This window comes from Alphaproteobacteria bacterium (assembly GCA_016870095.1).
Taxonomy (GTDB): Bacteria; Pseudomonadota; Alphaproteobacteria; order Paracaedibacterales; family VGCI01; genus VGCI01.
Genome location: VGCI01000004.1, coordinates 115343 through 163060, shown reverse-complemented (window position 1 = coordinate 163060; position 47718 = coordinate 115343). Strand labels below are relative to the sequence as shown.

Genomic DNA, 47718 nt, shown 5'->3' with positions numbered 1-47718 from the left:
TCCTCCGATGCCGCCTCCCATTCCACCAACACCAGTCATGCCTCCTCCGATGCCGCCTCCCATTCCACCAGAAGTATCGGCACCTCCTGCACCAGATGGCGAGGGAGAGGGAGGAGAGGGAGGGGAGGGAGGAGAGGGAGGAGAGGGAGAAGAGGGAGGGGATGCTGGAATAGGTGTTGGAGATATGTCAGAAGCTGCTCCTCCTTTCGAAGACGATTCTCCAGCAGAGGATGTCACAGCCTCACCAGCATTTTCGGAAACTTTGTTAGCTGATATTTCAGCTCTTTCATCAGAAGAGGGAGAAAAAGTTGAACCTGGCGCAACTTTAGCAACATCAACAGATGACGGACTTGACTGTTCTTCTTCTGGCTTTGGTTCATCTGAGGGATTATTATTGTCGGAATCTTCGTCTTTAGGTGTTTCGTCATTAGATTCATTTTTTTGTTCTTTTTTTGGGGAAGATTTTTCAGAGTCAGAAACTTCTAGCCTGTCATTTTCATCTTCCTTTTTATCAACTTCTTTTTTTTGATCATCTTGATATGTTTTCGATTTAGAAAGCTTGGCTTTAGATTGCCCACCTTGAGCTGATGCTTCGGGTGAACCTAATGCTGGAAAAGGAGTTATGGTCGTTGGACTCAAAGGTTGTTTAGTAGGTAATGCCCAACTGACGTTAACATGCACATAGGAATTCAAACTTAATATTAAAATAAGTTTTAAAATGAAATTTTTATTCACTCGCGAGGCTCTTTAAAAAAATCTATATGCTTTCTTAAAATACCGCACGACTGTTTAAGATTTCGTGAAATTATTGGTTATTTAATTCATGTGAAATTTAAAAAATTTAAGATATTTAAGAAAAAAGTTCATCCTCCTCAAAAAATTTACTAATTTTTAATCATTACTTAATAATAAATAGTAAGTGAGAATGATTAGCTTGTAAAATTTGAGATAATATTTTTATAAGGGCAGAAAATCCAGATTGATCAATTCTATATCTCTCGTTACAGTGTTATTAGAGTCAAAGGTTATTGGAGGCAATTATGTGGACAAGTACTTACAGTAAAGTTATTAAAAGCGTTAAGAAAGAAGCTGTCTGGCAACGATGGACAGACGTTAATCACTGGCACGAGTGGATACCAAATGTAGAATCCTGTCAGCTAGAAAAACCCTTTGTATCCGGAAGCAGCTTTATCTTAAAGCCTAAAGGATCACCATCAATGACTGTCGAATTAATAAATGTTAAACGAGATCATTCATTTACTGGATGCACACGTTTCTTTGGTGCAACGATGTATGATATTCATGAAATGCATCAAGATCCGCAAGGCATTAGATTAACCGTAACTTTAAAAGTAACGGGACCTCTTGGCTTTTTGTGGCGGAAACTTGTCGCTGAAAAAATCGAAGCTAACTTACCTGTCCTTCTAAGAAATTTAGCAAGTGTTTTGGGAGCCGCTGATTTGAGAAACCCAGTGCTCTCTGATAAGCAAAACACAGCTATATCCCCTAAACCCAAACTTCATGTAATAGGTTCGGGAAGTCAAAAACAAAAACAAAAATCAAAGCCAAAAAAATCTAAAATAAAAGTAAGCGTATCTTCGCTTAAGAAAACTAATCCTCTACTTAAATCCATTCCAAATGAGTCTGAAATATCTAATCGAAAGGTAGCCCAAACAATGTCAACTCAAACGAAACCAAAATTAGTTACGTCAACTTCAAAACCGAAAACAAAGTCTTCAACAGTAAAAAAAGCAAAGCCCACAGCAAAAAAATCCACTGTTAAAAAAGTTGCTGTTAAAAAAAGCACTACAGCGACAAAAACTGTAAAAGCGAAAGCAACGGCTTCATCTGCTAAAAAGAAGACCGTAAAAGCAAAGTTAAAATTAGTGACCGCTAAAAAAACGGCTCCTAAGAAAAAAAGTTCATTAACAAAAACGACAAAAGCAAAATCAAGCGCTTCAACTATCAAGAAGAAGACAGCGAAACCTGCGAAGTCAAAGAGTTTAACAGCGACAAAAACATCTACGTCGTCAAAGCCAAAGCCAAAAGCTAAGGCAAAGTCCAAAGCAAAAGGAAAGTAAATTTTTAAAGGGGGCGACTATGTGTTGTCCCCTCCTTTTCTAAAGCCTTGTGTCCCCAAATCTTAAATTATTTTTCCCAGATATTTCTTAGAAACCAAAATAAATAATAGAAAGCTTTCAATAATTTTGGGTTCAAATTTCATCCGTCACAAGTAGCACTCTTAAATTTTATAAGTTAGACAGCAACCACCACCATATCCATCATTATCACCTCTTTGATCCTTCTTCTGCGCTTCACCCCCATCGGAAAATTATTCTGAAAGCTTTGACTTCCCCCTTACCTTTTTTTAAAAATTAAAATTGATAATGGTATCTACATATAACGAACGGGATCGGAAGTATTGCTTAAAAAGGTAGGTGTAATTATTCAGAAGCAAAACTTTTAGCGTGCAAATTCGATTCGTAGTTTAGGGAGAGCATTTTTGAGCTTAAGACTTAAATCTTCTTTTAACCTGTAAGGCTGGATATGCAGATATTGCAGCTTAGATTTTTTAATAATAATCATCTCTGTAATTGTTTCATCCATTTTCCATTCAGATAATTTTGCCGGAATAAGAGTAACATCTGTTAATTTTCGCAACGAATGAAATAATGTCACAAGTGTTGAATTTGTAAAATAAGCCCCTGAAAAATGAAAAACTTTTAAGCGGAGTTGTTTTTTTATTATTTCCTTTAATTCAGTATCTCCAATTCCTTCTATATTATTGATTTTAAATTTCACAAGATCTTTATTATTCACAATATCTTTTATTCCCCGAAAGGAAATTTTTGTCTCAGATATATTTAAATTTTGTAAGCCCTTTGGCGTTTGACAAATTGCCTGTGCAACATCATCATTTACATTAGACTCTGACAAATCAAGTGTATGAAGTCTTGGCATTTTTATTAACAACTCTTTTACCGTTTTCATATTCTCAAACTTCTGCCCAACTGCAGAAAAAGATACTATATTCTCAATACCTTCTTTTAAAGCAAGATAATCCTTATCTTTAAATTGTTGTCCACTAATGCCTAAGGATTTGAGATAGGGAAACTCTTTAACAAGGAGCGGGATACTTTGAGAGGTTACACTTGTATTAATCAAATGAATTTTTATTAGATTCGGCAGATTTTTTGCCAAATACATTATTGTTTTATCCGTGACACCCGTACCAAAGAGCGAAATACTTTTCAAATGGGGTAATTTTTTAGAGATGGCTTCTAAAACTTTATCCGTTATCCCCAAGCAGCTTAAATCTATGCCTTCTAAATATCCCAGATCTGGCAAGACTTTCTCTATGAATGACTTTTCATTTAAAATAAGATTTTCATTACCACCGGGTAACATAACAAATCCAATTTCTCTAAATTGATCAAGAATCTTTTCATCCTTAAAGGTTTTAAGAATTTTAACAACATCACCCGAGTTAATGGTTAAATTTTGAAGTTTGAGACGAACATCAGGATTTTCTTTAATATATCGAATTGTTTCTGTAACCGTATGCTCATCGAGCCTGCGTGCATCGATAACAATAGTTTTCTTCGTAAGACTCCTTAATTTAACGGGCACAGTGGGCTTATCATCTACAGGCACGTCGGCTATTGCCTTATCCATTGCCGTATTTTTATTGGGCACTTTCACATCAATAGGCTTTTTAGGGGCTTGCGCTCCTAAACCATTACCTTTTTGTTTTTTTGTGGGATAAAGCTCTTTGACATCTTTTCGCTTTGCCACAACAGGGGGGCGATTTATAGGCGCAGCCGGCGGAACATAGGTTTGAAAACCGTCATTCGACACGCCTACTTGCCCCAACACGGTAACCGTGTTTGTTACAAAAGCACCAAGAAGAATGAAAGCAAATGAACGACCCACAGAATGACCCTTAAAAAATATAGAACTTCTTATATTTTTCTCCAAAATGAGAAATATAAAAAGAGGGAAAATGAAGAAGACGAGTGATCTTTTCTCTAGTGTGGGAAAAATACATAGAAAAACCGCCATACTTTCAGCTATAACATCTTTATAGGTTAATAAGAATTATGCGATGAACACCCAAAATATAAACTTAAATCTTCCTTTTGGACTTACATTTGCTGACTTGTACCATCGAGACGGCCTGATTAAGCTTGACCAAGCTTTTGTGGAATTTTTACAGCACCAACAGTGGGATTTAGCCACTCAATATCTTCTAGCCCGGCAAGAAGATAATTTTGATGAAAGCGCATTATTGTTAGCTTTATCACCTTTCGTAAACCAATTCATTGGTGCTTTATTTGATGAAGATGCCGCTGCACAGCTAACACGAGAGCACCAAAAATTTGGCCTAATTTTAGAGGTCAATCGACAATTCGTTCAAAGAATAGCCATAAAAAAATATCCTAAAGACACCGCAGAATCCTTTGATGCAGAAGCTCTGCGACATAGCTTGCATGCTTTTGTAAACACGGATGACCAACAGGCTCTTGCTGCAAAAATTCTAGATTGGCTTAGCCATCCTCAAGATTATCAATCTGAACTAGACTTAGCCACTCGCTATGTAGCTTGGGGAGCTCAAACAAAACTCGGGCAAAAACAACATAGTGGCCAGATATTGTTTGCTATACCTCATAAGCTAGATTCTCACCATCTCATCCCTGTAGAATCATCAGGCACCCAAGGTGCATGGGAATTACCACACCACAAGCAACGATCTCGTGAAGGTTTTTCTTTGACAGATCCCGGCCTAAATCTTGAATCTGCTTTACATCAAGCCAACTATTGTATTTGGTGTCATCACCAAAATAAGGACTCTTGTTCCAAGGGATTGAAACCCAAAAATACAGATATAGACACGAACCGGTTCCAAAAGAATAGTTTTGGCACCACCCTTATTGGGTGCCCTTTGGAACAAAAAATTTCTGAAATGAATGAAGTTAAGAGTCAGGGCTTATCCTTAGCAGCCTTGTCAATTATTATGATTGATAATCCTATGGTGCCTGCAACAGGCCATAGAATTTGTAATGACTGCATGAAAGCATGTATCTATCAAAAACAAGACCCCGTGAACATACCTGGCGTAGAAACTCAAATTTTAAAAGATATTTTATCTTTACCCTGGGGGGTTGAAATTTATAGCCTGTTGACACGTTGGAATCCCCTCAACTTCCGCCGCCCTATTCTTTTACCTGATTCTGGGTACAAGGTTTTAATAGTTGGCATGGGCCCCGCAGGATTTACCCTCGCTCATCATCTTTTAAACGACGGTCATACAGTTGTGGGAATTGATGGATTAAAAATTGAACCCCTCCCTTTGGAACTTTCTGGGACAGATTCTACGGGAAGTCGTGTTTCCTTTCGGCCTATCAAATCTTTTCAAGAAATTGAGGAAGATTTGCACACGCGAGTGAATGGGGGATTCGGAGGGGTTGCTGAGTATGGCATTACAGTCCGGTGGAACAAAAATTTCCTCAAACTCATACGCATTGTTCTCGAACGCCGACTAAATTTTGGACTTTTTGGTGGCGTTCGTTTTGGAGGAACATTAACAATTGATCAAGCTTTTGACATGGGGTTTGACCACATAGCTTTGTGCATGGGTGCCGGTAGCCCAACACTCATACCCATGAAAAATAGTTTAGCTCCTGGTGTGCGGCAGGCCAGTGATTTTCTTATGGCCCTACAATTAACAGGAGCGGCTAAAGAATCTTCACTTGCGAATTTGCAACTGCGGATGCCAGTTATCGTCATAGGAGGGGGACTAACAGCTATTGATACAGCCACAGAAGCTATGGCTTATTATCCCTTGCAGGTAGAAAAGTTTGCAAAGCAATATCTAGAATTGGTAAATGCTTATGGGAAAGAATCTATTCAAAGCTCTTGGGGACTTCAAGATCATGAGATTGCAACGGAGTTTTTAGAACATGCGAATGCTTTTCAAGAAGAACGTCGTCAAGCTCAAGCAGAAGGGCGCCCGCCAAACTTCCCCAAATTGATGAAAGGCTGGGGAGGGGTAACAGTTGCTTATCGAAAATCTCTTATTCAAGCCCCAAGCTATACGCTCAATCACGAAGAAGTTGCTAAGGCCCTGGAAGAGGGAATCTCCATTTTGGACGAGGTCACACCCGAAGCCGTTGAGATAGATGATAAAGGACATTGTGCCGGACTCGTTGTGCGTCATAACGATAAAAATACAACTCTTTTGGCTCGAGCAATTTTAGTAGCTGCAGGAACTAAGCCAAATATTAACCTAACCTATGATGAACCAGAGCATATCACTCTAAATGGTCATATGTTCCAAGCTATTGACCAAAACGGTTTCCCCGTTGAACCCGAGCGTCTCGCAAAGCCGAAGATCCCCCAAGTATTAATGCACATGCGTGAAGACAAAAAGGCCATGAGCTTTTTCGGAGATATGCATCCTTCTTTTGCAGGAAATGTTGTAAAGGCCATGGGAAGTGCAAAACAAGGCTATCCGATAATTAGTAGTATTTTACGAAAATCTAAGGCTTCACAAATTTCGGGATTTTCTCTGTTAGATTCCTTAAACCTCTCCTTAAGACCCACAGTACAATCTGTCCAAAGACTGACGCCCACCATTGTAGAGGTGGTTATTCATGCTCCCTTAGCTGCAAAAGCTTTTCAACCCGGACAATTCTATCGACTGCAAAATTATGAATCTCTTGCTCCTCTTGTTAAGGGTACACGACTGAGTATGGAAGGATTAGCTCTAACGGGCGCCTCAGTCGATCGAAAACAAGGACTCTTGTCCACTATCGTCCTAGAAATGGGCGGATCTTCAAATTTATGCGCTTACCTAAAACCTGGAGATCCCGTTATCCTCATGGGCCCTACAGGACATCCAACAGAAATTCCCGAAAATGAAACCGTAATGCTTGTGGGAGGAGGGCTTGGCAATGCCGTCCTATTTTCTATAGGACAAGCCATGCGAGCTAAAGGCTGCCGGGTTTTGTATATTGCTGGGTATAAAAAAATAGAAGATCGATATAAAGTATCTGAAATTGAAGCAGCAGCAGATGTCGTGATTTGGGCTTGTGACGAGGAACCAGGATTTCAACCAACTCGACCTCATGATCATTATTATGTTGGCAATATTATTGAGGCCATTGCTGCCTATGGCCGAGAGCAATTGGGACCACCTTCTATTCATTTGTCTGCCATTCAACGAATGGTCGTTATTGGGTCAGATAGAATGATGGCAGCTGTTGCTGCAGCACGGCATAATGAGCTGAAATCATTTTTAAATCCCCAGCATTTAGCTATTGGAAGTATTAATTCCCCCATGCAATGTATGATGAAAGAAATTTGCGCTCAATGTCTCCAGCGTCATATAGACCCTGTCACTGGCGAGGAATCCATCGTTTATTCATGTGCCAATCAGGATCAAATCCTTGATCACGTCGATTTTAAATGTCTGTCTGATCGATTAGTCCAAAATGCTCTGCTTGAGAAATTAACAGCCTCATGGTTGCATCACTGCTTAAATTCAAAGAACGAATTAACTTAAATTTATATATTTCCCCTTCCCCTCCATGTGTATATCGCGTATTTTAATAAAAATTGCGATAAAAAGAGGATGACATAATGAAACTCAGAATAATAGGACTGATACTTTTCGGATTACTAATAGCAACACAACCCACTCAAGCAGCATTTGGAGGATTTCGAGTTTCCGGAATTTTTGGTCTTCAATATCTAAAAGGAAGGCATTGGTATACTGGAGGACCCGGCTCCCCTAGCAATGACGCCGTAGCAAGGCTGGGGGTGATAAGTTCTTTATTTGGTGCAAGCGCAGGCTATTTATTCGAATTAGGGCCATCTAAAATTGTTCTTGGTGCAGAAATATACGGATTTCTGCCTCAAGCAAATCCTAATCTTAGCCTAAAACTTCTGAATGGTAGTCCCGAAGGAAGTGTATCCGTTAAACATAACCGAAGTGTGGGATATGTCCTAACAGCGGGAATGATGTTCAACCCTAAAGTTATGGCATACCTAAGTGCAGGCCTTGAATCAGCACGATATGAATTTACATATAATTTCCTGGCTTCACCAGGGATTTCACCTCCGCTACTCCCCAAACAAAAGCTAAATCATATTTTTAAAGCCATAATGGTTGGTGTTGGAGCTACATATAAAGTTGCACCCCATTTATTAGTGGGCTTAGAGGCATCTGCACCCTTCTTTAAAAGATTTAAGGCAAGATCTAACCCACCTCGCGCATTTCATTACAAGCCTGTAGAATGGCGTTTAGCTCTAAAATTAAGTTATTTGTTTTAAAAAGAGGACAGGTGATTATAAATCTCCTGTCCCCTTATTAAAAGTAATTGCTTCAAATAATAAAGAATTATTAGCAACCTACGGTCACATTTAGTGTTTTCCCATTCCCACGAAGTTCCAGGGTTAACTTACCGTCTGTGCAAGGCTTGCTTGAAGCTTTTACAGTGAATTTTGGATCGCTGATGATGGACTGAAGAGCCACATCATTCCAAGACGGAGCTTTCAAAGCCCATTCTTGTCCACCAACTTTTGCTCTTCCTTGATTCTTAACAAGACTTTTGATGTCTTGTGCTTGAAAAGATTGGCGAATAATTTTACCTTGATAAGCTTTTTGTGTGGTCTTAGAAACTTTTTTGTTACCTGTACCGGACTTGCTTCCCGTTGTAGGTTTCTTACTTGGTGTTTTCGTTTTTGCTGATGTTTTTGTATTTGTCCCACTTTTGCGGGAAGTATTTTGATTTGGCATTATTCTAGCTCCTTTTAAATGAGCGCAACAATTTGCGCATAATTTAGAGTATACAGAACATGCGTTAAAGATTAGTTAATCTCAAATACAATTATTGTATTAAACAATAAAGAAATTATTATTCATTAATACAGCAGATAAAAGCCATAATATTAAATTTTTTTCTTAAAAATAAACCCTATTATTCATCGATCGGCTAGTTTTTTCTTAATTTCTCCAATGGCTTTTGCAGGATTTAGTCCCTTCGGGCAAGTATTTGTGCAATTCATAATCGTATGACAACGATATAATTTAAAAGGGTCCTCTAATTCATCTAACCGCTCTTTTGTACTCTCATCTCGACTATCAATAATCCAGCGATAGGATTGAAGCAAAGTTGCAGGACCTAAAAAGCGATCACCATTCCACCAATAACTTGGACAACTTGTCGAACAGCAAAAACATAAAACACACTCCCACAACCCATCTAATTTCGCCCGATCTTCTTCACTTTGTAATCGCTCACGTTCCGGTACCGCACTCTCACTCTGCAACCAAGGCTTAGAAGCCGCGTATTGGACATAAGCTTGATTCAAATCTGCCACCAAATCTTTTACGACAGGCATATGCGGCAAAGGGGTAATGCGCACAGTTCCTTTTATTTCGGCAATAGGTTTAATGCAAGCAAGAGTATTTGTGCCATCGATATTCATGGAACAACTCCCACAAATTCCCTCCCGACACGACCGACGAAAGGCAAGCGAGCTATCCTTTTCATCTTTTATTTTGATCAGTGCATCCAACACCATCGTACCGCAACTGGCCAAATCAATCTCAAAGGAATCATAAGTTGGATTATCTGGGTTATCAGGATTCCATCGATAAATTTGAAATGTTTTAAGAGTTGAAGAGGGTTGATCAGCCTTATAAAACTTTCCCGCTTTTATCCGAGAATTCTCTGGCAAACGAATCTGAACCATAACTTATCTCCTGTTAATAAACACGGGGTTTAGGGGGGACAGGCGCAACCTCATCAGATAAAGTTAAAAGGTGAACAGGACGAGTGTCCAATTGCACATTCTTACCATTTAACCACGATAAAGTATGTTTTAACCACTTTTTATCATCTCGGTCTGGAAAATCTTCACGCGCGTGAGCGCCCCGACTTTCATCACGATTAAGTGCAGAAGCTAAAGTTACTGTAGATTGTTGTAATAAATTTTCAAGCTCCAAGGCTTCTACTAAATCCGTATTCCAAATCATTGAACGATCGCTAACCCGAACATCTTTAAAAGACTCAACAACGTGAGCCATCTTTTTTTGACCCTCACTTAAATGCTGCTGATTTCGAAACACACCGCAGTGAGTTTGCATCGTTCGCTGCATATCAACACGAATTTCTGCAACTTTTCTTTTGCCACTCGCTTGACGTAATCGATCAAGTCGGAATACAGCATGTTCTCCATCATTCGTTTTTAGAGGTTTATGAGGCGTATTGGGACGAATAATTTCAGCTGCACGATGAGCCGCAGCACGACCAAATACAATCAAATCAAGCAAAGAATTTGTCCCCAAACGATTAGCCCCATGGACGGAAACACAAGCCGCTTCTCCAATCGCCATCAAACCTGGAACAACATCTTCTGTCGCTGAAGAAATAACTTCCCCAAAAAGATTGGTTGGAATGCCTCCCATGTTATAATGCACTGTCGGCAATACGGGTATGGGATCTTTGGTAACATCTACACCCGCAAAAATTTTCGCTGTTTCCGATATACCTGGTAGACGTTCTGCTAAAATTTTGGGGTCTAAATGTTCTAAATGTAAATAGACATGATCTTTATGTTCCCCAACACCACGACCTTCCAAAATTTCCATTGTGACTGCACGACTGGCAACGTCGCGTGAAGCCAAATCCTTAGCATGAGGCGCGTACTTTTCCATAAATCTTTCCCCGCTGCTATTGGTCAAATAGCCTCCTTCTCCCCGCGCTCCTTCTGAAATGAGACACCCTGCGCCATAAATTCCTGTAGGATGAAATTGAATAAATTCCATATCTTGTAAGGGCAAACCTGCTCGAAGAATCATCCCATTCCCATCACCCGTACAGGTATGGGCTGACGTACAAGAGAAAAATGTCCGTCCATATCCCCCCGTTGCAATGACTACTTGGTGGGCCTGAAATCGATGAAGTGTACCATCATCTAAGCACCAGGCAATAATTCCCCGACACGCCCCATTTTCATCCATCAAGAGATCAAGGGCAAAATACTCTATAAAAAACTCAGCATTATGTTTTAAACATTGTTGATAAAGCGTATGCAATATTGCATGTCCCGTACGGTCTGCAGCGGCACAAGCACGCTTTGCCATAGATTCCCCTTGGCGAATAGTATGCCCACCGAAAGGTCGCTGGTAAATTTTCCCTTCGTGCGTTCGAGAGAATGGTACGCCCAAATGTTCTAATTCAATAACCGCAGGAATGGCATTTTTACACATATACGCAATGGCATCTTGATCACCCAACCAATCAGATCCTTTGATCGTATCATAAAAATGATATTTCCAATCATCTCCATCACTCATGTTATTTAAAGCGGCACCAATGCCACCTTGGGCGGCAACCGTATGACTACGGGTTGGGAATACTTTTGTTACGCAAGCTGTCTTTAATCCAGCTGCAGACATCCCCAAAGTAGCCCGCAATCCAGCCCCACCTGCCCCAACAACGACAACATCATATTGATGGTCAATAATTGTATATTCATTGGACATAATTGATTTCCTATTCGTTAGCAATCATTGCAATGCGAATGATAAAGACCCAAGATAAAATGGTCATAATGATGCTTAAAATTTTCACTTGGGATATCAATATTTTTTGTAAATTAGAATTGCGTACATAATCTTCAACGACAACCTGAAGCCCTAACGCACTATGATAGAAAACCATACCTATTAAGGACGCTAATGCGATCCCTATCCAGGGATTCCCCGCCCAAGCTAAGACTACAGAGTAATCCTCTTGAGCGTGTCTCAAAACTTCAACTATAAACCATATTCCTAAAAAAATTAACGATAAAGCCGAAATACGTTGGCCCTTCCACTGGCGGGTAGTGTGGTAATCCAATTTTTGAGATTTCATTCTTTCTGATGATACTTGAAAATCTGTTTCCATACCTATATCACCCACCAAAATGTCAGCAGTGTTAACCCCATAGCGAATCCAATTACCAACCAGCCACTTCGGTAAACGTCTTTAAGTGCAAATCCCCATCCAACATCCCAAAAAAGATGACGCACTCCATTTGCTAAGTGAAAATAAAAGCAAAAAGCCCAACCCAGCATCGCTGCTATACCAAGAGGACTTGAATACCACCCCGAAATAAGTAAATAAGTTTTAGGACCCATCGCAATAGCTCCTAACCATGCAACAAAAGCTATGGTTCCAATTGTTAAGCCCAATCCCGTAACTCGATGCATAATGGATAATACGGACGTCAATTGAAAACGGTAGACTTGAAGGTGAGGGGAAAGAGGCCGGGAATAAGGAGGTGTTCGAGAAGGAGATGACATTACAAATAATTTACCTAAAAATTGATAAGCCTAACTGTAGCGTACGAGGGCAAAAGGTCTCTGTCAAGATTAAGAGCCAAGTTTTTAGGCCATTTAATACATGTACAAATCTTACTTTTATTCAGCCGAGCGTTGAGAAGTACTTCTAAAATAAGATGAGTCAAAAACATCAAAAAATTCTGGAGGACAGAATGAGGCTATGCTACAACAACTAATCCGTAACATTCATCTTAAACCCTTGCGAGCAAACTGATGTCCCAGCAAGAAATTCTTTCTCAAGAAGTTATGCCTACTTTTTGGCGACTCACCAAACTATATTGGTCACAATTTTGGCGAACGATGCTGTTCTTTTTTCCTTTCTTTTTGATATTCTTTGTTATAGTAGCTTCAGGGGAAATACAAGACCTTGAAAGCTTTTATTCTCTGGAAAAATTTCCATACCAATCGCCTCTAGTCATCCGAATAGAATTCTTCATTGGCTTTTACTTTATCCAGTGCTTACTCTTTCATCTTATCATTGGAAAAAAATATAGCGACTTTAAGCTTTGTCTTCTGCCAAATTTAGCATTAGATACCCCCAAATATTGGCCAACTCTTCTTTACATAAGCTGGGCATATCATTGGAGAGCCATGATTCTTTCGGAAATATTTTTCTATCTAGAGTCGTGGTTTCCTCAGGTAAAGGACGTTCCAGCCTATCCTTTTTTTTATTCATCTATCTACGTGATTATAATGATTTTATTACAACGTTATGTTGTCAATCATAACTATGGAAAGAGCCGTTTATCCCTGATAGCTCGAAAGGATAGTTAATATTAAAATAGCCGCTCAAGCTGACGCATAGCATAGCTTAACATGCCCAAATCAGAGTGACCCGAACTTTTAATACTAGCAATTATGGGCCGTATGTGATGAATGATGTCACTATTCTTTTTAAGCCACACTTCTAAATCGCTATTTTTATTTTCAAGAATGACCCGAGTCGTCAATTTAACTTGAATTTGCGCTAAATCATCAATTAAGATTGTTCGCGCACTTCTTTGCCATTCAGAGTCTGCATGAAATTGTTCAGCTTGCAACATCAACCAATCTATCCCAATTTTTGACCGCAATCCAAAATATGTCTGTGCAATATTTTCAATCTTGGGATATTTCTTTCCTAAAAACATGATGTCTAGTAAACCCGGAAAAAAAGGAATCATCGCAAATGTATGAGCTGTATTGGCAGGTATTCCTATATGGAGAAACCCTTGGTTTCTCAAATTAAAAATGTGGTGCTGATCACCTTGTAGATAGGAAGACCCTTGAGACAAAAGAGTGTTAAAACTGGTAAAATTAGTGTGCTTTATATCAGGGTGCCGTAGGAACCATAGAATAACTTGTTCTAATGATTGATTGGTTTCAAGAAGAATTTGGGTTTGAACATCTGCTATAATGAATGAATCAAGAGCATCAATTTGCTCCCACAAGCTTTTAAGTTCTAAAACCTGACAAGCCAATAGAAAGGCTTTCACAACCTCAATATGCGTTATGCCACAAGTTTGAGCAAGACCATAGATAAAAGCGGGCCCTACACGATTTACAACTTCATTTGTTAGAATCGTTGCTGTGATTTCGCGACGCAGAGGATGAGCATTCATACCCCCTCTAAAACGCTTTTGAACAATGTCGGGAAAATATTCATAATACCATGATCGATTGTTGATCCCGTCAGGCAGTGCTGATCCCAAAATTTTTTCATATAAGGCATTTTTGGAGTATGCAAGCAAGACAGATAGCTCTGGTCTTGTCATGCCTTGATTACGTGCACGGCGCTGCTCCAATGTTTCATCATCTGGCAAAGCTTCTAAAAGCCGGTCGAGGTGATTTTCAGTTTCTAAATTCCTTATTAAGGATTGATAGGCATTTATATCATTTGATTTCGCTGCTTCCATAACGGTTAAAATTTGTGTTTGACGATAATTGTCTGCTAAAACCAAATGTGCTACATCATTAGTCATTTCTTTTAGTAGGGCATTACGCTCCATACGAGAGATAGAATTCCCAAGTATATTAAAAAGAATTTTTAAATTTACCTCATGGTCTGAGCAGTCAACCCCGGCAGAATTATCAATTGCATCTGTGTTAAGGTGGCCCCCTTTTAGGGCATATTCAATGCGGGCACGTTGAGTCATCCCGAGATTTGCCCCTTCTCCAATGATTTTTGCCCGCACAGATTTTGCATCGACACGTACATCGTTATTTGCTCTATCTCCCACATCGGAATGAGTTTCTCCTGTTGATTTAATGAAGGTCCCTATCCCACCAAAATATAAGAGGTCAACAGGCAAACAAAGTAAGATTTTAATCAATTCATCGGGACTCAATTCTGCATGAGAAATACCAAATGCTTTGCGACACTCAGGCGAAAGTCGAATAGATTTAGCTGATCGTTCAAACACTCCCCCACCTTTTGAAATAAAAGAAGGATTATAATCTTTCCAACTTGAATGTGACATTTCAAACAAACGATTTCTTTCTTTGAAACTTACCTCAACGTCCGGATCTGGATCCAAAAATATTTGCTGATGATTAAAAGCCGCAAGCAGGCGTATATTCGTTGACTGGAGCATACCATTTCCAAAGACATCTCCTTTCATATCTCCCACACCTACAACGGTAAAGGGCGATATTTGGCTATCCAGTTTAAGTTCCCGAAAATGACGTTTAACTGATTCCCAAACCCCTCGAGCTGTAATTCCCATTTTCTTGTGATCATAGCCATCCGAACCACCTGAAGCAAAAGCATCATCCAACCAAAACTGATACTCTGCGGAAATGGCATTTGCAATATCAGAAAATTCTGCCGTACCCTTATCTGCGGCAACCACCAAATAAGGATCGTCATCGTCATGGCAAATAACTTGATTCGGGTGAACAATTTTTCCATTGCTCAAATTATCCGTAATATCGAGCATGCCTCTCATCATCATTTGATAACAGGCTACGACTTCTTCCTTCAATTGTGCTGGATCTGGAAATTTATCCCTTCTTTTAACGACAAAACCGCCTTTTGACCCCAAAGGAACAATAACGGCATTTTTGACAGTTTGTGCTTTCATTAGCCCTAATATTTCTGTCCGAAAATCTTCGAGTCTATCGGACCATCGAATTCCTCCCCGTGCAACTTTAGCACCTCGCAAATGAACCGCTTCTGTTCTCGGAGAATACACAAAAATTTCATATAAAGGACTCGGATGCGGCAAATCTTCTAGATCTCGACAATCAAATTTGAACGAAAGGTAGGGTTTAAGATAATCTTCCCTCAAACTTTCTTCTTTAGTTATTTGAAAATAGTTTGTTCGAACTGTCGCTTCAATTGCATTCAAAACACGACGTAAAATTTTATCGTGATCTAGTCGATCAACTTTTTCTAAAAGAAAATGAATATCCTTAAGGAGGTGGGACACCTCACTATCTCTATCATTTGAAGATTTCAAAGAAAAACGTAACTCAAATAAATCAACAAAATGTCGAGTTAATTCGGCATAATTTGTCATCGTTTCTTCTAAATATAGAAGAGAATAAGGTACCTGAACTTGTCTCAAAAATTTTAAATAAGCTCGAATCAATGTAACTTGTCGAACATTTAATCCGACCTTTAAAATCAGTTGATACAAAGTATCATTTTCAACAGTCTCCTTCCAAATATGTCGGAAGGCTTGCACTAAGTTAGCATGATTCATTTTCCAATTTTCAATGCCCTTAGAATCGACTTCAAAATCATGTATCCAAACTCGGAAACCATCCCTTTCTAGAGAGTAGGAGGTTTCACCAATAACCTGAAGGCCCAGATTTTTTAGAATAGGCAACAATGTAGACAATGAAAGAGAATGACGAGCATGAAAAATCTTAACTTTTAGAGGTTTGTTATTCTTTTCTTTGTATAAGTACATGTCGATGACATGAGTATCTGAAATACGCTCTATGTAGCCAATATCTTTTATTGCTTGCTCGGGCTTGAAAGTTTCCACATACGCTAAAGGAAAAGCTCGTTGGTAGCGCGCGAGCAAGGTCGCTGAATTTTCTTCATCAAAATGGTTATTAATGAAACGCTCAAGATAATCTTCCCAGCTTAAGGCCGCCTCTAAAAACGCTTTTTCAATCTCTGTTTGATTATACGAGACAAGAGCGGGCTCAGAAAAACTGATCACAAAAATCAGTCTCGCGTAATCTAATTCTCCTAACAACACATTTTCAGAGCTAATTTGTCCTTTTAACTGCTGCTCCAAAATTCTGGCCATTCGACCTTTCAAAGCAACGCTATACTTTTCTTTGGGCAAGAAAACCATCACTGTGATATAGCGACCAAATATGTCAGGGCGAATCGATAGTGTTAAGGAATGCTCATCATTCATATTCAATACATTTTGACACATCGTATAAATTTGATCTTCAGCTAAATAGAATAACTCATCGCGAGGAATACTGTTGATAATGTTGATCAAAGTTTTGCCATCATGCCACTGAGGAGCAAAACCAAATTGATTAAAAACTTCTTGAACCTTTCGACTTACAATAGGGGTATCAAAAGCGGAACCTGTAAAGGCTGACTTGGTGAAGATCCCTATAAATTGATAAAGACCTCGCGGCTTCCCATTTTGATCCCAGTCAATAATCTCAATAGAATCAATTCTGGACGCTCGATGTACTGTAGAGCGTTCATTTGTCTTTGATATTGTTAAAGATGGCCATTGCGAAAGAGAGGGTGTTTTTTCATCCGCAACTAAACAAGTTCTGCAGAAACTCGGAACTAAATTATCGGAATTGGTGAAGGATTCATTCCGAAATAACCCTAATTGGGGAGAATCTGGTTTCATTTCAAGGCATAGAATTGAGGGTTTATCTTTTAAAGTCCTCTTGGGTTTCTCAAAGGTCGCCGAAAAATATCGGGCTCCTAAAAAAACAAAATATCCTTTTGCCAGCCAAAGTAGAAAATCTTTTAGTTCTTGACGGTCTAAGGGAATAGGTAATCCTTTACCAACAGGTAGGTTATCCATATGATCGCGTATGCTTATGAGCTGATCTCTTATGGATGGCCAATCAAAAACAACATTTCGAGCTTGATTAATAAGGTTGTGAATTTGCAATTGCAAATGGTCAATCTGTTTCTGTTTTAAATTTGCCTTTATCTGGAGGAAAGCTATAGATTCAGATTGAGTTTTTATTGTCCCATCATTTTTTTCTAAAATGTTCCATTGAACGTTAGAAATTAAACCCAGATAATCGAAATGTTTTGGGCGATTTTCTGTGTTTAAGCTACTTAAAGGATGAAGCTCCTTTAATTCCACTACGGAACTTAATTTACCATCATGCGTTCTTTTTACACCCAAAACGGGGTGAACGAATATTTCTATTTTGAAACCATTTTTTTCCAGAAAGGTTGTAATGCTGTCAATGAGGAACGGTTGATCGAGATTAACCATAAAAATACCGAGACGAGGAATCATATGGCGGCCGAGCTTATAAGGCTTAATTTTAACAAGAGATTCATTAGGTCGACGAATCTGAAATAAGCGCCAAGCCTCTTGAACGATGGATATTAATTCAGGAAGAAGCATTTTTTGAAGAAATTCAGTAGGAACGCGTTTAAAAAATTGCGTCACAAAAGTGGTTAAATTGGTATCTTTAGATGGCAACTTGGCATGAAGTTCGGCGCAAATAGCGGCAATTAAAGTAGATTTTGTGTCGAATGAAGTCATTCAATCAGCGCCTTACCCCATTAAATCTTTGGTTCTCCACCCTATTTTAAACTAAGAGAGTTAAGATTGTGTAACGAAACGCCATAACAGGTCTTGCCCCTGACGAATACCAATACGAGGTGTACTTATAAACCCGGGTGTAATGCCTTCATCGCTAATGAAAAAGCCATCCGAGGTCACTAAATCGAGAGAATTGTGATCTCGTGTTATTTTCAAATAATTACAGAGCTTCCCCGGGCCATTGAGGTTTGTTTCCCCTATTGTTAGCCCCCGAATCAAAACAGCAGCCCCAATACCTTCAGATTCTGTCACAACGTTTAGGCAATGGTACATTCCATAAATAAAATAGACATAAGAGTATCCTGCAGGGCCAAACATAGCTGCGTTGCGAGGTGTTCGCCCTCGAAAAGCATGACAGGCAGGATCATTATCTTGATGGTAAGCTTCAGTTTCTGTAATAATTCCTGAAAAATTGTTAAAAGTGAGTCGCTTTCCCAAAAGGTTCTGAGCAACCTCAACCGTAGGATTTTGAAAAAATGAACGATTTAAACGACGCGTTGTCATTTTTGTTAACCATTTACTTATAATTAAAGAAAGTTAGGTGAAAATTTTTCTGAACGGACTCAAAAGTCAATTGGAGCGGGCGAAGGGATTCGAACCCTCGACCCCAACCTTGGCAAGGTTGTGCTCTACCCCTGAGCTACGCCCGCCCGCTTGTTTCAATAAGGATCATACCTATTCTCCAGAGAATTGCAAGCCTGTTTTTGCTTCTCATCACTTCTTAACTTTGTTTCATCATCCGTTTGGACTCTATAAAACTAGCTAGTTATATACCTCCCGTTTGAAAACAATAAGGAAGAACTCATAAAAAAACTGACTGCCAGAAGACAGCCAGTTTTTTGGAGTATAGTTCGATTATTTTAAATCGAAACTAGTACGGATATAACCAGCGAATGGAACTTATTCCCCAGCCAGCAATCTCTTGAAATGTACTATAAACCACTCCCCAAGGATTGATCAGCACACCTCCCGCAGAATGGACATTCCCATTAAACGTTGTCATTTCACTGGATGATGTCATCATCGATGAGGGATCAAGGGTAGTCGTTCGAGCTGTACTCATAATACCACTTAACCATGTTGAAAAAAATGGCTGAAGAGATGAAGCACTACTTGGCATTGTGGTTGGTACAGTCGTTGAAGACCCCGTCGGGGATGAACCCGTCGTCGGTACTACTGTCGCTGTGGAACCCGTATTTGCAATCCTCGTTCCAATTAAACCGGGTTGCGTTAGTGAGCTGCCACTAAAGATCGCTACAAAATCATTATTTTGTAATGCTTGAACCCCCGCAGCAGTCTGACCATTACTGCTTTTCGGAATAATTGTATCCTTTGAAAGCAAATCACATGATGGGGAAACTACAGCATAATAAACGCGGTAGTTTCCAGGAATAACCGGTAAAGCCGTATATTCAGCAATAGAATTTCCGTCTCCAGTAGCGCTGATAAATGGAATCGTATTTGGATTTAATGATGATACTGACGCATCATTTACTTGAACATTACAAATAACTGTCCCGGAAGAATCTACTACAGCCACTCTGAGGTTTCCGCCATCCACATACACACAGCCAAGATTACCACCTTTTAGCTCCGCACACATACCATGACCTTGGTTTACTCCTGATTGTGAGGCTTTTAAAGGATAGTCAGGTACAATATTTGTGCCTGTCATCGGATCAAGAACAACTGAATATTGAGTTGCAGTTCCCGATTGATCGCCTGTAAAGGTAACTCCTAATTTACCATTACTAAAAATTCCACCACTTGGTCCATATTGATTCCCTGTTGTAACAGAATTTACAGGATAGGGACCTTTTACAACTCCAAGAGTACTATTAAAGGTATAACCCACAATATCAGAATTTGATCCCAATGGATTTGTATTTAAAAGGGCTGCAAAATAACCATTGTGGAGATCTACAAGAGATACACCACTTTGAGCGCCGACGTTTGGCATTATAGTCACTTCAGGACCAAAAAATCCCGTTGCATTTCCAGCGCGAAGAGCAATATCACCCCCATTAGCAGATAAGGTATATCCAACAAAGTAGGTGTTATTTGAAATAACCGTGGAAGGAATATTTGCCGTAGCTACAGGATTTTGACTAATACTATAAAGGGCAGAAGTTGGGGTCAAAGAATTACTATCAAAGAACTTTCCATTGACACTGGTTGTATCAGCCATAGCAACAAATAGTGAGTTTCCCGATGTCGTGGAGGCAACACCTAAGTTGGTGCGGGAATCCAATTGAACTTCTGTTCCCGGTGCTGCATAAGGAAATGCTTCGGCACCCGGAATATTCATCACAAAATACAATAATGCTGCGGCACCTGCTAACATTTCTATCTGTTGTGAAGACATACTCTTGCCCCACAATCCGTTAACGACTTGTCGCACATATTGGTTGGTCGCTTTACCACCTTGATAATAACTACCTGCAATAAGAGAAGCATATAGATAGGGACTTGTTGTAAAACCTTGATTTAACGCAAACGTTCCTCCCACCAAAAGTGTACTGATAAGATCATCAACAGGGTTTGAGCCAGCGGTTTTATTCCCGAGGAATAGGTTTCCTGATTGATCTTGACGCACAAACTTCGATTCTTCAGAGCTTGATTTACTTATAAATAAAGGCATAAATAAGCTTGCTCCAAAAAGTGTAGGAGCGGCCGCAATTTTTCCAACGACAGAATCCCCAAAGAAATTTGCTATACCGTTATAGGAGCTAAGCTCGCTCATACGGAAGTGGAGATTGCTTTCTAACTTTTGAATTTCTTGTAAAAGTATCAAGAGCTTTAAATCTTGTTGCTGTTGAGTTCTTAAACTTGTTTCCGTAGATGAGTTTTGCTTCTTGGCTTCCTCTAGTTCAGCAGTCAAATTCTCAATTTTTTGGATGAGCGTCTCCATCTCTACAGATCGAATATCAATATCCTCTTTCAATGCCTTAACCCATTCCGCTGGGTAATTTTCATCTTTTTCTATTGATGGCAAAGGCTGATGATTAAATTGTTGGAGTTTTTTCAGCAATCCAACCAATGAAACTTCAGGTGTCAATTTTTCTGAATCGGGAGGAAAAGCTTTTGAAGGTTGTACGGAAAAAAATGTTTGGGAAGATGTGGGCTGGGGGTCTTTTGTTATTTTTTCTACTGCAGAAACGGGTTGGCCTTCAAGACCAAATATTATCGGTATGGTTGCCAGATAGAGCTTGATTTTAATTTTATTTATCATGTAATTCTCCTTTAAATGATTGTTAATACTCATTGAATATTCAATGTTTCTTTTGTAACTTAGCTTAAATTTTTTCTCTAACTGGGTTTTTTAAGCTTATTTTTTCTGGGAAAAAACTTTTTCCCCAACTTGCTTAAGCTAATGGAAGGAGATACCAAAGATCAAGCTAAATTTTTAATTTAAATTTAACACAATTAAAATCGAATTGTTTAATTGAAGGTTGTGAAGATAAATACCTATTGAGATATTAGAAGTGAATAAATCTTATTCACAAAAGGATAAAAGAAGTTTTAATGAGTTTTAGGCAATTTTTTTGTCATACCACTTATGTGTTTCGGTCCTTGGTAAGGCTTCAACCCCATGGGCTTCTACGAAAGCCACGATTGCCCAACGTGCAAAAGGTTTGCCAATCAGGGATTTATCAACTTGAACCACGTCATGCCACCCGGCACATACTTTATCTGTATCCATCACTTTTTGAAAATTACTTGCTAACATAAAAATTGCACTACCTGACTTATGCTCCACCGGCATTAAATTACCGGGCATACTGCCAATACGCAAGCCAGAACAACTTTCTGCAATTGCCAAGGTAAAAGACCCGGCGTCATAATGAGGTTTAGCTAACAAATCTCCGGACTTTTGCCAATCATATTTTAGAAAGCGCAAAAGAATATGGACAGGATCAGTGTCAAAAATTTTGGCGCAAATTCCCGGAAATGTAGGTTCAAAAGATATAAGAATATCTTCGATAGTTTTATAGGCCATATCCCAAATCGGTTGGGCTTTAAGAACAAAATCTTTGACGACAGGATGGGCCTCTAAAAAATCTGGATACCTTTGAAAAAGGGCCGGATGAAAATGGAAAAAATCCTTACTGTCATTATAAATATCATCTTTAGAGTCTCGATGCTTAAAGCCAACATCCCCTCGACGATGGAGAGGGGCAATTGTAAAATCAATATGTGATTTTACATATTCTGGCTCTCTCAAGAACTTAAAAAATGCTTCGATCGCTGCCTCTAAGATAAAGGGTTCTATGAGAAAAGGAACGGTTGCGTAAGATTGATCGAGAAGAGATTGATGAATATTTTGAAAGTTTAAGTTTTCTTTATGGCTCATTCCGACAACCCAATTATTCGCAAAAAAACTTTTATAGTAAAAAAATTGGAGGGGGTCATCCCCTCCAACACTTTAATTCTTAAGTATCTAAGAAGCTTCGCAATTTGCGTGATCGACTTGGATGCTTTAATTTACGTAAGGCTTTAGCTTCAATTTGTCGTATCCGCTCACGGGTTACGGCAAATTGCTGGCCCACTTCTTCCAGGGTATGATCCGTGTTCATCCCTATACCAAATCTCATGCGAAGGACTCGCTCTTCGCGAGCGGTAAGACTCGCTAAAACTCGAGTCGTCGTGTCACGCAGGTTTGCATAAATTGCCGCTTCAATTGGAAGAAGGGCATTCTTATCTTCGATAAAATCTCCCAAATGACTATCTTCCTCATCACCAATGGGCGTTTCAAGACTGATTGGTTCTTTAGCAATCTTCATGACTTTGCGAACTTTTTCAAGTGGCATCATCAGTTTCTCAGATAATTCTTCAGGCGTAGGTTCTCGACCAATTTCATGCATCATTTGACGTGAGGTCCGAACCATTTTATTAATAGTTTCAATCATATGGACAGGAATACGAATTGTGCGAGCTTGATCTGCAATGGAGCGAGTAATCGCTTGACGAATCCACCAAGTCGCGTAGGTCGAAAATTTGTAACCTCGACGATATTCGAACTTATCAACAGCTTTCATCAAACCAATGTTGCCTTCCTGAATCAAATCCAAAAACTGCAATCCACGATTAGTATATTTTTTAGCTATGGAAATTACTAAGCGTAAGTTAGCTTCGATCATTTCTTTTTTTGCTCGAGAGGATTCTCTTTCGCCTTTTTGAATGGTTGTAACAATGCGTCGGAATTCACGGAAAGGTATCCCCGTTTCTTCTTCAACAACTTCAATACTTGCTACCAAACGGCTTAAATCTACTTCATGGCGAGCCATAAAATTCGTCCAGCTCTTGCCCGTTAATTTTCCTAAAGAAACAATCCAAGCTGCATTAAGATGAGCGCAGTTCATTTGATCTAAGAACTCTTCGCGCTTCACGCCACATGCATCTGCAAACCCTGCAAGAGCCCGCTCTTGAGAGCTGATAGATCGAATAATATTCTGATGTTGTCGCATCAAATCTTCAATACGATGCGGATTAAGCTTAATCTCTTCCATTAAGGCAATTAATTCTGCTTTGATTTTTTGGTAATCCTTATCGGACTCAATCTCATCGGATTTTTTTGAACTGGCAATCAACTTTTCTTGACGTGTCCATAATTGAGCGTAAACTTCGCTATATCGATCCATGAGGTCAGTAACCTTGGGATACATACTTTGTTCAACTATAGATAAAGGAGGCGTTGTTGACTCTGCGGTAGGTTGCTCTACTTCTGTTGTACCGTCAGTATCTGCATCAATTCCCTCGTTTTCAACTTCCAGAAGATCTTCCTCTTCTGCACCATCTTCGTCAAAATTTGCGTTGGTATCGAGAGCAATAATTTCACGCAACATCATTGTGCCTGCGTGTAATTGTTCTCGCCAGGAATCCAAAGAACGTGTTGTTAATGGACTCTCACATAAGCCCCCCAACATCATCTCCTTACCTGTTTCAATACGCTTAGCAATGGAAATTTCCCCTTCTCGAGATAATAATTCCACATTACCCATTTCCCTCAAATACATTCGAACAGGATCATCCGTGCGCCCGGCAGCAGATTCTGTTACTTCTTCTTCGGTTTCAAAACCTGTCTCAAATCCAGTCAGCTCACGAGCAGGTTGTTCCACTTCCGTTAAAGTCTCATCGACCTCATCACTGTCGACAATACTAATTCCCATTTCAGCAATCATTGTCATCGCTTCATCAATTTGGTCCGAAGACAATTGATTTTGAGGCAAAGTTTCATTCAGCTCATCATAAGTAATGTACCCTCGCTCCTTACCGCGAGCGATAAGCCTTTTTAAAGAAGGATTTGATTTACTTAATTCCATTAAAGGAATATCAACTTCTTCTCCCGCAATTTCTTGGGAAGGAAGATCATTATTGTCAGATTTTTGAGCAATTTTACTAGCCATGCATTAAACTCCTTTTTTCTCGTCTTTTTTTGAAACAAATTGGTTTTTTAAAAATTTGAATCGCTCCCATGTTTCTTCGTCAAATTGATCCCGAACCGCTGTTGCCGTTCGAAATGTCTCTGCGGCCAAATAATGTTTAGCAACGGTTTGATGCCAAACTTCTTTCCAACCCGCCAAAGCTTCCTCTTTCGTACTCGTTTCTTTCGCAAATGGCGCAAAAGAATAAATTTGAGATGTTAACATCTCAGATAGTAAAGAGGCAAAACCATTTTTCCTCAATAAATCCTTCAATTCTGCCGCAGGAAGGGAGGGGTTCTCTGCTATAAGAGACAAGATAGCTTGGCGGAGTTCATCATATCTACCCGCTTCATCACCTAATAGCATTAAGGATTCGGCAGTGTCCTCTATTAATGTAGGGTGATTTAACAAAGTTGCCAGTAAAATTTTATGTCCTAAGTGATTTTTATTGGGGGATATTCTCGAAATTCCCAGAAACCCTGGTTTTGGATTAGCTGACTTAAGAGATGATTTTGAAAAAGATTGATTTTGATTATATTTTTGGTAAGCAGGGGCCTGATCTCTTCCTTTGGGCTCTATGAGAGTCTGCAATCGGCTATTCATCTCTTCGCGATAAAAATGACGTACGTCTGGATCCGCAATTTCTTTGATAAAATTTCCCAAATCCCGTCGAGCGATTGCTTTTTGTTCTGGTGTCGAAAACAAACGATCTTGTTTAAAAATAGACCATAAAACATCAACCAAGGGTTGAGGATTCTCTAAAATTTGACGAAATTCATCTTTACGCCCAGCCCGGAGCATACTATCGGGATCTTCCCCACGAGCTAAAAAGCAAAATCGCAAGGTTTGCCCTACTTTTAGAACATTTAAAGCTTTTTGGGCAGCCCGATGAGCCGCTCGCAGCCCCGCCGAATCTCCATCAAAACACAAGATAGGATCGGCAGTTCCCCGCCATAAAAGAGCCATTTGTTCCGGTGTTAATGCCGTTCCCAAAGGTGCCACAGCAGATTTAAGGCCCCCCTGATGCATTGCAATGACATCCATATATCCTTCCACTACAATAAATGGTTCTTCATCTTGACGAGCAATTGGCAAAGCCAAATTATAAGCATATAATGTCTTGCCCTTATGAAAGGCTGGTGTATCGGGGGAATTAAGATATTTTGGCTCTCCCTCCCTTAAAATTCGCCCGCCAAAGGCAATAACGCGCCCTTTCCCGTCCCAAATAGGGAACATAAGTCGGTTACGAAAACGGTCATAGGTAGAATCTCTTTCTTCAGCTCGACCAATTAATCCAGCTTCTATCAATATTTTTTCTGAAAATCCCTGCTTTTGAAGAGCGGCTTGCAGACCCTGTTCCGGTGCATACCCCAGACGAAAGTCAGCAATCGTTTGAGGAAGAAGTCCGCGTTGTGTAAAATACTCTCGAGCTGAAGCACCAGAGGCCAAATTAAGTTGTTGCTGATACCAACAACAGGCAGCCTCCATAACTTGATATAAGGTTACATCAGGTTTTGCTTGAGAAAGATCTGACGAAGACTGCGTCTGAAGTTTGGGAACTTCCAGTCCCAATAAATGAGCCAGTAACTCAACGGATTCCATAAAAGGCATATTCTGTTTTTGCATGACAAAATCAAAGATATCTCCGTGGGCACCACATCCAAAACAATGATAAAACCCTTTTTCATCACTTACCGTAAAGGAGGGACTTTTTTCCTTGTGAAAAGGACAAAGACCGGAGTACTCACGCCCTTTTCGCGTCAGCTTAACGTGCGGGCGAATAACTTCCGATAGAGAAAGGCGATCCCGCAAGGTTTGTAAAAAAGGCGCTAAGTCTGACATTTCGCTACTCTTCGTCGGTTGAGGAAGGCAAGCACATCCACGGGGGAATGTGTGGTGTTACGGTAGCATCCCCACAAGAAAAGGGCAAAGACTTCCTTAAAGCTTCTAGACGAATCATAGCTATCCCCCATTCTTTCACAATAGAGCGCATTTCCCCAACTTCAACACCCTCTTGGAAAATCGGACTTTCACAAGTTGGTATTTCTTCTTGAATTTGCCCCAATTGAATCCTAACCGGAATCAAGCGTTTTCGAATCAACCCACGATAACGCGTTCGGGCTGTAAGTTCTTGACCCATATAACACCCTTTTTTCCAATCTATGGCGTTCAGTTCATCAAATCCCGATTCCAGCAAAATTCCCTTGTCAATCAACACATCTCGAGGACCATCTGGTATACCAAGTTTCACACGATGTCTGTCATAGTCTTCAAGGGAAGATAAATCAATATCCAGAGTTTTTAAGAAGTTTACAGCTTTATCTACAGGGACATATGCACGAATTCCTAGTTCTAGCAAACGCGGATCAACAAAAGCGAGACCCCCATCAATTGGTTTTGCAGCCCCCCGTTGAAAAGAAATATCTAATTTATTTGAATGATGAGATCCATAAATAGCATAAATACTATAGTCATTACTCATATTTTCTACGGTGACATCAGAACGTAACTTATAAAGAGACAGACGCTTTTGAAGAGCATCTGCGCGATCACGATCACACTCCATCATCCAGACCTCTTGGCCTTGTGAATCTTTGAAAGCGCTCAGAAAAAGATCGTATTGGAATTTTCCTTGAGGACTTAAAAGGGCTGCGTAGATGGCTTGCTCATCGCTAATTTTGTTAACATCATTGGTAATTAAACCTTGCAAAAACGCCGCTTTGTCCTTTCCCGATATTTTTAAAATCCCTCGATGAGTCAGGAGTGTTGCTTGTGTCATTTTAAGTTCCTATCCTACATAATTCCCTTTTCCCCAAGAGGAATGACAAACTATTCCTCACCATAAACCGCCAGGGTTTGGGCAATAATTTTCTCTTCATCAAATTCTTGCTCGGCTTTTCGGCGACTCAATTTGCCCATTCGAATTCGAAGGTCGGGGTATTCCGTTAGTTTTTTTAAAGCATTTGCCAATGCCAAAGCATTTCGAGGAGGGACTAAGAGACCATTTTCTCCCGCAACAACAACTTCCCGGCACCCAGGAACATTTGTTGTCACAATGGGCTTACCACAAGCTGCAGCCTCTAACAAGGATTTGGGTAAGCCTTCGCGATAACTTGGTAAAACAGCTATATGAGCTTGATGATACAAATTCGCTATATCAGTACGCGTTCCTAACCAGTTTACGACATTTTCGTGTTTCCAGGCTTCTAAAACTGACTCTGAAATGCTGGCAGGATTTTGTATGTCAGGATCTCCCGCTATGGAGACCTCTATGGGAATTCCCTCTTTTTTTAATAGACTAGCCGCTTCTACAAGTTCCCCTATCCCTTTACTCCACAATAAGCGACTGACCATTAGAACTTTGACAGGCGGTGTCGTAGGCTCCTCGGTGGGATAAAATTTCTTTAAATTTACCCCAGCCCCGCGAATAAGCTTGATCTTATCCCTACCCAGAAATGGCGTCATCAACTCAACATCATCAGGATTTTGCAAAATTAGCATGCATCGACGTGAATTTAATAATAGACGAAAGGCTAACGCCATAATCGGCTTAATGACAGTCGATTTAATACTTTTATGGGTAAATAAATATCCCATCCCCCCGAAAGCGTTTACAATTCTCGAAACGCCGGTGAGCCTAGCGCAGAGTGTCCCATAAAGAGCAGGTTTTAAAGCCACTTGATGAACAATATGGGGGCGAAGATATCGATAAGCTTTTGCCAACTGCCAAAGGGTTTTGAGTTCAGCTACGGGATTAAGACGTGATCGATGAAAAGGAAGATGATAAAGGTCAAATTCTTTCAGCTGGTCCTCAAAATGAAATAAATTGGCGCGCTGCTCGCAGTTAGTAACTACCGTCACATGATAGCCGGCTTGCTTTGCAGCCAACGCCAACGTCAAGCGATGAGAACAGAAATATCCCAGCTCCGTTACCAAATAAATGAGTTTTTGATTTCGACCATCCATTGTCCATAAATAACACAGAACAAGCAATAATGCAGCTTTTTGTCCTGAGGAAATACTTGTAGGTTCTCTTTCACAAACTCAACCAACGAATTCCCTTGTTTTCTAAAAGATTAGATTCAAAACTCTTCAGAAACCTTAGAATAACTTTCCTTGGCGCTCATCTCGTCCTAATTTTTTTAAATTGACGGGCTTTTGTGAATTTTCAATCACGGGGACTGTGCCGTCACCATAATGAAGCGTAAGCGCCGCTCCCTTTTTAATTTCAGATGCCCGCATGATCAAAGTGCCATTCGCAGTTGTCGTCCAACAAAATCCGCGATCCAAAATTCTTTGATAAGAAGCGTGATTCAGGCGACTTGCTACCAACTCAAACTGTTGATGTGTTATCTCAAAATATCGTCGGGCGTTATGGCGAAATTGTTGCGTAAGGTTTGCAAACAGTCGATGATCCATGTTTTCGATATAAGCACGCAAAAGAGAAGGCAATCGCTCTCCCCAATCATCTAATCGTTGCATCTTATCTTCAAGAAGATGTCTTAAATCAGGCAAACCTCGAGAAGCAGCCAAAAGGCTTGTTTTGCGACGTTCCAAATCTTGAGATATGACAGCAGTTAGGCGTTGTTGGCGATCTTGTAGAAAAGCCCATAAATCGACAAGGACTGGCACAGCCATTTCTGCTGCCGCGGTTGGTGTGGGGGCTCGACGATCAGAGGCATAATCAATAAGAGTAGTGTCTGTCTCATGACCCACAGCCGAAATGAGAGGAATTTTACTTGCGGCCGTTGCTCTTACGACAATTTCCTCATTAAAAGCCCAAAGATCCTCCAGGCTACCTCCTCCCCGCGCAACAATAATTAAGTCGGGAGGGCTACTGAGCTTGTTAAATCCCACAATAGCAGCTGCAATTTGATCAGCTGCCCCTTGTCCTTGGACTAGCACGGGCCATACAAGAACATGGCAGGGGTAACGATCTTCCAATCGATGCAAAATATCCTGAAGTACCGCTCCCGTGGGAGAAGTTACGATGCCAATTTTTTGAGGGTAGAAGGGTAAGGGTTTTTTTCGGGCTGGGTCAAACAAACCTTCTGCTGCCAAACGAGCTTTTCGTTCTTCAAGTAATTTCAAGAGGGCACCCTGACCCGTGGGCTCAAAATTCTCCACAACCATCTGATATTTTGACCGACCCGGATAAGTTGTTAAACGCCCGCTAGCGATAATTTCCAACCCTTCTTCCAAAGCTACGACGCTATCCTTTAAGCTGCCACGCCAAGAAACGCCATCGATAACCGCATCTGCATCTTTTAAAGAAAAATATGTATGTCCTGAGGTATGACGCTTGAGACCCGAAATTTCCCCTCGCACACGAATGCGCCCATAGATATTCTCAACGGTTTGCTTCAGGTTTTGTGAAATTTCTGTTACAGTGTAAACAGGAATCTCTTGTAATACCGACTCTAACACTGTCATGATAAGACCTTAATTAAGGACATGGTACCTCACTTACTTTTTTGATACGATCATATCATTAAGCGAGAGTCAGATGAGCAAAAATTTTATAGAGCAATGAGTTACGATCATATTTTTACATCCTACCTTCAGTCTCTTAAAACGGAAGGTCGTTATCGCATATTTGCAGATCTCGAGCGTCTAGTCGGCGATGCGCCCTATGCTTTATGGCATAGCCCATCTGGAAAAAAGAAATTAATTGTGTGGTGTAGCAATGACTATTTGGGCATGAGCCAACACCCCGAAGTCATACAAGCCATGGTCGAAGCAACTCAACTTTATGGCGCTGGTTCCGGTGGCACACGCAATATTTCAGGTACCGCCTATTCTCATGTCAATCTTGAAAAGGAAGTTGCTGATCTCCATGGAAAAGAAAAGGGGTTAATCTTTACATCCGGTTATATTGCCAACGAAGCAACCATTTCCTCTTTAGCTCAAGCTTTACAAAATTGTGTTGTGTTGAGTGATGAAAAAAATCATGCCTCTATTATACAGGGTATTCGCGCCGGTGGGTGTGAGCGACGGGTTTTTCGACATAACAATTTAGCAGATTTACGGGCCAATTTAAGCTCTTTAGACCCCAAACGACCAAAAATTATTGCTTTTATTTCCGTTTATTCTATGGATGGGGATATTGCTCCTATTGAGGCTATATGTGACTTGGCCGAGGAGTTTAATGCAATCACATATTTAGACGAAGTTCATGCCGTTGGACTCTATGGTCCTCAAGGAGCAGGAGTTGCAGCCGAACTCGGATTACAACATCGTATTGACATCATCCAAGCCAACTTTGCAAAAGCTTACGGCGTTATTGGGGGATATATCACTGGATCCTTGCCCCTCGTTGATTATGTTCGTAGCGCTGCTTCGGGATTCATTTTCACAACCTCTCTTCCCCCTGCGGTTGTTGCCGCCATTCATAGATCCATCAGCATTTTGCGTCAAGATACGACTTTACGCGATCAACTTTGGCATCGGGTTAATTTGCTGAAAGAGCGTCTGAAAAAAAGCTCCATCCCCTATCATTCTGCCAATAGTCATATTGTTCCTGTTGTCGTTGGAAATGCACCACAATGCCAAGATGTCTGCGATATATTGCGAGATGAGTATGGTATTTACGTGCAGCCCATCAATTATCCCACTGTCCCTCGAGGTCAAGAACGTCTTCGTTTAACGGTTACCCCCTCCCATACACCAGAAATGATTAACGAATTAGGGGACGCGTTAGAAGATATCTGGAATAGACTCAATCTTTGCCTTGCAGCTTAAATAAGGGATGCGTATATTAATAAATGGTTATCTTTTAGTGCGTTAACATTTTTTAGGAGTTATGACGATGTTACATTTTCGATTTAAAAGCTGTTGTTATTGTTGGAATTTACATGAAAAAAGTGATGAAAAATACAATCTATTACGAAAAAGAAAGCGACAACTACAATGCAAGTCCTCATAATTAACATAGCTCTTAACCTCATCCAAACCCTTCAAAAAAATATTTCTCTTGTTCTTACAATCTTCACCACCACCATATTCTCTTCCCATGCTACGCAGGCCAGTGAAAAACCGATATTACCTTTAGTGGCCATTACACAGATTGTCCAACATGGCGCTTTGGATGATGAATTCAAGGGTATCGTCACCGCGCTTGAAGAAGCTGGATATATTGACGGAAAAACGATTCATCTCGTATCTCAAAATGCTCAAGGCAACATTGCAACTGCTGGTTTGATTGCAACCAATTTTGCCAGTCGCAATCCTAACGCTGTCGTTGCCATTTCAACCCCTTCTGCTCAAACCTTGATTAAACCCTTACAAGATCAACACATACCCTTAATATTTACAGCAGTAACAGACCCAAAAGAAGCAAGATTGGTCTCAACACTCGATGAACGTCTTGAAGAAGTTACAGGTGTAAGTGATGCCTTGTTGCCAGGGCCACAATTGGATTTAATTCAAAAATTTGTCCCCCAAGTGAAGACTATTGGAATCATTTATAATTCTGGGGAAATAAATTCAATAAAAACCATCGAGGGGCTTAAGGAAGAAGCCAAGAGGAGAGGGTTGACCCTCCTACTGGCCGTAGCAGATAAGTCAAGTGAAGTTATTCCTGCTGTCACAAAATTAATAGGAAAGGTAGAGTCAATTTATGTTCCGAATGATAATACGGCCGTAGCTTCAATAGAAAGTATTGTAACCTTGGGTAAAAAATTTAAGGTCCCTATTTTTGCTGGGGATTCAGGCTCAGTGGAACGCGGAGCCGTAGCTTCTCAAGCATACGAACGGATTGCACTTGGCAAAGAAGCCGGCCGTCTGGTTGTTAAAATTTTAGAAGGTCAAAAAGCAGGAGACTTAAAAATCAAGACAAATCATCCTCTTGTGCTTATGCTTAACTTAAACTCTGCCAAGGAAATGGGAATGACCATACCAGAAGAATTGAAGAAAGAAGCAAAAATAGTGGGAGAAAAATCATGAGTGCCCCTTTAAACTGGATACAATTTATTGGTGCGGTTGAGTTAGGCTTAGTCTATAGCTTCGTTGTTATCGGAGTTTACATATCTTTTCGCACTCTTCAATTCCCAGATATGACTGTGGATGGTAGCTTCCCTTTAGGGGCCGCCGTCGCAGCAACTCTTATTACTGCAGGGATCAATCCTTATGCAGCAACTTTTGCTGCCGTTCTTGCCGGAGCAACCTCGGGAATTGTGACCGCTTGGTTATCAACACATTTGCGAATGATGAATTTGTTAGCTGGCATCCTCTCAATGATGGCATTATATTCTATTAATTTACGTATTATGGGACGCCCAAATATCGCCTTATTGGGTGAAAATACGTTATTAAGTGGATGGCTAGGAACTTTACCTAATTATATTTCTTTAGGCATTATTTCAATTTTATTTGCAACAAGTATCTATTGGTTTTTAAGCACACGTCTGGGTTTGGCAATTCGAGCGACAGGAAGCAACCCAAAAATGGGGCGTGCTCAAGGAATTAATGATCGAGCAATGATTACAGCTGGTCTCAGTACATCCAATGCCCTTGTTGCATTAGGAGGGGCTTTGTTTGCCCAAGTCAATGGATTTGCAGACGTAACAATGGGTTTGGGTACCATCATTTACGGTTTAGCGGCCGTTATCATTGGAGAAGCTCTTTTCCCAACGCGTACGATCTTTCAAGCTATTGTTGCTTGCTTGCTGGGAGGAATTCTTTATTTTCTTCTTCGAGCCATGGCTTTAAATGTTGGATTTTTACAAGCATCAGATGTGAATCTCGTAACAGCAATTTTGGTAGCTTCGGCTATGTTGTTACCGAATCTGAAACGAAGAGTTTTTAAGGACAACAAATCATGATTACTTTATCAAACCTGAAAGTGGTCTTCGCACCCGGCACTGTCATGGAAAAAAAAGCATTGCGCGGGATTAATTTAAAAATTTCAGAAGGTGAGTTCATTACCGTTATTGGGAGTAATGGGGCGGGAAAATCAACTCTCCTCAATGCAATTGCCGGTGAAGTTATTTCTACAAAGGGTTCCATTCATATTGATGAAAAAGACGTCACGCGTATGCCTGCACATGCTAGAGCAAGTTTCGTTGCTCGTGTTTTTCAAGATCCTTTGGCAGGGACTTGTGGAGATTTAACCATCGCTGAAAATTTGTCTCTGGCCCATCGTCGAGGACAAAGGCGAAGTTTGCAAAAAGGATTATCACGTGCTGATCGAGACTATTATGCCGAGACGCTAAAAACTCTTAAGCTCGGACTCGAAAATCGACTGGATACTCTTATGTCTCTTCTTTCCGGGGGGCAACGTCAAGCTGTAAGTTTATTGATGGCAACATTAAGCCCCTTAAAAATATTACTTCTCGATGAACATAGCTCTGCCCTTGACCCAAAGACAGCAGCTTTTGTAATGAAATTGACAGAAGAAATTGTAACAAAAAAAGGTCTAACGGCCCTCATGGTTACCCATAGTTTACAACAAGCCCTTCATAGCGGTACCCGAACGGTAATGCTTCATGATGGAAAAGTTATTTATGATGTTGGCGGAAAAGAACGCGCAAAATTAACTGTTCCGGATTTGCTTAAACAATTTGGCACCGCTATGGATGATGACCGATTGTTGCTAGAACAATAGGAAGCCTCTATTTTAGGGGGAAAGAAATTAAAGATTAAATTTTTTCCCTAGAAAATAGGGGTAACCCATAAGACCGACTCTCAAGGAATAAATGACGATGCTTCTTTATAACACGCTCACCAAGACCAAGGAGGTCTTCACGCCCTTAAATCCCCATCGAGTGGGTATGTACGTTTGTGGGCCCACGGTGTATGATTTTGCTCACATTGGTAATGCTCGGCCCATGGTTGTGTTTGATGTATTATCGCGCCTCTTGCGCCAAATTTATCCTAACGTTTGCTATGTTCGAAACATTACGGATGTGGACGATAAGATTAATGCTGCCGCAATTGAACGAGGCGAATCGATTGCAGATATTACTCAAAGAACTACCGCTGCGTTCCACCAAGATATGGCCTCCCTCAATATTCTTCCTCCCGATGTGGAACCAAGGGCAACTCATCACATTCCAGAAATGATTGACATTATTCGAACACTCGTTAATAAGGGGCATGCCTATGAAGCCGAAGGGCATGTTCTTTTTAGTGTGGCAAGCTTCCCAGATTATGGAAAACTGTCTCGCCGCAATCAGGATGAGATGCTTGCCGGAGCCCGCGTCGAAGTTGCTCCCTATAAAAGAGATTCTGGTGATTTTGTCTTGTGGAAACCTTCAGATGAAAAAACACCCGGCTGGGAAAGTCCTTGGGGTTTTGGAAGACCCGGATGGCATATTGAATGCTCAGCCATGAGTGCTAAGTACCTCGGAAAAGTTTTTGATATTCATGGGGGCGGGCAAGATTTAGTCTTTCCCCATCATGAAAATGAATTAGCACAAAGCCGATGCGCCCATGACACCCCCGTTTTTGCACAATATTGGATGCATAATGGTTATTTGACCATTCATGGGGATAAAATGTCGAAATCGCTGGGAAATTTTTTTACGGTACGAGATTTATTAGCTCATCATCCGGGAGAAGTCATTCGCTTTGCTTTGTTGTCTACCCACTACCGCCAACCCATGGATTGGAAAGAGACAGGATTAGAACAAGCCAAACAGAGTTTGGACCGATTATATACGGCCCTGAGCGCATGTGAAGAGATTGATGAAGATGCAACCCCCGATGCAAGTGTCATGGAAGCTTTACAAGATGACTTGAATATACCTTTAGCCATTTCCCGATTTCATGATCTCGCAACTTCTATCAATAAAACATCTGATCGTAGGGAAAGATCTCGCTTAGGGGGAATCCTTAAAGTCAGCGCAGGCTTAATAGGTATTCTTCAACTAGTCCCGGAAAAATGGTTTCAAAGAGACACTTCTGGTTTGAAATCGGAAGAAATTGAAGCGCACATTCAAGCCCGTCGTGAAGCCCGAACACGAAAAGACTTTGATGAATCCGACCGTATTCGCAACCTATTGCTCGAACAAGGAATTGTCCTCGAAGACGGTCCAACCGGTACAACGTGGCGACGAACATAAACAATGATTGATAAGTCTTTTCCCACTATCATTCTTGTTCGCACTCAGCTACCGGAAAATGCAGGATCCACGGCTCGAGCTATGGCCAATTTTGGATTGAATTCTCTTCGATTGGTAGCACCTCTTTTTGACCCCATGGACCCCAAAGCACGTTCTCTGGCTGCAGGGGCAGATCATATCTTAGAAAATGCGACAATTTTTACATGTCTCGATGATGCCATCGCGGATTTAAATTATGTTTATGCCACCTGTGCAACCCAACGGCATATGGTAAAACGCTACGCTTCTCCAAAGGAAATGATGTCAGAAATTTCAGTTTCTCAAAAAGTTGGTATCGTTTTTGGGCCTGAGCGTACAGGTCTTACTAACGACGAGTTACCAAAATTTCGTGCAGTTATCCACGTACCTGTTGATCCAAATTTTAGTTCTCTTAATTTAGCTCAGAGCGTTGCAATTGTTGCTTATGAATGGTATCAAACGCTGACAGAATTTAAGGGGAAATTACATTTAGGGGAATCTATTCCCGCGTCCTATGAGCAACTCAAAAATTTCTTATCTGCTTTAGAAAACTCCCTGAATATGAGTCATTTTTGGCGTATTCCTCATAAAAAGCCCATCATGTGGCAAAATCTGCAAAATATATTTACGCGTATGGACTTAACCGAACAAGAAGTCAAAACCCTGCACGGAATGATCAAGTCTCTTTCTGGATCAGATCGGTAGAAGTGTCTCAACCTATAGACGAGTCATAGATATTAGAATTTATGCATGATATTTATTTTGGCTGTTAAGCACAACTTGAATTATACCTGCATCCCTGGCCAAGCAGGACTGAGGCGGGGACCCACACGAACGGGAGAAATAGAAATTGCCAATCCTGTCCCGTCGTCTGTTTCCACAAAAACACCGCATAATGTTCCCGGACCTTGCGCCGGTTGCATTCTCTCCGTGGGCATTTTCTTTGTAAATTTTAAAAGAGGCACAGTTTTATCCATACCAACAACAGAATTGTAATCACCACACATACCTGCATCCGTCAAATAAGCTGTTCCACCTGGTAAAATTTGTGCATCAGCAGTCGGAATATGGGTATGTGTCCCAACAACCAAACTAACTCTTCCATCACAAAAGTGGCCCATTGCCATTTTTTCGGAAGTGGCTTCACCGTGAAAGTCTAATACGATAGCTCCAATAGATCCGCTACCAAGAGGATATTTTTTGAGAACAGCTTCCACCGCAGGAAACGGATCATCTAATGTATCCATAAATAAACGGGCTTGAGCATTCATAACCAAAACGTCTTTTCCCTTTTTATTTGGAACAATCGTATAGCCTCGACCCGGTGTTAGTGTTGGAAAGTTAAGAGGGCGCAGTAATCGCTTATCTTGGTCGATATAACTAATAATTTCTTTTTGATCCCAAATGTGATTTCCCGTAGTGATCACATCTACGCCAATTTTGTATAAATCTTGACAAATTCCTTTTGTAACGCCAAAACCATGCGCCGCGTTTTCGGCATTTACGATAACAAAATCAATACCGAGTTCCTCACAAATTCGGGGAATATGTTCTTGGACAATATCACGACCAGAGCGCCCCACAATGTCGCCACAAAATAATATTTTCATCTTTTAATCTCAATAACTTGCGTCGGTGTAATAATATAATTCAAAGGTTGATCATGACGTTCACGAGGGATAGAGTCAACTTCCTGGCAATCAAAAGCCATACCTACAGCCATTATAGGATGATTTTCGCGTAATTTTTCCAAGGTTCTATCATAATATCCCTCTCCATGACCCAGGCGATTCCCTTGAGAGTCAAATCCAACGACAGGTACAAACAATACTGTTGGGATTATCAGAGGAGCATCATCATCAGGTGTTAAGATGTTATAGATGCCCGATACAAGTAAATTTCCCGGTCCCCACTGACGAAATAGAAGGGGCATTTTAGATGCCTGTACAACCGGAAGCGCACAAATATGATTTTGTTCATAAAAGTAAGCCAGCAAAGAACGCACATCCACTTCTGACTTAACGGGCCAATAGCCGCCAACAATGGCATCGCAAGCCATAATCTGTGCAGATAGGAGGCTTTGCAAAATCGCCTTGCCCGTGTCTTTTAAATCATGGGTTTTTTTATACTGATCACGTCGTTGGAGTAAATCTGTACGTAATTGCGATTTTAGAATAGATATCATGGAGGTATTCATATCCGATTTAAGATAGGAAAGAAAGAGAGAACCGTAAATTCAGCAAAGATTCATTACGAGTTTCTAGCGGGGATGGTGATAATGGGGGTGATAATAATGAGGGCCATAAAAGGGATAGACAGGAGAAGGATCGTATACAGCTGAAGGATAAGGAGAATCAGCGTAATAATAAGATGAATGATAGGGATGAGCATTCTCATTGACAGCACACCCTGCCAAGGCACCAAAACCCATAATCATAAAAAATCGTGCTATAATTTTTTGAAATTTCATAATTACCCCAAAAAAAATTCGTGGATGCCCTATATAATTAAAATAGAATGATTCGTGAAATGATCACGATATCGTATATATCTTCAGAACGGACTAATTACCAATTTTTAAACGCTTGATAAAGTTAGGAGCTAGCCCTCCTTGGATTAAGAAGGAAATCAGAACGATAAAGAAGACGAGATTGAAAATTGTATTTGCTTTTGGGATGCCCATTACCATTGGAAATGTTGCCAGGACAATTGGCACAGCACCACGTAATCCAAGCCAAGAGATAAGAAATTTTTCTTTGACAGAATATTTGGAAAACGCCAGAGCCACAAAAACACTGGCCGGTCTTGCAAAAAATATGAGGAAGAAAGGTAAAGCCAAATCGAGATTAAAAATTTCATTCATCTGCGTAGGGAACACCAAGAGACCTAAAACCAGAAACATGCTAATTTCACAAAGCCAGGTTATTGCTGCATGGAATTTTTTTATGTTATATTTATGATGAAACTCTTGCTGGTAGATGACAATACCTAAGAGATAGGTGGCTAGAAATCCACTACCTCCCAGTATGGTTGCAGCACCGTAAGCGAAGAGGACAAGGGAAATTGTAAATACAGGATAGAGTTCGCGATACTCAAGCTTCATGCGCCGGAAAAGAAAAACGGCGCATTTTCCAACCAAAATCCCAACTATTAAACCCCCTAAAACTTCAGTAATGAACATTGTAGTTAAGCTGAAAACCGTAAATTTGGGATTTTGCATGATTTGAAGAATAATAAATACAAGAAGTATGGCCATCGGATCATTACTTCCAGACTCAAACTCTACCAGCATACGTAAATCTCTTTTAACCAAAAAATGTCGAGACCGGAAAAGTGAGAATATTGCAGCTGCATCCGTTGCCGAGACAATTGCACCCAATAAAAATCCTTCCAATACAGTGAATTCAAGAAGGTAGAATGCAAAAAGTGCAACCAATCCCGTTGAAACGAGAACACCTAACGTAGATAATGCAAACCCTGGCCAAAAAATGGGTTTTACAAGCCGCCATTGCGTATCAAGGCCGCCAGAGAACAAAGAAAAACACAAAGCAATAATACCGATATGCTGAGCCATAAGGGTATTATCAAAGTAAATGCCCCCAATTCCATCAGACCCAGCTAACATACCTGTTACAAGAAAAAGAAGAGGGGCTGGAATTTTGAGTCGTTTAGATAGATCGCTTGCAATAATAGCAAGAAATAGAAGAAGGGAAATAATCAGGACCCATTTATCAAGACCGTAAGTTGACTGCACTAAAGAGGGAATCCCCAAAAATTTATTATAATCTTAAGAGACTTTATACGGAATAGTTACTCGCGTTCAAGCGCAAAATGAAAAATTATTGGCTGTAAAAATTAAACCTTGAAATTTAATAACTATTTACAAAAGGAAAGTGAATTTGACCTTATAAATTATTTTAATTGCTAGTATGTAGGTTTACTAGCTCGTATATTCTTTCGAGATACAATTTTTTATTATATAACAGTTATTTTTCTCATTATTTTAATGACGAGGAAAAGGATGATGAAACCTGAAATACTTCATTTGGTCTTAAAGAAATTTTGTGAGACTTACCGGATTTCGGACACCATACCAAGTCAACCGTATCTGGTGTGACCGTCACAATACGAAGATCGTCGATCTTTTGTCCCTGCTTAATAGAGCGACCATTCAGCCATATTGTCCAAGAATTTTGGTGGCTATAGATAATGCCATCAAGCCTTAATTTTTCAGAACTTTTTACAAGATTATCTCCTTTTATTTGAGATTGCTCTTCGGCTCGAATGAGAGCTCCCTCTTCAGCTGGGCTCAGCATAAGAGATATATCTGATCCATAAGTTGCAAAACAGACAATGTAAAGTACTAAGTACCTTATCGATGAATCCATGTCGTTGTAATCCTTCCTTCAAATAATGCTTGTGACTTTCCAGAAGCTATTTTCTCCAACATTTCCTCATTCACAGGACCGGCTCGCTTTATGACAACATCTTTTAGGAGAAAAAGTCCGGGACCTCGGGTGGTCAACTGATCCAAATGGGCAAAAATTTCTCTGTCTCGCAGACAAATCAATGAAAAAGAAACTTCTTGAGCCGTTAGTTCTGAATGGGCTGAGTAATGATTAAGAAGGGGGGTTGACCCAAACTCCAAACTGTGGGGATGTAAATCTCGAAGCTCTTTAGATGTCAATGGTTGATCAAATCTACAAGCTTCAAAAGCTGAAAATTCTGCCTGATGGGTCTTTACCAATGCAGTCGTTTCTTGCTCACGAATCACCTGACGTTTCCTCTTTAACACCTCTTGGCTCAGCTGTAGTGTTTGGCAAGAAAGATTATTCTTATAGTAAGCAAGAGTCCCCATCAGTGCAAAGCTCATACCGAGTGCACCCAGCGCATATTTTGCTCGAACTCTCGATATGATGTTCCTCAATTCTTTAATGCTCATAAAGCCTCTTTTCCATTATCAAAATCCCTTTGAGCGATTCATTTTCTTCCGCTTTCCATGTCACATGATACTCCGAAAATTGAGAACGCAGCGTCAGAAAAAACTGTTCAACAGAAACCGCAGGATTCAATTCTAATTGAAGAGTTAAGGAATCCACAGTCCAATGAAAATAGGTGGCGACAGCTTGGCCTTTTAAGAGAGGTATCAGTTGTCGCACGATGGAAAGAGGATTGCCCTGATCTTTTGACAGTTGACGATATGCGGCAAATACCTCCAACTTTTTTTCATCTATAAGTTCGCTAGCATTTAGACGGCTCCTCTCTTGACTGAGACTATTTTTTTGATCATAAAGAATTTTAATTTGAAAACAAAAAAGGGCAATAACAATCGAATTAAGAAGGAGAAATGAATAGGCTATTTTTTGAATCTTTCGCGGCCAATCGTAAAGACGATTTTGCTCCCTTAGTTCTGGAATTTGAAGACTCAGTCCTTCAGGTATAATATCCCGGGGAAACCGAATGATTTTTTGGACAAACAGGGGAAGATCATCTTCCCGAGCAAAAGCTCTCATGAGGGTTATTGGCATACCAACTTCATAACCAAATCTTTTAATATATCTCAAAATTAGAGGTAATTCTTGCTCTATAGGCAAACTACATGTACGGCTAAATTGCAAAACCCCATCTTGGCAAATTAACAAGCTTCCTTCATGGTCTATTAATGTCCACCCAATAGGCAGAGAGCCATAAGATTGTCTGATCAAATCAGCCCATAAATAAACTCCCTTTAGCGCAAAAGAATATGCAGAAATCTCTTGAATAATTTCACGCATAAAGGGCGTGGGAAGGACCCCCCCAATGTATGTTTGACTTTTAGAGGATATCCATTCCCCAACCCAATGCTTTGCGGAGAATTCGGCTGCTTTTAAAAAGGGTACAGTCTTGCGGAGGGAACAAATATGATAGGTTACGTCATGGGTTTTTAAGATTAATGTGATTTCGCTATTGGCTGAGAGTCTTTTTAAAAATTCAGAAAAATCTTGAAGCGGTTGACCATTTTCTAAAACTTGATTTTCCTCAAGAGTCAGAAAAATCATGACAACTTTCCAAATAATCCATAAAAAGGAACAATGATTCCCAAAACTATCCACACCATCATAATCCCCATAATCAAGACAAGGCTGGGCTCGAGCCAAGAAACCAGCGTTTCGATTTTGCGCAATGCCTGACTTTGGTGATGAGAAGCGGCTTGGGGAATTAACTCTTTTGAGCGCCCCGTTTGCTCACTGAGTTTTAATAAGCGTACCATTAAAGGAGAAACGAATTCTTTTTGAGTGGAAAAGGTATCTGACAAACCAGCCCCTGCAATAATTTCTCCGGATAGAAAGGTGAGTTTCTCGCGCAAATAGGGATTGCGTATGACTTGCACAGCTTGAGACAAAGAAGGCAACAACTCAACACCTGCACCTATCATAACGCCAAAGACATGCCAAAAATGCGTGAGAGCGAAGGGCCCATATAAGGGGAAAAATAAGGCAAAACGCCCCAAATAATACCGAGCTTTTGGAAGCGCATAACACAAACCAAACAACCCACACATCGCCATTAGAAATAACGGTATATAAGCAAGAGTCGGAGCGATATGAAGAAGTAAACGCGTTGAAAGCGGAAGATCTTTAAATCCAAGAGATGCTAAGAGAGAGGCCATATTCGGTATGACAAAATCGATGACTATTAAAAGAAGAATAACCATCAAACCAAACAAGATAAGGGGAGAGCGAATCGCTTTTTGAATTTGATGACTCATAGCTTCGAGTCGACGTAAGTGACTTTCTAAGTGACGAAATTGAGGAGCATACGCACCAACTTGTTCAGCTGCTGCAATTAATTTTTGAAAGACTCGATCAAAAACTTTTGGATGTCTTGCTAACGCTTCAGATAAAGGAATACCGGCTTGAACATCCTTGTGAACTAGATGAAGGAGTGAGCGAAATCCTCGATGAGGGGTTGATAAAGCAAGATCTTCTAGGGCACTATCTATTCTCACCCCCGCTTCATCCAATTGAGCCATATGGTGGCAGAAATCGATCAGGAGAATTCTTGGAACCTTAGAAAATATCCCCGTAGAATACCGAGACGCGACACGAGGCAAAAACCGCTCTGCTTTGGTTTCCTTGCAATCAGTTAATAACAGTCCTTCTTCTTTTAGGGATTTATAAATTTCATTTGTCGTTGCCGCAAAACGAAAGCCAGAATATTTTGTTCCATTTGTTGCTGTGGCTTTATAGGCATACAAAGGCATTAGATATTAACTCCTATCACCCGATCTATTTCTGCAAACGTTGTTTTCCCAGCCAAAACTTTTTCCATGCCGCGATCCCAGAGCGTTGACACTTTCTGATTTTTACTTATCTTCTCTGAAAGACAGTGGACAGAATTTTCTGATTTAATAGTGAAAAATTCTTCGTTAAAAAGAACAGATTCAACCACAGCTTCACGACCAAGATAACCTGTTTCACAGCAGAAGGAACAACTTCCAGCTTGATAAACATGGCTAACAGAACGGGGAAGAGAAAATCGTTTACGGTCCTCTCGAGTTATAATTTGGGGGTAGCAGCATTTCTCACACAATCGCCTCACGAGACGTTGAGCTATGCCCGCAATTAAGTTTCCTTCTAACAGTGAGGAAGAGACCCCAAGATCAAGAAGACGTTGGGGTATTGTATAACAATCTTTTGCATGAATTGTCCCCAAAACCAAATGCCCAGTCATCGCTGCCCGCAATGCCATTTGTGCTGTTTCCGCATCCCGTATTTCGGAAATAAAAATCACATCTGGATCTTGTCGAAGAAGAGAGCGCACCCCTTCTCCAAAACGAAAAGGTCCCCCTTCACGAATTTCTGTTTGTCGAATATGGGGAACATAATACTCAACAGGCTCTTCTAATGTCATAATATTTCTTGTTAACGAATCCATATGATTGAGAAGAGCATAAAGCGTAGTTGTTTTGCCAGATCCCGTCGGCCCACTTAAGAGAATCATACCTTGAGGACGTTGCACCAACTCTTTCAAAATTTTGATGTCATTTTTTTCAAATCCGAGCTCATCTAATGCTCGTAGAGATTGGGTTTTATCAAGAATACGTAATACCAAATTTTCCCCATGAATTGTTGGGTGACAGGATAATCGAAAATCAATTTCACGTCCCCCAAATACTAGGCTAAATCGACCATTTTGGGGTCGACGAGATTCTGCAATATCGAGGCCCCCCATAATTTTCAAACGAACAGAAATAGCAGACCATCTTTCTTTATGAAGTGTGTGTGCCACATATAGAATTCCATCTTGTCGATAATGGACATCTATTTGATGAGCTGTTGGAGAAAGATGAATATCTGAGGCCTTTAATCGAACAGCTTCAAGAATCATGTCATGAATCAGCTGAACTACTTCCCCTTCGTGGGGCTCTAGAGTTGGCTGCGGATAATAAATCTCTCGCGCTTGAGCAATTTTATTAGTTGTCGAGTGATAAGGGAGGAGTGGCACATCCCTCCCAAGGATCTGTCTAACTTTGTCAAGAGCTAACAAATCTTCAGGATCTGACATTGCCAAATGAGCCCCTTGCTCATCTTGTTGAAACAACAAGACCTGATAACGTAATGCCACTTCGAGGGGAACCTTGCGAACCAGTGTTAAATCTAAAATTTGATTTTCTAGCGAAATAAATGGAAAACCAGATAGGGTCGATAGAGCTGTTAAAAGTTGACTATCTGATAAAAAACCCAAATCAACCATCAGCTCTCCCAACCGTTTCGAGCGACGCACTTGCTCTTTTAAAGCAACGGTCAACTGATCTTGCGTAATCCATTTCTGCGCAACCACCACTCACCTATCTTAAGAGACTGGGGTGCTTGATTTTGAGGAATTGGCAAGGAATGTGGGATTTCAAAGGGGGAGCACAATGATTGAGGATAATCTTGGAAAAATTTGATATTCTTTTCTTTTTGTTTGCGTAAAATATGCCCCATTTGTAAGCTCTTTATAAATTTTTCTTGTCTATAAGCACTTCTGCAACCGCCTTAATTCCGAGATTTCATAAAAATTGTACAAGACACCAGCATTTCCCTATAGTGGCCAGATTGTCGCGGCCGCAATCAAAGTGCTTTTTTCTTCGCATCCCTAACTCCATGTTAATAACTGTCATGTCATTTTTATTAAAGGATAGGAAAAAAATTAATTCGGAATGATTATGAGAATTCGGCAGATACTTATAGTTTGTTTGCTACAATTGCCCTTAAGCACAAATGGCTGGGGAGAGGTAAGTTTTGCACACATAACTGATCTTCATATTTTTGAAGAGACAAAGTGGGAATGTGAAGCTAAAATTTCAACTATCGATTTTTCTAAATCTATCAAAAAAATCAATGAGATTTCAAATAAGCTTACAGACACGTCAAAAAACGCTTTAGCCTTCATCCTTTTAAGTGGGGATATCGGCGTGGGAAAGCTGATAAAAACTGACCCTAAAACAGGAAAACTTATTAAAGATTCGCAAAAATGGAGTCGAGCCGTAGACTCTATTGCACAAATAATAAAAAATTCCCAAGTTAAAATATGGCTTGTCGTTCCTGGGAATAATGATCTTTATAATGAAGACCCTGCATCCATCAATTTTCTTCGTGAGTTCATTGAAGAACTCCACCACAAACCAGAGATGAGAACTGCAGGTATTTCCATTATAGATTTTCGACTTGAAGGCTCTCAACAAGTTCAACCTTCCTCACCCCCGGGTACTTATGTCATAGGAAATTTTGTATTTATGGGATGGGATAATTCCTATTTCAAAAATAATAATTCAGTCAATCATTATCGTGGTTGTGACGAAGGAATAATTCCAATTTCCAAGACACTCGAATACAAAAGTGTGCAAAAATTATCAGATAGATTAAAAGAATCTAAAGCAAAATATGCTTACCTATTTTATCATATTCCCGACATAGACGATCCGTATCTTATTCGTTTTGATGAATTTGCAAACGATAATGTTGTCTCACAACGATTAAGAGATGCTCGGGAGCTATCTCCTCGGTTAGCCAAAGGACTCTACCCCTATTCGGCTTGGACTATTCCTTTAAGTGTACGAAAAGCTTGGGAAAATACCGTTACAAAACCATTGGGGAAAGGCCCTGTCGTGAAAGGACTTTTTGCCGGTCATTTTCATGATCATAAGAAAGAAACGTATTTGTCAACTCTTTGGTTAAAAACTCAAAAATATAAGAAGGAAATCTTAAACAAACTTTATATCGCTCCGCCCGTTGCTGTAAAAAACCAAACACAATATCCACCTTCCCAACGGGCAAGGGGGGGGGCAAATTATTACTATTAATGATAAGGGAGATATTACCCGTGAACTTTTTTGGTTTGATTAATCACTGATCAATCAGCTCATCCAACTCTAACCAGCGAGTTTCCGCACGTGTCAATTCTTCTTTTTGTTGCGTTAATTTTTCTGTAACTTTCATGAATTCTTGAGGATGATTATTATAATAAGCTGGGTCTTCAAGACGTGTTTCAGCGTCAGAAATGTCACGCATGAGTTGATCCATTTTCGCCGGTAAATTTTCATATTCTCGCTTTTCGTTGTAAGTAAACCGTCGGGTGGATTTTGAGCGCTCAGTTAGTACTTTGGGTTCTTTTATCTCTTTAGTCCGTGCTTTTTGAGGAGGATATTGACACACATAATCTTGATACCCACCGACACATTCACGAATGATGCCATCTCCTTCCAGGCCAATAATAGATGTCGTTAACTTATCTAAAAAGTCACGATCATGGCTAACAATGAGAAGCGTTCCCGAATAATCGCTCACCATTTCAATCAACAGGTCAAGAGTGTCCATATCGAGATCGTTGGTTGGCTCATCCAAAATCAATAAATTTCCAGGACGGGTTAACGCTTTAGCCAGAGCAAGGCGATTTTTTTCACCCCCAGACAAAATAGAAACGGGTGAACGCACTTGTTTTTCTTCAAATAAGAAATCTTTCAGATAAGCCATGACATGACGCGGTTGACCTTGAACCATAACATGGTCACCACCCGTCTCACATAAATTTTGCCAGAGCGTTTCGTTAGGTTTCAAGCCATCACGTAATTGATCAAAATAGATCAGATCAATGGTTTTTCCCAATCGGACATTTCCAGAATCTGGGGGTAGCACTCCCGCCAACATGCGAATCAATGTGGTTTTACCCGCACCATTAGGCCCTATAATCCCAATTCTATCACCCCGTAATATCCGTGTAGAAAAATTTTGAATAAGGGGTTTATCTCCTAAAGTCTTAAAAAGAGATTGAGCTTCAATCACTAATTTACTTCCACTTTCAGCATTGGCTCCACTCATTTTGAGCTTACCAGTTTGTCCTGCTAAAATAGCACGTTTTTGCTCTCTCAACTTATTGAGCTCTCGAAGTCGTCCTTGGTTACGTTTCCGACGTGCCGTAACACCACGATGTAGCCAATGAAGTTCTTCTTTCAACTTTGTATTCATCTTACTTATGTGCTTTTCTTCTTCCGCTATAAGATAATCTGACCACGGCTCAAAATCTTTGAATCCTTTGTTATGACGATGCAAAACTCCCCGATCCAACCAAAGACAAGAATTCGATACTCGTTCAAGAAAAGTTCGATCATGACTAATCGTGAGGAGGGCACCTGTATATGAATTTAAGAAATCTTCTAACCATTCAATAGTCGGCAGATCCAGATGGTTTGTCGGCTCATCTAATAACAGAACATCCGGGTTTCCAACAAGAGCTCGTGCCAAAGAAACGCGCCGACGCTCCCCTCCGGAAAATCCTTCCATAAAGCGATCTTTATCCATTTTTAAAAGATCAAGAATCTCATCGGCTTCAAAAGGCTCGCAACCCGATTGCATCACAAATTCTTTAGGTGTTTGATTGGGCTCAAGCCAAACATCTTGAGGAAGGTAAGAAAATCTTGTTCCCGGTTGAACGAATCGTTCACCTTGATCTAAATCCATTTGACCACAAACGACTTTTAAAAAGGTGGATTTTCCACACCCGTTGCGCCCAACGAGGCATGTTTTATCCCCTTT

Annotated in this window: 37 protein-coding genes and 1 tRNA gene (1 of these 38 running past the window's edge); 11 read left to right on the top strand and 27 right to left on the bottom strand. The window is 40.3% G+C overall.

Annotation, left to right across the window (positions count from 1 at the left end; translation table 11 throughout):
* Nucleotides 1-735, bottom strand: a 735-nt coding sequence (locus FJX03_04805) for a hypothetical protein (GenBank protein ID MBM3633010.1), incomplete at its 3' end; no start/stop codon positions are given.
* A gap of 293 nt (nucleotides 736-1028) precedes the next feature.
* On the opposite strand from FJX03_04805, the gene FJX03_04800 reads away from it, so the two are divergent.
* On the top strand, nucleotides 1029-2081 hold the full coding sequence (locus FJX03_04800; protein MBM3633009.1) for a hypothetical protein: 1053 nt from the start codon (nucleotides 1029-1031) through the stop codon (nucleotides 2079-2081).
* A 382-nt stretch (nucleotides 2082-2463) separates the two neighbouring features.
* Here the strand turns inward: FJX03_04800 and FJX03_04795 are convergent, their stop codons facing one another.
* On the bottom strand, nucleotides 2464-3933 hold the full coding sequence (locus tag FJX03_04795) for a hypothetical protein (GenBank protein MBM3633008.1): 1470 nt from the start codon (nucleotides 3931-3933) through the stop codon (nucleotides 2464-2466).
* Between the two features lie 172 nt (nucleotides 3934-4105).
* Between FJX03_04795 and FJX03_04790 the strand changes: the two genes are divergently transcribed.
* Both FJX03_04790 and FJX03_04785 read left to right on the top strand, forming a co-directional pair.
* Nucleotides 4106-7564, top strand: coding sequence for a pyridine nucleotide-disulfide oxidoreductase (locus FJX03_04790; protein ID MBM3633007.1), 3459 nt, complete (start codon nucleotides 4106-4108; stop codon nucleotides 7562-7564).
* Nucleotides 7565-7641: 77 nt separating this feature from the next.
* Nucleotides 7642-8334 (top strand): hypothetical protein, encoded by a 693-nt coding sequence (locus tag FJX03_04785; protein ID MBM3633006.1) that lies wholly within the window; start codon nucleotides 7642-7644, stop codon nucleotides 8332-8334.
* A gap of 70 nt (nucleotides 8335-8404) precedes the next feature.
* Here the strand turns inward: FJX03_04785 and FJX03_04780 are convergent, their stop codons facing one another.
* The 5 genes from FJX03_04780 to sdhC form a co-directional block, all read right to left on the bottom strand.
* A complete protein-coding gene (locus FJX03_04780) occupies nucleotides 8405-8800 on the bottom strand; it encodes a hypothetical protein (protein MBM3633005.1) in 396 nt (131 codons plus the stop codon).
* 185 nt (nucleotides 8801-8985) lie between these two features.
* Complete coding sequence (locus tag FJX03_04775) at nucleotides 8986-9759, bottom strand: succinate dehydrogenase iron-sulfur subunit (GenBank protein MBM3633004.1); 774 nt, start codon at nucleotides 9757-9759, stop codon at nucleotides 8986-8988.
* 13 nt (nucleotides 9760-9772) lie between these two features.
* Nucleotides 9773-11554, bottom strand: coding sequence for a succinate dehydrogenase flavoprotein subunit (locus FJX03_04770; protein MBM3633003.1), 1782 nt, complete (start codon nucleotides 11552-11554; stop codon nucleotides 9773-9775).
* A gap of 10 nt (nucleotides 11555-11564) precedes the next feature.
* The gene (gene sdhD, locus FJX03_04765; protein ID MBM3633002.1) at nucleotides 11565-11957 is read right to left on the bottom strand and encodes a succinate dehydrogenase, hydrophobic membrane anchor protein; all 393 of its coding nucleotides are present in this window, start codon (nucleotides 11955-11957) and stop codon (nucleotides 11565-11567) included.
* Nucleotides 11958-11959: 2 nt separating this feature from the next.
* Nucleotides 11960-12355, bottom strand: coding sequence for a succinate dehydrogenase, cytochrome b556 subunit (gene sdhC / locus FJX03_04760; protein MBM3633001.1), 396 nt, complete (start codon nucleotides 12353-12355; stop codon nucleotides 11960-11962).
* Between the two features lie 252 nt (nucleotides 12356-12607).
* Between sdhC and FJX03_04755 the strand changes: the two genes are divergently transcribed.
* Nucleotides 12608-13168 (top strand): hypothetical protein, encoded by a 561-nt coding sequence (locus FJX03_04755; protein ID MBM3633000.1) that lies wholly within the window; start codon nucleotides 12608-12610, stop codon nucleotides 13166-13168.
* 2 nt (nucleotides 13169-13170) lie between these two features.
* Here FJX03_04755 and FJX03_04750 read toward each other — a convergent pair whose 3' ends face one another.
* The 10 genes from FJX03_04750 to FJX03_04705 form a co-directional block, all read right to left on the bottom strand.
* Nucleotides 13171-18096, bottom strand: a complete 4926-nt coding sequence (locus tag FJX03_04750; protein ID MBM3632999.1) for an NAD-glutamate dehydrogenase — start codon at nucleotides 18094-18096, stop codon at nucleotides 13171-13173.
* A 60-nt stretch (nucleotides 18097-18156) separates the two neighbouring features.
* Nucleotides 18157-18660 (bottom strand): DNA-3-methyladenine glycosylase, encoded by a 504-nt coding sequence (locus FJX03_04745; GenBank protein MBM3632998.1) that lies wholly within the window; start codon nucleotides 18658-18660, stop codon nucleotides 18157-18159.
* 71 nt (nucleotides 18661-18731) lie between these two features.
* Nucleotides 18732-18806: transfer RNA gene (locus tag FJX03_04740), tRNA-Gly, on the bottom strand.
* 221 nt (nucleotides 18807-19027) lie between these two features.
* Complete coding sequence (locus tag FJX03_04735; protein MBM3632997.1) at nucleotides 19028-21388, bottom strand: hypothetical protein; 2361 nt, start codon at nucleotides 21386-21388, stop codon at nucleotides 19028-19030.
* Nucleotides 21389-21688: 300 nt separating this feature from the next.
* Complete coding sequence (locus FJX03_04730) at nucleotides 21689-22510, bottom strand: hypothetical protein (protein ID MBM3632996.1); 822 nt, start codon at nucleotides 22508-22510, stop codon at nucleotides 21689-21691.
* Between the two features lie 79 nt (nucleotides 22511-22589).
* Complete coding sequence (gene rpoD, locus FJX03_04725) at nucleotides 22590-24563, bottom strand: RNA polymerase sigma factor RpoD (protein ID MBM3632995.1); 1974 nt, start codon at nucleotides 24561-24563, stop codon at nucleotides 22590-22592.
* 3 nt (nucleotides 24564-24566) lie between these two features.
* Nucleotides 24567-26423 carry a DNA primase gene (locus FJX03_04720; GenBank protein ID MBM3632994.1) on the bottom strand — a complete coding sequence of 619 codons (1857 nt, stop codon included), beginning with the start codon at nucleotides 26421-26423 and terminating at the stop codon, nucleotides 24567-24569.
* Nucleotides 26424-26427: 4 nt separating this feature from the next.
* A complete protein-coding gene (locus FJX03_04715) occupies nucleotides 26428-27360 on the bottom strand; it encodes a folate-binding protein YgfZ (protein MBM3632993.1) in 933 nt (310 codons plus the stop codon).
* A 50-nt stretch (nucleotides 27361-27410) separates the two neighbouring features.
* Complete coding sequence (locus FJX03_04710) at nucleotides 27411-28547, bottom strand: glycosyltransferase family 4 protein (GenBank protein ID MBM3632992.1); 1137 nt, start codon at nucleotides 28545-28547, stop codon at nucleotides 27411-27413.
* Between the two features lie 135 nt (nucleotides 28548-28682).
* Nucleotides 28683-30014 carry an exodeoxyribonuclease VII large subunit gene (locus tag FJX03_04705; GenBank protein MBM3632991.1) on the bottom strand — a complete coding sequence of 444 codons (1332 nt, stop codon included), beginning with the start codon at nucleotides 30012-30014 and terminating at the stop codon, nucleotides 28683-28685.
* Nucleotides 30015-30110: 96 nt separating this feature from the next.
* On the opposite strand from FJX03_04705, the gene hemA reads away from it, so the two are divergent.
* The 6 genes from hemA (at nucleotide 30111) to FJX03_04675 (ending at nucleotide 36367) form a co-directional block, all read left to right on the top strand.
* Nucleotides 30111-31322: a 5-aminolevulinate synthase gene (gene hemA, locus FJX03_04700; protein MBM3632990.1), complete on the top strand. Its 1212-nt coding sequence runs from the start codon at nucleotides 30111-30113 to the stop codon at nucleotides 31320-31322.
* Between the two features lie 168 nt (nucleotides 31323-31490).
* Nucleotides 31491-32525 carry an ABC transporter substrate-binding protein gene (locus FJX03_04695; protein ID MBM3632989.1) on the top strand — a complete coding sequence of 345 codons (1035 nt, stop codon included), beginning with the start codon at nucleotides 31491-31493 and terminating at the stop codon, nucleotides 32523-32525.
* Nucleotides 32522-33403, top strand: coding sequence for an ABC transporter permease (locus FJX03_04690; GenBank protein MBM3632988.1), 882 nt, complete (start codon nucleotides 32522-32524; stop codon nucleotides 33401-33403). Before FJX03_04695 ends, FJX03_04690 begins: the two co-directional genes overlap by 4 nt.
* Nucleotides 33400-34185, top strand: coding sequence for an ABC transporter ATP-binding protein (locus FJX03_04685; protein ID MBM3632987.1), 786 nt, complete (start codon nucleotides 33400-33402; stop codon nucleotides 34183-34185). Before FJX03_04690 ends, FJX03_04685 begins: the two co-directional genes overlap by 4 nt.
* Before the next feature lie 91 nt (nucleotides 34186-34276).
* Nucleotides 34277-35644 carry a cysteine--tRNA ligase gene (locus tag FJX03_04680; GenBank protein MBM3632986.1) on the top strand — a complete coding sequence of 456 codons (1368 nt, stop codon included), beginning with the start codon at nucleotides 34277-34279 and terminating at the stop codon, nucleotides 35642-35644.
* 3 nt (nucleotides 35645-35647) lie between these two features.
* A complete protein-coding gene (locus FJX03_04675; GenBank protein ID MBM3632985.1) occupies nucleotides 35648-36367 on the top strand; it encodes an RNA methyltransferase in 720 nt (239 codons plus the stop codon).
* Nucleotides 36368-36447: 80 nt separating this feature from the next.
* Here the strand turns inward: FJX03_04675 and FJX03_04670 are convergent, their stop codons facing one another.
* From FJX03_04670 to FJX03_04630, 9 genes are all read right to left on the bottom strand, one after another.
* Nucleotides 36448-37272: a TIGR00282 family metallophosphoesterase gene (locus FJX03_04670; GenBank protein MBM3632984.1), complete on the bottom strand. Its 825-nt coding sequence runs from the start codon at nucleotides 37270-37272 to the stop codon at nucleotides 36448-36450.
* Complete coding sequence (locus tag FJX03_04665; GenBank protein ID MBM3632983.1) at nucleotides 37269-37859, bottom strand: 5-formyltetrahydrofolate cyclo-ligase; 591 nt, start codon at nucleotides 37857-37859, stop codon at nucleotides 37269-37271. The genes FJX03_04670 and FJX03_04665 overlap by 4 nt, the downstream gene beginning before the upstream one ends.
* A 63-nt stretch (nucleotides 37860-37922) precedes the next feature.
* The gene (locus FJX03_04660; GenBank protein MBM3632982.1) at nucleotides 37923-38132 is read right to left on the bottom strand and encodes a hypothetical protein; all 210 of its coding nucleotides are present in this window, start codon (nucleotides 38130-38132) and stop codon (nucleotides 37923-37925) included.
* A gap of 93 nt (nucleotides 38133-38225) precedes the next feature.
* The gene (locus FJX03_04655; GenBank protein ID MBM3632981.1) at nucleotides 38226-39434 is read right to left on the bottom strand and encodes a potassium/proton antiporter; all 1209 of its coding nucleotides are present in this window, start codon (nucleotides 39432-39434) and stop codon (nucleotides 38226-38228) included.
* A gap of 226 nt (nucleotides 39435-39660) precedes the next feature.
* The gene (locus FJX03_04650) at nucleotides 39661-40050 is read right to left on the bottom strand and encodes a hypothetical protein (GenBank protein MBM3632980.1); all 390 of its coding nucleotides are present in this window, start codon (nucleotides 40048-40050) and stop codon (nucleotides 39661-39663) included.
* Nucleotides 40035-40604, bottom strand: a complete 570-nt coding sequence (locus FJX03_04645) for a hypothetical protein (protein MBM3632979.1) — start codon at nucleotides 40602-40604, stop codon at nucleotides 40035-40037. Before FJX03_04645 ends, FJX03_04650 begins: the two co-directional genes overlap by 16 nt.
* Nucleotides 40594-41700 (bottom strand): hypothetical protein, encoded by a 1107-nt coding sequence (locus FJX03_04640; GenBank protein ID MBM3632978.1) that lies wholly within the window; start codon nucleotides 41698-41700, stop codon nucleotides 40594-40596. Before FJX03_04640 ends, FJX03_04645 begins: the two co-directional genes overlap by 11 nt.
* The gene (locus tag FJX03_04635; protein MBM3632977.1) at nucleotides 41697-42905 is read right to left on the bottom strand and encodes a type II secretion system F family protein; all 1209 of its coding nucleotides are present in this window, start codon (nucleotides 42903-42905) and stop codon (nucleotides 41697-41699) included. The genes FJX03_04640 and FJX03_04635 overlap by 4 nt, the downstream gene beginning before the upstream one ends.
* Nucleotides 42905-44488, bottom strand: a complete 1584-nt coding sequence (locus FJX03_04630) for a type II/IV secretion system protein (GenBank protein ID MBM3632976.1) — start codon at nucleotides 44486-44488, stop codon at nucleotides 42905-42907. The genes FJX03_04635 and FJX03_04630 overlap by 1 nt, the downstream gene beginning before the upstream one ends.
* A gap of 358 nt (nucleotides 44489-44846) precedes the next feature.
* Between FJX03_04630 and FJX03_04625 the strand changes: the two genes are divergently transcribed.
* On the top strand, nucleotides 44847-45989 hold the full coding sequence (locus FJX03_04625) for a metallophosphoesterase (protein MBM3632975.1): 1143 nt from the start codon (nucleotides 44847-44849) through the stop codon (nucleotides 45987-45989).
* Between the two features lie 43 nt (nucleotides 45990-46032).
* Here the strand turns inward: FJX03_04625 and FJX03_04620 are convergent, their stop codons facing one another.
* On the bottom strand, nucleotides 46033-47718 hold the 3' portion of the coding sequence (locus FJX03_04620; protein MBM3632974.1) for an ATP-binding cassette domain-containing protein. It continues 90 nt past the right edge of the window; only the last 1686 of its 1776 coding nucleotides appear in the window; its start codon lies off the right edge, out of view — the gene reads right to left on this strand; the stop codon is at nucleotides 46033-46035.

Bases quoted from the DNA above. Each gene is read 5' to 3' on its own strand.
- FJX03_04790 (MBM3633007.1), top strand. From the start codon at position 4,106: ATGAACACCCAAAATATAAACTTAAATCTTCCTTTTGGACTTACATTT.
- FJX03_04785 (MBM3633006.1), top strand. From the start codon at position 7,642: ATGAAACTCAGAATAATAGGACTGATACTTTTCGGATTACTAATAGCA.
- FJX03_04780 (MBM3633005.1), bottom strand. From the start codon at position 8,800: ATGCCAAATCAAAATACTTCCCGCAAAAGTGGGACAAATACAAAAACA.
- FJX03_04775 (MBM3633004.1), bottom strand. From the start codon at position 9,759: ATGGTTCAGATTCGTTTGCCAGAGAATTCTCGGATAAAAGCGGGAAAG.
- FJX03_04770 (MBM3633003.1), bottom strand. From the start codon at position 11,554: ATGTCCAATGAATATACAATTATTGACCATCAATATGATGTTGTCGTT.
- sdhD (MBM3633002.1), bottom strand. From the start codon at position 11,957: ATGGAAACAGATTTTCAAGTATCATCAGAAAGAATGAAATCTCAAAAA.
- sdhC (MBM3633001.1), bottom strand. From the start codon at position 12,355: ATGTCATCTCCTTCTCGAACACCTCCTTATTCCCGGCCTCTTTCCCCT.
- FJX03_04755 (MBM3633000.1), top strand. From the start codon at position 12,608: ATGTCCCAGCAAGAAATTCTTTCTCAAGAAGTTATGCCTACTTTTTGG.
- FJX03_04750 (MBM3632999.1), bottom strand. From the start codon at position 18,096: ATGACTTCATTCGACACAAAATCTACTTTAATTGCCGCTATTTGCGCC.
- FJX03_04745 (MBM3632998.1), bottom strand. From the start codon at position 18,660: ATGACAACGCGTCGTTTAAATCGTTCATTTTTTCAAAATCCTACGGTT.
- FJX03_04735 (MBM3632997.1), bottom strand. From the start codon at position 21,388: ATGATAAATAAAATTAAAATCAAGCTCTATCTGGCAACCATACCGATA.
- FJX03_04730 (MBM3632996.1), bottom strand. From the start codon at position 22,510: ATGAGCCATAAAGAAAACTTAAACTTTCAAAATATTCATCAATCTCTT.
- rpoD (MBM3632995.1), bottom strand. From the start codon at position 24,563: ATGGCTAGTAAAATTGCTCAAAAATCTGACAATAATGATCTTCCTTCC.
- FJX03_04720 (MBM3632994.1), bottom strand. From the start codon at position 26,423: ATGTCAGACTTAGCGCCTTTTTTACAAACCTTGCGGGATCGCCTTTCT.
- FJX03_04715 (MBM3632993.1), bottom strand. From the start codon at position 27,360: ATGACACAAGCAACACTCCTGACTCATCGAGGGATTTTAAAAATATCG.
- FJX03_04710 (MBM3632992.1), bottom strand. From the start codon at position 28,547: ATGGATGGTCGAAATCAAAAACTCATTTATTTGGTAACGGAGCTGGGA.
- FJX03_04705 (MBM3632991.1), bottom strand. From the start codon at position 30,014: ATGACAGTGTTAGAGTCGGTATTACAAGAGATTCCTGTTTACACTGTA.
- hemA (MBM3632990.1), top strand. From the start codon at position 30,111: ATGAGTTACGATCATATTTTTACATCCTACCTTCAGTCTCTTAAAACG.
- FJX03_04695 (MBM3632989.1), top strand. From the start codon at position 31,491: ATGCAAGTCCTCATAATTAACATAGCTCTTAACCTCATCCAAACCCTT.
- FJX03_04690 (MBM3632988.1), top strand. From the start codon at position 32,522: ATGAGTGCCCCTTTAAACTGGATACAATTTATTGGTGCGGTTGAGTTA.
- FJX03_04685 (MBM3632987.1), top strand. From the start codon at position 33,400: ATGATTACTTTATCAAACCTGAAAGTGGTCTTCGCACCCGGCACTGTC.
- FJX03_04680 (MBM3632986.1), top strand. From the start codon at position 34,277: ATGACGATGCTTCTTTATAACACGCTCACCAAGACCAAGGAGGTCTTC.
- FJX03_04675 (MBM3632985.1), top strand. From the start codon at position 35,648: ATGATTGATAAGTCTTTTCCCACTATCATTCTTGTTCGCACTCAGCTA.
- FJX03_04670 (MBM3632984.1), bottom strand. From the start codon at position 37,272: ATGAAAATATTATTTTGTGGCGACATTGTGGGGCGCTCTGGTCGTGAT.
- FJX03_04665 (MBM3632983.1), bottom strand. From the start codon at position 37,859: ATGAATACCTCCATGATATCTATTCTAAAATCGCAATTACGTACAGAT.
- FJX03_04660 (MBM3632982.1), bottom strand. From the start codon at position 38,132: ATGAAATTTCAAAAAATTATAGCACGATTTTTTATGATTATGGGTTTT.
- FJX03_04650 (MBM3632980.1), bottom strand. From the start codon at position 40,050: ATGGATTCATCGATAAGGTACTTAGTACTTTACATTGTCTGTTTTGCA.
- FJX03_04645 (MBM3632979.1), bottom strand. From the start codon at position 40,604: ATGAGCATTAAAGAATTGAGGAACATCATATCGAGAGTTCGAGCAAAA.
- FJX03_04640 (MBM3632978.1), bottom strand. From the start codon at position 41,700: ATGATTTTTCTGACTCTTGAGGAAAATCAAGTTTTAGAAAATGGTCAA.
- FJX03_04635 (MBM3632977.1), bottom strand. From the start codon at position 42,905: ATGCCTTTGTATGCCTATAAAGCCACAGCAACAAATGGAACAAAATAT.
- FJX03_04625 (MBM3632975.1), top strand. From the start codon at position 44,847: ATGATTATGAGAATTCGGCAGATACTTATAGTTTGTTTGCTACAATTG.